The 57,671-nt window shown below is 48.0% G+C and carries 34 protein-coding genes (1 of these 34 running past the window's edge); 28 read left to right on the top strand and 6 right to left on the bottom strand.

Going from position 1 to position 57,671, the window contains the following annotated elements:
- Nucleotides 1–151 precede the first annotated feature (151 nt).
- From VNQ80_RS10660 to VNQ80_RS10720, 13 genes are all read left to right on the top strand, one after another.
- Nucleotides 152–1,504 carry a Gfo/Idh/MocA family oxidoreductase gene (locus VNQ80_RS10660; RefSeq protein WP_325638327.1) on the top strand — a complete coding sequence of 451 codons (1,353 nt, stop codon included), beginning with the start codon at nt 152–154 and terminating at the stop codon, nt 1,502–1,504.
- 10 nt (nt 1,505–1,514) lie between these two features.
- Entirely contained in the window at nt 1,515–2,831 is a 1,317-nt protein-coding gene (locus VNQ80_RS10665; protein ID WP_325638329.1) for a sugar MFS transporter, read from the top strand.
- A gap of 33 nt (nt 2,832–2,864) precedes the next feature.
- Nucleotides 2,865–4,097, top strand: a complete 1,233-nt coding sequence (nagA, locus tag VNQ80_RS10670; protein WP_325638331.1) for an N-acetylglucosamine-6-phosphate deacetylase — start codon at nt 2,865–2,867, stop codon at nt 4,095–4,097.
- A 7-nt stretch (nt 4,098–4,104) separates the two neighbouring features.
- The gene (locus VNQ80_RS10675) at nt 4,105–4,863 is read left to right on the top strand and encodes a glucosamine-6-phosphate deaminase (RefSeq protein ID WP_325638333.1); all 759 of its coding nucleotides are present in this window, start codon (nt 4,105–4,107) and stop codon (nt 4,861–4,863) included.
- Between the two features lie 108 nt (nt 4,864–4,971).
- A complete protein-coding gene (locus tag VNQ80_RS10680) occupies nt 4,972–6,549 on the top strand; it encodes an MFS transporter (protein ID WP_325638335.1) in 1,578 nt (525 codons plus the stop codon).
- Between the two features lie 2 nt (nt 6,550–6,551).
- Complete coding sequence (locus tag VNQ80_RS10685; RefSeq protein WP_325638337.1) at nt 6,552–6,776, top strand: DUF6814 family protein; 225 nt, start codon at nt 6,552–6,554, stop codon at nt 6,774–6,776.
- Between the two features lie 81 nt (nt 6,777–6,857).
- Nucleotides 6,858–8,375, top strand: a complete 1,518-nt coding sequence (locus VNQ80_RS10690; protein WP_325638339.1) for a bifunctional GNAT family N-acetyltransferase/carbon-nitrogen hydrolase family protein — start codon at nt 6,858–6,860, stop codon at nt 8,373–8,375.
- Nucleotides 8,376–8,702: 327 nt separating this feature from the next.
- Entirely contained in the window at nt 8,703–9,230 is a 528-nt protein-coding gene (locus tag VNQ80_RS10695; protein ID WP_325638341.1) for an RNA polymerase sigma-70 factor, read from the top strand.
- Between the two features lie 95 nt (nt 9,231–9,325).
- Nucleotides 9,326–10,486 (top strand): FecR family protein, encoded by a 1,161-nt coding sequence (locus tag VNQ80_RS10700; protein WP_325638343.1) that lies wholly within the window; start codon nt 9,326–9,328, stop codon nt 10,484–10,486.
- A gap of 203 nt (nt 10,487–10,689) precedes the next feature.
- Nucleotides 10,690–14,103: a TonB-dependent receptor gene (locus VNQ80_RS10705; RefSeq protein WP_325638345.1), complete on the top strand. Its 3,414-nt coding sequence runs from the start codon at nt 10,690–10,692 to the stop codon at nt 14,101–14,103.
- Between the two features lie 15 nt (nt 14,104–14,118).
- The gene (locus tag VNQ80_RS10710; protein ID WP_325638347.1) at nt 14,119–16,056 is read left to right on the top strand and encodes a RagB/SusD family nutrient uptake outer membrane protein; all 1,938 of its coding nucleotides are present in this window, start codon (nt 14,119–14,121) and stop codon (nt 16,054–16,056) included.
- A gap of 18 nt (nt 16,057–16,074) precedes the next feature.
- Nucleotides 16,075–17,286 carry a DUF4959 domain-containing protein gene (locus tag VNQ80_RS10715; RefSeq protein ID WP_325638349.1) on the top strand — a complete coding sequence of 404 codons (1,212 nt, stop codon included), beginning with the start codon at nt 16,075–16,077 and terminating at the stop codon, nt 17,284–17,286.
- A 23-nt stretch (nt 17,287–17,309) separates the two neighbouring features.
- Nucleotides 17,310–18,539, top strand: coding sequence for a DUF4998 domain-containing protein (locus VNQ80_RS10720; RefSeq protein ID WP_325638351.1), 1,230 nt, complete (start codon nt 17,310–17,312; stop codon nt 18,537–18,539).
- On the opposite strand, the gene VNQ80_RS10725 is transcribed toward VNQ80_RS10720, so the two are convergent.
- From VNQ80_RS10725 to VNQ80_RS10750, 6 genes are all read right to left on the bottom strand, one after another.
- A complete protein-coding gene (locus VNQ80_RS10725; protein WP_325638353.1) occupies nt 18,528–18,794 on the bottom strand; it encodes a hypothetical protein in 267 nt (88 codons plus the stop codon). The genes VNQ80_RS10720 and VNQ80_RS10725 overlap by 12 nt on opposite strands.
- An 87-nt stretch (nt 18,795–18,881) precedes the next feature.
- Entirely contained in the window at nt 18,882–25,928 is a 7,047-nt protein-coding gene (sprA, locus tag VNQ80_RS10730; RefSeq protein ID WP_414692993.1) for a cell surface protein SprA, read from the bottom strand.
- 51 nt (nt 25,929–25,979) lie between these two features.
- On the bottom strand, nt 25,980–26,561 hold the full coding sequence (gene ruvA, locus VNQ80_RS10735; protein ID WP_325638357.1) for a Holliday junction branch migration protein RuvA: 582 nt from the start codon (nt 26,559–26,561) through the stop codon (nt 25,980–25,982).
- 6 nt (nt 26,562–26,567) lie between these two features.
- A complete protein-coding gene (locus tag VNQ80_RS10740) occupies nt 26,568–28,862 on the bottom strand; it encodes an NADP-dependent malic enzyme (RefSeq protein WP_325638359.1) in 2,295 nt (764 codons plus the stop codon).
- A gap of 79 nt (nt 28,863–28,941) precedes the next feature.
- Nucleotides 28,942–30,357, bottom strand: coding sequence for a D-alanyl-D-alanine carboxypeptidase/D-alanyl-D-alanine endopeptidase (gene dacB, locus VNQ80_RS10745; protein WP_325638361.1), 1,416 nt, complete (start codon nt 30,355–30,357; stop codon nt 28,942–28,944).
- A gap of 25 nt (nt 30,358–30,382) precedes the next feature.
- Nucleotides 30,383–31,105, bottom strand: coding sequence for a hypothetical protein (locus VNQ80_RS10750; protein WP_325638363.1), 723 nt, complete (start codon nt 31,103–31,105; stop codon nt 30,383–30,385).
- 176 nt (nt 31,106–31,281) lie between these two features.
- Between VNQ80_RS10750 and VNQ80_RS10755 the strand changes: the two genes are divergently transcribed.
- The 15 genes from VNQ80_RS10755 to VNQ80_RS10825 form a co-directional block, all read left to right on the top strand.
- The gene (locus VNQ80_RS10755) at nt 31,282–31,878 is read left to right on the top strand and encodes an RNA polymerase sigma-70 factor (RefSeq protein ID WP_325638364.1); all 597 of its coding nucleotides are present in this window, start codon (nt 31,282–31,284) and stop codon (nt 31,876–31,878) included.
- A gap of 167 nt (nt 31,879–32,045) precedes the next feature.
- Nucleotides 32,046–33,239: a FecR family protein gene (locus VNQ80_RS10760; RefSeq protein ID WP_325638365.1), complete on the top strand. Its 1,194-nt coding sequence runs from the start codon at nt 32,046–32,048 to the stop codon at nt 33,237–33,239.
- Nucleotides 33,240–33,368: 129 nt separating this feature from the next.
- Complete coding sequence (locus tag VNQ80_RS10765; RefSeq protein ID WP_325638366.1) at nt 33,369–36,980, top strand: TonB-dependent receptor; 3,612 nt, start codon at nt 33,369–33,371, stop codon at nt 36,978–36,980.
- A 42-nt stretch (nt 36,981–37,022) separates the two neighbouring features.
- Complete coding sequence (locus VNQ80_RS10770) at nt 37,023–38,603, top strand: RagB/SusD family nutrient uptake outer membrane protein (protein ID WP_325638367.1); 1,581 nt, start codon at nt 37,023–37,025, stop codon at nt 38,601–38,603.
- Nucleotides 38,604–38,732: 129 nt separating this feature from the next.
- A complete protein-coding gene (locus VNQ80_RS10775) occupies nt 38,733–40,181 on the top strand; it encodes a glycoside hydrolase family 30 beta sandwich domain-containing protein (protein ID WP_325638369.1) in 1,449 nt (482 codons plus the stop codon).
- Nucleotides 40,182–40,334: 153 nt separating this feature from the next.
- On the top strand, nt 40,335–41,981 hold the full coding sequence (locus VNQ80_RS10780; RefSeq protein ID WP_325638371.1) for a ChbG/HpnK family deacetylase: 1,647 nt from the start codon (nt 40,335–40,337) through the stop codon (nt 41,979–41,981).
- Between the two features lie 529 nt (nt 41,982–42,510).
- Nucleotides 42,511–43,659, top strand: coding sequence for a glycoside hydrolase family 5 protein (locus VNQ80_RS10785; RefSeq protein ID WP_325638373.1), 1,149 nt, complete (start codon nt 42,511–42,513; stop codon nt 43,657–43,659).
- A 90-nt stretch (nt 43,660–43,749) separates the two neighbouring features.
- A complete protein-coding gene (locus VNQ80_RS10790; RefSeq protein ID WP_325638375.1) occupies nt 43,750–44,352 on the top strand; it encodes an RNA polymerase sigma factor in 603 nt (200 codons plus the stop codon).
- A gap of 107 nt (nt 44,353–44,459) precedes the next feature.
- Nucleotides 44,460–45,671, top strand: a complete 1,212-nt coding sequence (locus VNQ80_RS10795) for a FecR family protein (RefSeq protein ID WP_325638377.1) — start codon at nt 44,460–44,462, stop codon at nt 45,669–45,671.
- Between the two features lie 193 nt (nt 45,672–45,864).
- Nucleotides 45,865–49,266, top strand: a complete 3,402-nt coding sequence (locus VNQ80_RS10800; protein ID WP_325638379.1) for a TonB-dependent receptor — start codon at nt 45,865–45,867, stop codon at nt 49,264–49,266.
- A 171-nt stretch (nt 49,267–49,437) separates the two neighbouring features.
- A complete protein-coding gene (locus VNQ80_RS10805) occupies nt 49,438–51,198 on the top strand; it encodes a RagB/SusD family nutrient uptake outer membrane protein (protein WP_325638381.1) in 1,761 nt (586 codons plus the stop codon).
- A 90-nt stretch (nt 51,199–51,288) separates the two neighbouring features.
- Nucleotides 51,289–52,827, top strand: a complete 1,539-nt coding sequence (locus VNQ80_RS10810) for a hypothetical protein (protein WP_325638383.1) — start codon at nt 51,289–51,291, stop codon at nt 52,825–52,827.
- Nucleotides 52,828–53,008: 181 nt separating this feature from the next.
- Complete coding sequence (locus VNQ80_RS10815) at nt 53,009–55,822, top strand: family 78 glycoside hydrolase catalytic domain (RefSeq protein WP_325638385.1); 2,814 nt, start codon at nt 53,009–53,011, stop codon at nt 55,820–55,822.
- Nucleotides 55,823–55,914: 92 nt separating this feature from the next.
- Nucleotides 55,915–57,039, top strand: a complete 1,125-nt coding sequence (locus VNQ80_RS10820; protein ID WP_325638388.1) for a VCBS repeat-containing protein — start codon at nt 55,915–55,917, stop codon at nt 57,037–57,039.
- Between the two features lie 34 nt (nt 57,040–57,073).
- Nucleotides 57,074–57,671 carry the 5' portion of a GDSL-type esterase/lipase family protein gene (locus VNQ80_RS10825; protein ID WP_325638390.1) on the top strand. 632 nt of this gene lie beyond the right edge of the window, so the window shows 598 of its 1,230 coding nt (coding positions 1–598); the start codon lies at nt 57,074–57,076; its stop codon lies off the right edge, out of view.

Consider the following 57,671-nt stretch of genomic DNA (forward strand, 5'->3'; position numbering starts at 1 on the left):
AGCGGAATGACTAAACGGCTTCAGCCATCTTGAATGCCGTTGAAGTCAAACACAAATGAAAAATCATGATAGCTTCATCACCATTAAAACCGCCGAAGGCAGCATGAATGCCTTTAGAAACAAAAAAAGATGAATAAACAAATTTAGATAGATGAAAAAATCAATTGATTCAAGAAGAGACTTTATTAAGAAAGCGGTAGTTGGTGCAACCGCCCTTTCGTTCGGGGGCATCCTGCCATCCTTCAGTGCAAAGAGCTACGCAAATATCGTAGGTGCAAACGAGCGCATACGGGTGGCAATGATGGGCGTTAATGCGCGTGGCTTAGCGTTGGCCCGTAATTTTTCTGCTCAGCGGAACGCAGAGGTTGCTTATGTCTGCGACGTCGACAGCCGTGCAGCCGAAAAGTGCAACAGCGCCGTGGAAGAAAACCAAGGCAAGCGTCCAAAATCGGAGCCCGATATCCGTAAGCTGCTTTCATATAGCGACTTTGATGCACTGGTAGTGGCAGCACCCGACCATTGGCACGCACCGGCGGCCATTTTGGCATCAAAAGCCGGAAAACATGTATACCTCGAAAAGCCGGCCAGCCACAACCCGCATGAAGGGGAGCTGCTCGTGGCTACTCAGCGGAAATATGGAAATGTCATCCAAATGGGCAACCAGCGGCGGTCTTGGCCCAACGTGGCACAGGCAATCCGAGAACTCCACAGCGGTATCATTGGTAAACCTTACTATGCAAAAACATGGTATTCCAATAATCGAACGTCTATTGGGGTGGGTAAGGAAATAGCAGTTCCGTCGTGGTTGGATTACGAACTGTGGCAGGGTCCTGCGCCTCGGCTTCCACTCAAGGATAACGTCATCCATTATAATTGGCACTGGTTCTGGCATTGGGGTACCGGCGAAGCATTGAATAATGGTACCCACATGGTCGACCTCGCCCGATGGGGGTTGCAGGTTGACTATCCGACCAAGGTGACGTCTGCGGGGGGGCGCTACCGCTATCAAGACGATTGGGAAGCTCCCGATACGCAATCCATCAGTTTGGAGTTTGCAGATAGAAGCCTAATCACTTGGGAGGGCCGCAGTTGCAACGGGCAAACAACCGACGGTTCTACCGTAGGCGTGGCTTTCTATGGTGAAAACGGTACCGTTCAAATTGACAGTGGCAATGCGTATAAAGTACTAGACCTGAAAGGCAAGCTCGTGAAAGAGGTGAAGAATGACGTAACCGTGGATGCCCGTAACGTGACCAACCCCTCACAAGCACTGGATGCCATACACATCCAGAATTTCTTCGACGGCATTAAAAATGGTAGCGAGCTAGCTTCGGATATCGAAAGTGGGCATATAAGTACGTTATTGGTGCAACTGGGCAACATCGCCCAGCGCACCGGGGGCACGTTGGATGTAGACCCCTCGAATGGCCATATCCTAAACAACCGGGGAGCACGAAAGCTATGGCGTCGTGAATACGAACGTGGATGGGAACCAACGATTTAAGCGGATTCCAATGACAGCTTCAACTACCAAGGTAAACGTTGCGTCGCTTTCACGGCGGGACACCACGGTTTCCATTGTCATTATCGCAGGGATGTTTTTCATCTTCGGTTTCCTGTCGTGGATCAACGCCATCCTTATCCCGTATTTTAAAATTGCTTGCGAACTCACCCATTTTCAGTCGTACCTCGTCGCATTCGCGTTCTACATCGCGTATTTCGTGATGTCGGTGCCGTCGTCTTACCTGTTGAAGGCCGTCGGTTTCAAAAAGGGGATGATGATTGGCTTTTTTGCGCTGAGCTTGGGAGCGTTTATTTTCGTGCCGGCAGCAATGACCCGTACGTACGAGATTTTCCTCATCGGTTTGTTCACCATCGGTGTCGGATTGGCCATCCTGCAAACGGCTGCTAACCCATACATTACGATTCTCGGCCCGAAGGAACGGGCGGCTCAACGCATTAGCATCATGGGCATCTGCAACAAATTTGCGGGAATCGTGGCGCCGTTGCTTTTTGCGGCAGCCGTACTGCGGCCAACGGACCAGGCGCTGTTTGATAGCTTGGCGTCGATGACCGACGTGGCGCGTTCAGCTGCATTGGATGAGCTCGTCGCACGGGTTATTGTACCTTACAGCGTTGTCGGTGCCGCACTGTTGCTCATCGGGATTGGGGTACGCTATTCGCCACTGCCAGAAATCAACACCGAAGAAGAATCGAAAGAAGTATCGGCAGCCAATCACGGAAAGACGTCGATTTTCCAGTTCCCGCATTTGGTTTTGGGTGCGGTAGCGATTTTTATTCACGTGGGCGCCCAGGTCATCTCCATCGATACGATTATCAACTATGCGGGCTCGATGGGGGTGTCGCTGATCGAGGCTAAGGTTTTTCCTTCCTACACATTGGGAATGGCCATTGTTGGTTATTTTCTCGGTATCTCGGTCATACCGCGCTGGATAAGCCAGAAGAATATGTTGCGTTTGGTCACCATCATGGGGGCCATACTCTCCCTCTTGATTGTATTTGTCCGTGGCGAAGTTAGTGTGTTCGGACACCAAACGGATATTTCCATTTGGTTTATTGTGCTCTTGGGTGTTCCCAATTCGCTCACGTGGGCGGGCATTTGGCCCTTGGCTATCGATGGACTGGGCCGATTTACCAAAGTGGGGGCGTCCTTGTTGATCATGGGGTTATGCGGCAATGCGATATTGCCCGTGGTGTATGGTTATTTCGCGGACACGGCGGGGCTCCGGGAAGCCTACTGGGTGCTGTTGCCGTGCTACCTTTATTTGATTTACTATGCGATGTGGGGCCACAAACTCAGAACGTGGTAAAAGCCATTACTTATTTTTTTACGAAAAATACCGATGTCAAAGAAATACACAAAAATCATAAACGGGCACATCATTACACCTTATCGTACGATAAAAAATGGCGAACTGCTGATCGCTGATGGTAAGGTTGAAGCCGTTAGTAACGGTGAAATAGCGGTTCCCGGAGCAGAAATCATCGATGCGAAAGGCGCGTACGTTTCCCCTGGATTTATCGATATACACGTTCACGGAGGGGGTGGGGCAGACTTCATGGACGACGATGCCCGGGCGTTCCTGAAAGTGGCGGAAACACATGCGCGATTTGGTACCACCGCGATGCTGCCCACCGTGTTGACCAGCACCAAATCCGAAATCATCCGGTCACTGGCAGTGTACGAACAGGCTGCGGCAACCCATGTAGCGGGAGCAAGGTTCTTGGGCGTACATATCGAAGGTCCCTATTTCTCCATGGAACAACGGGGGGCACAAGACCCTCGCTACATCCGCGATCCGGATCCCGCCGAGTATTTGGATATACTGAACAGTTCCTCTTCTATCAAACGCTGGAGCGTCGCACCCGAACGTGATGGCGCTATTCCATTTGGAGATGTCTTGCGCGAACGCGGCATCTTACCGTCTATCGCTCATACGGATGCGTTATATAGCGATGTAATCCAAGCGTTCGAGCATGGCTATTCGCTAGCTACCCATTTGTATTCAGCCATGTCGGGTGTCACCCGGCGAAATGCCTTTCGTTACGGTGGGGTAGTTGAAAGCGCTTATCTTATTGATGAGATGGATGTAGAGATCATCGCAGACGGTAGGCATTTACCCGTCGAGTTACTCCAATTGGTTTATAAGATAAAAGGGCCCGATCGCATCGCGCTGATCACCGATGCCATGCGCGCCGCGGCCATGCCGGAAGGACCGAGCACGTTGGGTAGTTTGACGGACGGTATTGCGGTATTGGTAGAAGATAGCGTAGCGAAACTGCCTGATCGATCAGCTTTCGCCGGCAGTACGGCAACTACAGATCGGCTGGTACGTACGCTGGTAGAAGAAGCGGGCATACCCCTCGTCGATGCCGTGCGGATGATGACCGCAACGCCAGCCCGTATTCTTGGTGCCGACCGTATCATCGGCACGTTGGTTGCCGGCAAAGCGGCTGATATTGTCATCTTTGACGAGCATATAAACATTAAAATGACCATGGTAAAAGGTGAGGTTGTCTATCTTAATGATAAAGATAGCTCAATGATCATTCATAAAAAAGAGGTTGCTAGCTGAACAAAAGATGATGGAAAAGAAAATAGATTCGTTGAATGTCAAGCGTTTTGATAGCCGCACGGCAATGGGTGAAGCAGCCGCACTGGAAGTTGCGGATACGCTGTTAAGCCGCTTAGCTAGGCAGTCCACCGTTAACGTGGTTTTTGCCGCCGCTCCTTCCCAAAATGAGTTTTTAGCGTCGATTGCAAGCCGCAAAGACATCGATTGGACACGGGTAAATGCCTTCCATATGGACGAATATGTAGGCTTGCCGGCCGAAGCTGCACAGCGCTTTGGTAACTTCCTCAAGGACCGCCTGTTCAGTAAGCTACCTTTTCGATCGGTCAATTATTTGAATGGCAATGCTCCGGATGTTGATGGTGAATGTCAGCGCTATGCGAAGCTGTTACTGGAGCATCCGATTGATATCGTCTGTATGGGAATCGGCGAGAACTGTCATATTGCATTCAATGACCCCCATGTTGCCGACTTTCGCGATCCGGCATGGGTAAAAGTAGTCGATTTGGATAAGGCATGCCGGCAACAGCAGGTGAACGATCAGTGCTTTGACGTATTGGCCGACGTCCCAACCCACGCCCTGACCCTAACCGTTCCGGCCCTGATGGCGGCCGATCATGTATGCTGTATGGTGCCGGGGGCAAATAAGGCAGACGCCGTTCGCCATACCTTGCTGGATGAAATAACGCCATTATATCCATCAACTGTGCTTCGGACACATCGCAACGCAACGCTTTATATAGATAAAGAAAGCGCCTCGAAATTATAATTTTTTATCATTCTGTTATCAGGATTGAATAATTGTAATTAATTTAGGCCCGTCACATCCCATTTTTGAAAGAATGGGATATTTTTTGACCAATTATCAAAATTATATATGCAAGAATCTTCCCCTGTCGACTCGGCTACCCACAAAAAGAACCTATGGAAAGTCATCGGCGCATCTTCACTGGGTACACTCATCGAATGGTATGATTTTTATATTTTTGGCAGTTTAGCCATTGTCCTCTCCACGAAATTCTTTCCACCGGATAATCCGACGGCTGCCTTCCTTTCCACCTTAGCTACATTCGCCGCGGGTTTCGTGGTGAGGCCGTTCGGTGCGCTGTTTTTCGGCCGTCTTGGCGATATCATCGGCCGAAAATACACGTTTATGGTGACGTTGCTGGTAATGGGGCTGGCTACGTGCGCTATCGGGTTGGTGCCAGGTTACGAAACCATTGGATTTGCGGCACCTGTTATCGTCCTCGTGCTACGGTTGTTGCAAGGGCTTGCATTGGGGGGCGAATACGGGGGCGCGGCAACTTATGTGGCAGAGTATTCAGAGCCGGGAAAGCGGGGCTACCGTACATCATGGATTCAAACCACCGCAACATTCGGGTTGTTTATCTCGTTGGCAGTTATTATGCTGACGAAGAGCAGCATGTCTGCAGAAGCGTTCGATGATTGGGGGTGGCGGTTGCCGTTTCTGATCTCTTCCCTGATGGTGGTGGTGTCTTATTTCATCCGCCGGAATATGGATGAATCACCATTGTTTAAGAAAGCAAAAAGCGAAGGGAACACTTCCAAAAACCCCTTACGCGAATCTTTTGGCAAGAAGTATAATTTCAAGTTCGTCCTGCTTGCCTTATTTGGTGCCACCATGGGGCAAGGCGTTATTTGGTATACTGGCCAGTTTTATGCACTGTCATTCCTGCAGAGTGTATGTAGGGTGGATTTCGATCAAACCAATTACATCATCGGTGCAGCATTGTTGGCCGGTACCGGCTTCTTTGTATTCTTCGGCTGGTTGTCTGATAAAATAGGTCGAAAACCGATTATGCTAGCGGGTATGTTGTTGGCTATCCTGACCTACCGCCCCATATTTGACCGCATCTATCAATTAACGGATACGGGAAACAAACAGGAATTGGTTGACCAGTATGCCGTGCGGGAGCACATGGAAGTAAATGGGGAAACGGGAGATTCTTTGCGGGTAACCACCATGGAGCGTTTTTACACCGATGGGTCCGTACATACGGCCGTACAGGAGGAAATAAAGGCCGCCGGCCAATCAGAGTTTTCTGCACATACGGCCGCCGGCCACATCCATGTTGGGTCGGGCGTCTTCGCCTCACTGGTATTGCTGGTGTTTGTGTTGGTTTTATACGTCACCATGGTTTATGGACCTATCGCTGCCTTTCTTGTGGAAATGTTTCCCGTCCGGATTCGGTATACGTCGATGTCGTTGCCTTATCACATTGGCAATGGCATTTTTGGTGGATTACTTCCGGCTGTGGCAACTTATTTAGTTGCCAAGGCACAGTTTGCCAATGACGCGGTGTCGGCGGCAGGAGGTGCCTTGGCAAATGAGAAACCTTACCTTGAAGGGCTTTGGTACCCCATTATCATCGCGGGTGTCAGCTTTATCATCGGATTACTCTATCTTAAAAATAAGAACCAAAACGTACAGTAAACATGAATACGATAAAAAAGATATTAGGAGTCGTTTGGATCGTCCTCGGTTTGGCTGCCGGTTATTACTTGATTGTCAGTCAGGCTATACCACAATTCACGAGTCACCGGTCTGAAGATTTGGTGCCCGCTATCATCTATACATTTATTCTTATGCCCATTATCACAGGTGGGCTATGCATATTTGGATGGTATGCGCTTCAGGGTGAGTATGACGAGACCAACTGATCGTATAGTTGACAACAACTTTCGTTAAAACATTTGCAACCGTTAAAAGGATTCGCTAGGTTTAGCTTCAATTTGGGCGGTATGAATATTCAAATCAGAAAGTTGTCATTGAAAGACTATAATGATCTCATCGATTCGATGGATCAGGCTTACGGCGGCGTAGGTGGTTTGTGGACCCGGACGAACATCAAGGATTTGATCGGTCTCTTTCCCGAAGGGCAACTGTGTGTGGAAGTTGATGGGCGCGTAGTGGCTTGTGCCTTAGCCATTGTCATTGATACTACGAAGACGGCTATTACCGATACGTACCGCGAGATCATCGCGGAAGGCACTTTTTCGACGCATAATCCCGAAGGCAACGTGTTATACGGAATCGAGGCCTTTGTGCACCCTGATTATAGGGACTTGCGCTTGGGCAGGCGGCTTTACGATGCCCGCAAGGAGCTGTGTGAACATTGGAATTTGAAAGGCATTTTACTGGGCGGCCGGTTACCTAAATACCATGAATATGCCGACGAATTGACACCGAAACAGTACATTGAGAAAGTTAAACAGAAAGAGGTATACGACCCCGTATTGACATTCCAACTGGCTAACGATTTCCACGTAAAGAAGATATTGAAAAATTACCTCCCGGGAGACACCGAATCCAAGGAATATGCCACGCTGTTGGAATGGAATAATATCTACTACGAACCGAAAACGAAAGCATGGTCGCCCTCTAAACAAACCATCCGATTGGGTTTAGTGCAGTGGCAGATGCGAACGTTTAAGGATGTCCAAGCATTTTACGATCAAGTGGAGTTTTTTGTGGATGCTGTGAGCGGATACGGGGCAGATTTCGCACTCTTCCCGGAATTTTTCAATACACCGTTGATGGAGCCCTACAACCATTTGCCCACTACGGAAGCGATGCGCGAACTCGCGAACATGACCACCGAGATACAACAGCGAATCCAACAACTGGCAGTATCGTACAACGTGAATATCATTGCCGGGACCATGCCCGTGATCGAAGGAGACGGTAAACTATATAATGTTTCATTGCTTTGTCAACGGAATGGAAAAACGGAAGAATACCGAAAAGTACACATCACGCCCAATGAGACCAAGTATTATGGGATGCACGGTGGCGATCAGGTAAAAGTCTTTGATACAGACTGCGGGAAAATTGGGATATTGATTTGTTATGACGTCGAGTTCCCCGAGCTAGGGCGAATTCTCGCCGACCAGGGGATGCAAATTTTATTTGTCCCATTTTTAACCGATACTCAAAATGGCTATGTGCGGGTTAGAAACTGCGCGCAGGCACGCGCTATCGAAAACGAATGCTATGTAGCTATTGCAGGTGCGGTGGGAAATCTACCCAAAGTCAACAACATGGATATCCAGTATGCGCAATCGGCCGTGTTTACCCCTTCAGACTTTGCGTTTCCCACAAATGCCGTCAAAGCGGAAGCCACACCCAATACCGAGATGGTATTGGTAGTGGATGTCGATTTGAATCTATTGAAAGAACTAAATCAGTACGGTACAGTGAAAAACCTACTCGACAGGCGAAAAGATTTATATCGGGTGTCGCTGAATAACCCCGACTAAACGAACAGCCATCCATTCCGCAGCATGCCAATTGTCGTTGTTTCCGTCATAAAAAGCAGGGAATAACCGGAATAACTCGATCCGCTAGACCTAAAGGATTACGCATCATTGTTTTGATATCCGCCGTGTGGCAGGATACAGCAGGATAGTTTTTTGTGCTATTTTAAATACAATTGTCTGGTAAATGCATATGGGTAGAACGCCTGTATGTTAAACTAACCGTAGAAGGTAAACCGCCATTGCGGTCGATACAACTTGTTGGACAAGTCAAGTGAACCAGCTACGCAGGTGAAAACGGGTCTTTTGATATAAACTTAATTTTGAGTCATGTTATCCAGCAAAACGGGAATATCGCACCAGACCTTCGGTGAACTATTTGAACGGCATTATCGAGCAATTTGTTACTTCGTCTTCCAAATAATTCGCAATGAAGAACAGGCTGAAGACATCGCGGCCGAGTGTTTTCAAAAAGTGTGGGCCAATCGGATGAACTTTAGTGAACTGCCATCCATAAAGGCCTTTCTGTATAAAGCCGCCAGAAATGCGGCACTTAATTACCTGAAATCGGCGAAAGTACGGTCAATAGCGCACGACGAAATCCTCTATTTAGCTGAGCATACAGAAGATTTTATATTGGCTAAAATCATGAAAGCACAATTGCTTAATCATATCTACGATAAGGTTGAAGAGTTGCCGGAAAAGGTCAAGGTCGTCTTCAACCTGATTTACCTCGATGGCCTTTCAACAAAAGAAATTTCTGAAAAACTAAACACGTCCGAACAAAATGTTCGCAATGCCAAAACCCGGGCACTTAATTTAATCAAGAAATCGCTGGTACACAAAGATTTTATATAGCGACTAAATCGTTTTTTATCTTTTTGCAAAAAATAAGTTGGATTCGCTGGGTTGAAATTCCGAGTCAGTTGTTATAGTATTGAAACAGATCAAATATGAACCCGGAATCGGAACGAATAGAAGAATTGTTCAGGTTGTTTATCGATGGTAACTTAACCGAGTTACAACGGATCGAATTGCAAGGGTATTTACAGAAATATCCGGAATTGAATGCGTTGTATACGGAGCTTGGAGACGACGATTCTTTTTTAAGTCGAGAGTGGGCTGATTTCGCCGGGTTTGACTGGACAAAGTCGAAAGAAATTCCGGAACGCAAAACTTATTTTTTTCTTTCTTCCACACAGTTGGTTGCTGGCTTAGCATTGTTCTTTGCCGTGTTTGCGGCCGGTTGGTTTTACAAAAACCGCCTGGGAGAAATGGATTCCCTAACCCGGAAGGAGCGGTACAAAAACGATATCAACGCGGGTTCTAATAAAGCCACGGTTACGTTGGCGGACGGCAACTTGCTTTTTCTCGGTGACACATTACTAAGTAAGCGGAACGGAATTCCGGGGGTTGAGCTTTCGGAGGGCCAAATCACCTACTTGTCCGAAAAAGAGCAGAAATCGGCGGGTTTTAATACCGTTCGTACGCCGGCGGGTGGGGAATACCGCGTTGTGTTGCCGGACGGTAGTTCGGCAAAGTTAAATGCGGCGTCGAGTATTCACTTTCCTGTTTTCTTTGGTCGCAAGCAACGTGTAGTAGAAATACAGGGAGAGGTTTACTTCGATGTGGTTTCAGACCAAGCGCGGCCTTTTGTTGTCAAGTTACCGAACCGTGCGCAAATCGAAGTGCTGGGAACATCCTTTAACGTGAAGGCTTATCCCGATGATACGGTCATCAACACCACGTTGGAAAGAGGCAGCGTAAAATTCAAGGCGGGAGAAGATGCCCTGCTGATAAAATCCGGTGAACAGATTCAGCTGACGACGCAAGCAGCAAACCCGGTACTGTTGAAACGAAAGGTGGTATTGAATGCCGAAACTTCTTGGAAAGATGGCTATTTCAACTTTGAAAATGCGGAGTTAGAGACAATCATGAAGGAGGTTGCCCGGTGGTACGATGTGGATGTTGAATACAAAACACAGATTACGGAGCAATTCAGCATACTTATGCTCCCCCGGAGCTTCTCTATTTCCAGGCTGCTGGAGTTGCTGGAACTGACAGGTCACGTCAAATTTATAATCGATGGGAGGAGGATTACCGTTATGACATAAAGCATACCACCAATATAAAGCTGGAGAAGCCACACCGGGGGCAACCGATGTGGCTGATTCGTCCAGTTCAGTAACACCTATAAAGCTTTGCGATGACTTTTAGGTTATGTGTTATATAGCTAAACGAAATCAAAATTATGCAATTTTTTTCTTTTATGGGGAGAAATATAAAGGTATCCCCTGTCACTAGTTTTTTATTGTATTTGAAAATCACCGCTTTTTTTATCGTATTTGCTTCCCTTCAAATCCATGCAAAGGGAGTGGCGCAAACTGTGCGCTTGGACATGTCCAACGGTAGTGTAACGGCGTTGATCAAAGATATACAGCGGCAAACTGGCTACGCCTTTTTGTATAACCGCAACGATATCAAAGAACTCGATGCAATCAATATTTCCATCGAATCCGATAATATCAGCACGGTACTTGCCGAGAGCTTGAAAGATCTTCCCCTCGATTTCCTGGTGAAGGAAGACGAGAAGGTAGTTATTCTAAAAAGAAGCGCCAGTAAAACAAACCGGGAGCGGCTTCTGGCAAGTCTGCGGCAACAACCCACCGTTCAGGGGATTGTCGTCGATACATCCGGTACCCCGCTCGCCGGGGTGACGGTATCGGTGAAAAATCGGACAAGTATAGCAACGGGTACCGACATAAACGGACGGTATGTGTTGGAGGTGCCGGAAGGTGCCGTTCTGGTATTTACGATGGTCGGGTATCAAACCCACGAAGTGAACGTAGGCAACCAGAAAGAAATCGATGTGGTGCTTGAAATGTCGGCTTCCATGCTCGACGACGTTGTGGTGGTCGGCTTCGGTACACAGAAAAAGAGGGAAGTGGTCGGCTCGGTCACGTCCGTTAGTCCCGGCGACTTGAAAGTGCCTTCCAGCAACCTAACCACGGCATTGGCGGGCCAGGCGGCAGGCATTATTGCCTATCAGCGAAGCGGGGAACCGGGACAAGATAACGCGGATTTCTTTGTCCGGGGTATCACGACTTTTGGAACAAACACCAACCCATTGATTTTAATTGACGGTATCGAACTTTCAGCAAACGACCTTGCTCGCCTTCGTCCAGACGACATTCAAAGTTTCTCCATATTGAAAGATGCTACCGCAACAGCTTTATATGGCTCCCGCGGTGCAAACGGGGTGATTTTGGTAACGACTAAGCAGGGTAAAGAAGGTCCGGCCAAATTCTCCTTCCGTTTTGAAAATTCGCTGTCAGCTCCAACGCAAACGGTTGATGTTGCTGATCCCGTGACGTATATGAAAATGCATAACGAAGCGATCCTTACCCGGGATCCAGAGGGAAGTATTCTCTATTCGCAGGAAAAAATCGAAATGACAGAGTTGGGTAGGTTCCCGCTTATTTATCCCGCAAACGACTGGCAAGAAATGTTGTTTAAGGACTATACGATGAATCAGCGTAGCAATGTGAACGTGAGTGGGGGTGGGGGCGTTGCCCGTTACTACGTTGCGGGTTCATTCAATCGCGACAATGGTATCCTTAATGTAGACAAACGCAATAATTTCAACAACAACATTGCCATCAATAATTACGATTTGCGTTCGACGGTAAATATTGATCTGACCAAAACCACGGAATTGATTGTACGTTTGAGTGCCAATTTCGAAGAATACAAAGGTCCATTGCGCGGTGGAGCAGACATGTATAATTTAATGGTACACTCCAATCCGGTGCTGTTCCCAGCGTATTACCCGGCAGACGAAGATTTTCAATATGCGCAACATATTTTGTTTGGTAACTTCAACAACAGCCTAGTCAACCCGTATGCGGAAATGGTTCGCGGTTACAAAGAGAAGTCGCGCTCGCAAATATTGGCTCAGTTGGAATTGAAGCAGGATTTGGATTTCGTTACCCCAGGGCTCACTGGCAGGGGAATGTTAAATATCAGTCGTTTATCACAATTTGCGGTCAACAGGTCATATACTCCGTTTTTTCATGAAGTTGGCAGATATAATAGGCTAACTGGAGATTACAAACTGATAGAAACCATGATTGGTACGGAGTATTTAGGATACGGCGAATTGCCGAATGACAGAGAACAGTATTCCTCGTTCTATTTTGAAGGAAGCTTAAACCATGTCCGTGATTTCGGAAAAAATAACATCAGTAGCATGTTGGTGTTTCAGGCACGCGAGACGTTGACCGCTAACGCGGGGTCGTTACAGCTGTCGCTCCCTTCTAGAAATATAGGTTTGGCGGGACGTGCAACGTATTCTTATGACTCCCGCTATTTCGCCGAATTTAACTTTGGATATAACGGAAGCGAACGTTTTGATAAAAACAATCGTTTCGGGTTTTTCCCATCGGCAGGCGTGGCCTGGCTCGTATCCAACGAAAAGTTCTGGGAAGATATCCAACCCGTTGTTAGCAACCTCAAACTGCGTTATACATACGGTTTAATTGGGAATGATCAGATTGGTAGTGCCGCTGACCGGTTTTTTTATCTTTCCGAAGTGAATATGAATAATGAGGGAAGACGGGCCATCTTCGGGTCAGAATATAATACGGTTTATAACGGAATCACAATCAGCCGATACGCCAATCCATACATATCCTGGGAAAAATCCTATAAGCAAAATTTCGCGCTTGAATTAGGGTTGTGGAATTCACTGAACATCGTTACAGAATATTTTACGGAAAAAAGAGACAATATCCTGATGACGAGGGCGAGTATTCCCAATACGATGGGCTTGACTGCCGAACCGCGCGCAAACGTAGGCGAAGCGTCGGGCAAAGGTGTCGATATGATGTTGGAATACCAGAAAAGCTGGAATAGCAATTTTTGGTCTTCAGCGCGCGCAAATTTCACGTATGCCACCAGCCAGTTTGATGTGTATGAAGAACCGGAATACAACGAGCCTTGGCGCTCAAGAGTAGGTTTGTCGTTAAATCAGGCCACCGGGTATATTGCCGAACGGCTTTTTGTAGACGATGAAGAAGCAGCCAGCTCACCTCCGCAATACGTCGGTACTTCTGAGTATGGCGGTGGGGATATCAAATACCTGGATGTAAACCGCGATGGTAAGATTACCGAGGCGGATAGAGTCCCCTTAGGTCATCCTACGGTTCCTGAAATTGTTTATGGGTTTGGGGTTTCCATGGGATACAAAGGGTTTGATTTTTCGGTACTTTTCCAAGGAGCGGCCCGGCAATCGTTTTGGATCAATGCGCATAGTACAGCTCCATTTATTGCTGAGGCTCAGATTCTTCAAGCTTATGCTGACAGCTATTGGTCTGAGGAAAACCAAAATCTATATGCTACTTGGCCCCGATTGGATACAAGAGTTAACACCAATAATGTCCCGGGGGCCTATACGGATTCAAATGGCCAACAATGGCCTTCAGATCAACGGAATACGTGGTTTATGCGCAATGGCAACTTTCTGCGCGTTAAGCAGATGGAGTTAGGCTATTCGGTACCCGATCGATTAACTGAACGGATAAAAATGAATAGTCTTCGGTTCTATCTCAGCGGGACCAACCTGCTCGTTTTCAGTAAATTTAAAATGTGGGATGTGGAAATGGCCGGTAATGGATTGGGATATCCTAACCAGCGAGTGTTTAACATTGGGTTAAATTTTGCTTTTAACTAGTTAAGTGTACAAGCGATGAAAAAAATAAGAATCATAATATTTGCCGCTGTAATGAGCCTAACCGCTGCGTGCGGCGATTGGCTGGACGTCGTACCTGATGGTATTGCGACCTTAGATATGGCATTCAATCAGAGAACGCAAGCCCGTAAATACCTGGCAACGGCCTATTCTTATATGCCAAAAAATGGGGGGTCGGGCGATCCTGCCACACTGGGAGGCGACGATATATGGACGCGAAGAACCACCCACTTTTCTAACCGTTTTTCACTTGCCGGTCTTGATATCGGCGAAGGATTTCAAAATGCGACTACTCCGATACTTGCACGGTGGAGCGGTATGTATGAGGCATTACGCGTTTGCAATACATTTTTGGAAAATGTTGGTCGAGTCCCTGATTTACCGGCGTGGGAGCGGGAACAATGGGCTGCTGAAGCCAAAGTGTTAAAGGCCTATTATCATTTTAGTTTGGTACAGATGTACGGTCCGATACCCCTGATCCGGGAAAATTTGCCGGTAGATGCGGATGTGTATGCGGTGAAAGTAGAACGGGCTCCAGTGGACGAATGCTTCGATTACATCGTGCAATTGCTGGATGAGGCAGCTGAGGGCGACCAGCTGCCCACGGTTGTACTCGATCCGGCAAGCGACTATGGACGTATTACCAAACCCATTGCGCTCGCGCTGAAGGCAAAAGTGCTCGTCACGGCGGCTAGCCCGTTGTTCAATGGTAATAATGATCAAGCCACGTTGAAAAATCATGACGGTACACCCCTGTTCGACGCAACATTCAGATCCGAAAAATGGGAATTGGCTATGGCGGCATGTAAGGAAGCCATTGATATTTGCCATGAAGCGGGGATGATGTTATACCAGTTTGACGATGCGGCTAACCGATACAACGATACAACCGTCTTGAATGTAACCCTCCGGAATGCGTTTAATTTACGTTCAAATAGTGAAGTTATCTGGGCAAACACGCAAATGATTTCAATCCCCGGCAGTGGGGGGATGATCCATGCATCCATGCCCAAACTAAATCCGGATTATGTCAACAGCAACGACGTTTGCCAATGGTTGGGTATGCCGATCAAAATTGCCGAAATGTTTTATACCGAAAATGGGGTTCCGCTTGAGGAGGATAGAACGAGAAGTGTCGGAGACCTTTACAACCTGAGAACTGCACAGCCGGAGGATAAGCTTTATATTCGGCCGGGAAGGACCACGGTAGATATGCATTTCGACCGTGAACCCCGTTTTTATGCGTGGGTAGGCTTCGATGGCGGCGTGTGGTTCGGCGCAGGGCAATATAATGATAAGGATGCATCGTCGTTAAGATACCTTGCCTTTAAAGTAGGCGAAACAGACGGCTCGCAGGGACAGGGTAACTGGACCGGCTATATCCCTAAAAAATTCATCCCGTATGAGGCCCAGTTTAATGCGATCAACAGTATATCTTCACCCAGCTACGCATGGCCCGTCATGCGGTTGAGCGATCTGTACCTGTTATATGCCGAGGCGATAAACGAAGCCGAAGGTCCTAATGGATCCAATAGCACCGAACTGTTTCGATATATCGATCTGGTCCGCAATCGTGCGGGTTTAAAAGGAGTAAAGGAATCTTGGGACACCTATACCAACAACCAGAAGTACAATACCCAAGCCGGTATGCGCCAAATTGTACAAAAAGAACGCTTAATTGAACTTTCGTTCGAAGGACAACGCTTTTGGGATATACGGCGGTGGAAAACTGCGCCGACGGAATACCATACCCCGCTGCAAGGGTGGAACATGATGGTGTCTACCATTGATGGGACAGAAGAAGAAGTCAACCGGATGATGTATCAACCACAGCTTTTGTTAACTCAAAAATTTGGCGTTCGCGATTATTTCTGGCCGATCAGAACCGCTGATATTGAAGTGAATCCGAATTTGGTACAAAATATTGGATGGTAACGACTAAAATATTAGATCATGAAAAATAGTATTATATATATCACTATCCTACTGACGTCGATGCTATGGATCAGCTGCAAGGAAGAGGGGCGTATTGATTTTGTTGACGATGCCGCCGCAGCTCCGGATCAGGTGACCAACGTAACCGTGGAAAACAAACCGGGGGGAGCTGTATTGAAATATACGGTACCAGTGGATAGGAATCTGCTTTATGTACGTGCTGAATATGAAATCAGCCCCGGCGTAATACGCGAAACAAAGTCTTCGTACTTCAAAGATTCCTTGGTGATGGAAGGGTTCGGCTCGCCAGGTACGTACGACGTTAAATTATATTCGGTAGGAAAAAATGAAAAAGAATCGGCACCTTTTACGGTGCAAATTAACCCAACGACGGCACCCGTTCAATTGGCAGATAAGGAGTTCAGGGCTACTTTTGGCGGAGTAGCCATTGATTTCGAAAATTCGCAAAAAGCAAATCTGGCGATCGTATTGATGGCGGATACCGCGGATTTGGGGTACATGAGTGAGTTAATCACCTATTATACCTCTGCGGAAAAAGGGACGTTTACGTATCGCGGTGTTGACGGATTGGATCCTGAAAAACATGAATTTGCAATGTACATTCGTGATAGGTGGGGTAATTTGTCCGATACGGTAACGGCTGAGGTGACACCGTGGTTTGAAGAGTTTATTCCCAAATCTACGTGGAACGCTTATACGTTGCCCGGTGATATCCCTCCGGTCAATTCAGGTTACCCAACGACAAGAATCTGGGATGAGAATTATGATCAGGACGGATTCCATGGCTTGGAAACCCAAGTGCTCCCGCACAACATCACATGGGATATGGGAAGGACCGTCAAATTAAGTCGTTTAAAATACTGGCCGCGTAAGCATGGAGACGACCGGTGGAAGAGAGGGCATGCAAAAGTATTTGAAATATGGGGTTCTGTTTCACCCAATCCTACTGGAGAGCTTGACGACAGCTGGATACCGCTCGGACGATTTGAAAGTCTGAAACCATCTGGACCCGGAGCGCAGATTACCCAGGAAGACATTGCTTTCGCAGATGAAGGCATCGAGTTCGAATTCGCCGTGACTGATTTCGCCCCGAATCCGTTCGCCCCAGTCAGGTATATTAGGTTTAGAACCGTATCTACCTATGCCAATGCGTCATTTTCGACTGTTCACGTCTTGGAATTGAGCTTTTGGGGAGAGTTAATCAATTAAAAGTTAAATCATTAACAATCATTATGATGAAGAATACACTATTTGTCATCTTTATTGGGGTCATTTTGGGATTCTCTTCATGCGATAGCCCGTCGGATATTTACAAGGATTATGTTGTTCCCAATGGATTGGTATATCCGGGGCCGGCATTGGAGCCGGTCGCATATCCCGGAAATAACCGCATCCAGCTATCGTGGCTGAGAGGTACCGATCCCAGGATACAGAAAGCAAGAATATTCTGGAATAATTATACCGACTCGGTTGAATTGCCGGTAACTGCGGACATGGAGACGATCAGCTATATTATCGACCCGATCAGCGAAAACACCTATTCATTTATGATTCATACCTATGACGATGAGGGGAATAAGTCTATTCCTATTGAAATAATGGGTACGGTGTACGGCGACAGTTACCAGGGTATGCTAACTAATCGTTTGTTGAAGAGTACCTATTATGATGGACAAGATCTTACACTGAATTGGGGAACAGTCGAAAGCTCTGAAGTAGGTGTTCATCTGAACTGGACGGATATAAACGGTGACAGCCGGACCACGGAGGTCGATACGGCGGATACCGAAACGCTGCTTCCGAACTTCGACATCGATATGCCTTTATCGTACAGTACGGCACATAAACCGGATTCGCTAGCGATCGATGTATTCCAGGCACCAACCGTCGAAACCATGATTGATCCGGTATTATTGATTCCAAAGGCGACCTGGGCCGCAAAGCCGTTGCCCGGTGATATGGGAATGAATGGTGATTATCCTTTAACACGATTTTGGGACGGAAACACAACCAATTTCATGCACTCCGAAAACCCTGTAACCTTACCAACTACATTCACATGGGATTTGGGGTTGAAAACGAAACTGGATAGAATGAAGCTGTGGCCACGCAATAGTAATGACGATCGTTGGAGTAAGGGCCATCCGAGGGTATTTGAGATATACGGATCGTTAGATCCGAACCCGGATGGTAGCTTGGACGATAGCTGGATACTCTTGGGAAAATTTGAATGTGTACAACCGTCAGGTAATGGGATAGCCAATCCTTGGCAGGCCCCTACCAGCGAAGATATTGCGCTTTCTGATAGCGGTTTGGAGTTTGAATTTGTACCGGGTGCTGGGGTCAATCCCGATGCAACGGTAAGGTACATCAGATTCAGAAGTCTTGAGCATTTCAATCCTACTGAACCACCACGTATTTTGCTCGCTGAAATCAATTTTTGGGGAGCATTAGTAAAATAGAAGCGTTTCACGTGTTCTCCAAAGGTGCTCAACCGGACCCGGTTGAGCACCTTTTTTGTGTAGACAGGTGTCTAATAAGAATGGCGTATCCGGTTGCTGCCTCCGCAGGCTAGGCCGTCTGCGTTCGGATGGTGTCTTCGGATGGCTCCGCTCCAACATATCCAACCTACGCACTTGCTCGCCATGGGGACTAGTAGTAAGGGATGTGGCGTGGATGGGTCTGCGGTAGCTCCGTTTGGTCATTTGTAGTAGCATCCGTTAGGAGGTAGGATCGGCCTTGGCGCAATTGGACGTGCAGGCCGTGGTGGTGCGTTGCAGAATAAAAATATGCCCTCTTATCTTTTACTGCAGCATCAACCGCAAATTAAATCCAAAGTTAGCATATGAGGTCGCAAATGTTTGTGACGTGTATGGCCTTACCGAGTTGCTATCGTAGAAGAGCCTGATGTTGAACCGCTGATTGATAACATAGTCTACAGACGGTCGATAGGAGATGCTTTTGTTTCCAGCGGACACTTCCGACTCATTGATGTCTGACCGATACACCAGGGTCTTCAAATCATTGAGCGATACATCCAGTCGGAAATTGAGGTCGTTGTCCATCCGGAAGCCGCTAAACCATCCGAATGGCATCTGGAAGCCGGTGGCGCGGTAGCCGGCACCAAATACGAACGAACGATCGCTGAGCATCGCCAGCTGGCTATTTTGCAGACTAAGATTCAACGTGCGCGCCGTACGGTATTCCGCATTTGTGGTGAGGTTATTCTTAAAACGAGCATCAAAACCAATCAATGGTGTGAATTGTTCGAAAATAGACACCTGCTGGAACTGGAATTTGGGAAGGAAATTTTCATTGATGTCCCGCTCGGACGGGAAGCCGTTGACTTCGTTGTATCGGATCAGTGAATTATACCCGTTGATTGCATATCGGCTGTTGTAACCGTGCCTTAACGTAAGCGAAGTAAGGAATTCGTTGAATAATTGGATATTGTTCAATCCGTTATAGGTGATATTCCAGTTGGGGACAGGGATTTTGGGGAAACGACTAAGTTTAACATCGGCAGCATCTTTCCCACGGTACGCGGCAAGGAACGAATTCACCACCACATCTTGGGCTGTGCGGTCGTAGCCATCTGCATAACCTTCATTTTCGCCAGTGGAATTCGGATTGAGCTGGCCAAGCCGACGGGAGATGGTTTGTCGGTTGTGCTCAAATTCACGGAATAGTGCTTCGTGGTCCTTGAAAGCCGTTCCTATCGTCAGGTAAGAGATGCTATAGTTCCCTGTGGTAACAGGGGTGAGGCTCCGGAAATCATCAGCTTCGGCAGAGTATTGGAAAGAAGTGCTGTAATTCTGATTATTCAATTTCACCGCCGTCAGCTCGATGTTCAGGTCGCGAATCGGCTCTAATATGGCCCGGATCGACAGGTCTTCCGTGAGCGATGTCATGTACAGTTGAGTCTGTAGGGTATCGGTGGTAATCCAGCCTTCTACCGCGGCCCGCTGGCGGATGTCGCGCTGGCTGCCGAAAAGGAAACCCCAACCCGGCGCACGATGGTCAAAATCATACCCCAACATGTTGGTATGAGGCGTATATCCCGGAAGGAACGTGTTCTGCACGCGCGTATATGCGCCATTGACATTTTTAATACTGGTCAGTAGGCCAGTAAAGAAAGCCGCTGTACCACCTGCATCCAATCCGGTATTGTTACGGATAAATCCGAATTTGTTATACAGGCCAGCCATGTTAACGGTTGGATTTACCTGAATGGTACGGGAATTCTGGATACTATTGCCCATGTTGATGTCTTGGCTAAGCATGGACAGCCGTGGCTCGGTTTGCCAGCTGAACTGTGTACCATAGCGCGTGTCGATATTCATCCAGTCTAAACCCGGCAGCTTGTGGATGGGTAGCGTATAGGTAATATTCAGCATGTGGTTGTAATCCGTGGTCCGGCCTAGGCGCCAGAAATTTTCCCATAGCGTATCCCGTTCAAGTCCATTCAGCCGCCCATCAGGCTCGTCGACAATCGCATAATTAGTGGCATTAAAGTCGAGCTTCAATGACTTGGATAGGTTCCAACTGATGCCGTAAATCCGGTTCATGGTGAAATTCTTGTTGTACAGCGTCCCCATGGCCGGGAGGAAGTTGTCGGCTGAATTGTTCACCCGTAACGTATTCTCGTTGTATATACGGTTTACGTCGATTCGGAAATTGAGCAGCGAAGGCATCAGGTTGAAGTTGAAATCACTGAGGACGCCCAGGTGCTTATTTTTTATCCATTTTCTGAAAGGTTCGAACGTGAGATCGTCGTTGCTGGCGAACGTATAGTCCAGTGCTGCTCTATAATTTTTCTGCAGGGCGATTTCCGTTAGGTAATCACGGTGATAATTTTGCGAATAGGCGTAGGTAGCACTAAAATTCTCAATATCCCAAGGCCGTACCGGTTTCTCAATGTTGGTGCGTATCTTCCGTACATTGGTAAGATTGAAACTTCTCCGCGTGGTAAAGTCTTGTGTAGCACGCAACAGCGAATCCCTCCGATTGCGCGAGAGATTGGCCAATGCACTGTTCAGTTCAATGTCGGGCATCAACGGATTGTATTCGGGAGTGCCCACTTGACGGGTATAACTAAAGAAAAGCGGTATCCTTAGCCCCAGATCAGCTGGAAAAAACTTGCCCAATTCAGCATTGGTCACCAAGTCGAAGTACAGATCATCACTACGGCTCCGTTCACCGATACGCTGTTCGATGGAACCGAAACCGATGGTGCTTTTACTTCCTGATACGGTGATGTTGGCAAAATCGGCCAATTGGGCATTCATTCGTGCTGTAGCTGCCCATCCGCCTTTGTCGTCAAAATCAGTGAGCCGCAATTCGTTGAACCAGAAGAGTCCCGATTTATCCAGGCCATCGTCGCCGGGTGCACTCACGTCGCTGCCGCGTAGCGGATTCATTACGCCGAGCATGTAGAAACGTATCTTGCTGATGTCAGGTTGCCCTAGGATGGTTACGCGGTTTTCGCCATCGAAGAAAGTGAAGGGAACGTTGTATGGCCACGGTTGCCCGTTGAGTCTCGCGTTGTTACGCGCCTCTTTGGCCTCCTGGAAAATACCGATCCGAATATTCATCCGGTTTTCCTGCGGCCAGATTAGTTCCGCATCACGGGTACCCGGTTGGGTTATTTTCAGCGGCATGTCGTATTGGTAGTAATTGTATTGATCGTCCGTACCTACCCGTACAAACGCCCGGAACTCACCATCCTGAAGGTACTGCCCTTCGGCATGGATAAACATTTCTAGGCGACCATAAGCACGAAAATCATTGGTAGCGGTACGGTAGGCAGCGCGGCCATAACCATCGCGAAGGTCCTTCACATCGAGCGAGAGCGACTGCTCGTTGAGTTTTACGTTGTTGTTGAGGTTACCCCAATCCAGTTGGCGCTCGATGCCCGGGGGCACGACATAGGGGATTGGCTGCCGGTTACCATTCTGCTCGATGTTGACTGCGGCTACTTCAATTGTTGAATTGTCGAGTGGCACAGCTCCCATGGTTGGATCAGCTATAACTTTCGCATGATTATTTTCAGCATTGTATCGGCGCCACTCACCCCGAACGAGCTGTAATTGCGCAAGGCGGACGACCGAGGTATCGGCAAAGTCGGTCATGAACATACGGACGAACCGAATGGATTTAAAATCGCGGATATCGCCCACACGATCTTCAAACTCCGTGAGGGGGATGCGGAACTGGTACCACTTCACGTCCGCGGTACTTTCGTTGCGAAGTTTCACCTTGGCCGTATGCATATCTGAGATGAAATTTTGGCCGACTTGCATGTCTTGCGGACGGAGCGATATACGGTATTGATAGTATTCCTCGGCCTCGTTCATGTTATTGTCGCGGTTGATGTCTTCGCCATCGGGGAGGAGGGTAGATGCTGAGGTTTCTACGCCCACCGACTGCTCGGGTGTTTTCGAGTTTCCTTCCAGTCCATTAAACCGTTCATACCGTTTAAGAATGCCGGCACTTTGGCCGTCGAGGTCCGGTCCACGGAAATATTGGAAATTATCGCCCGACGGGTCGCTCATCAGCTCCTGTGCAGCTTCGGGCATCAGCAGGCCCTGCATTTGATTAAGGAAGTCGCTATGAAACCCGCGCTCATCAGCGTCGATAAGGCCGTCCAAACCGATATCCTGGCGCGCGCGCGCTGCTGGGTCATTGTCAAACGCTTGAATGACAGGCTGATTGCGCGGTACGCGCCCCCAGTTGGTTTCGTCTATTTGCGAAAGATCGCCAGAGGGAGACATGCCGTTCTCGATGGCTTTCCGTCCATCTTTCAGGATGTCTTCTGAAATATTCCCCAAGTTGAGGTACAGGTCGCCACCGTCGGAATTTGGATTGGTCAAGAACGGGTCCATCATCCAGATTTCGACAAACTCGATGTTTTGTGCCTCGAAATCAGGCGCATCTATTTTGCGGAACATGCCCCCCCAACGGCTCCGCGGGTTGGTGAGCGTGCCGTCGGGATTAACGCCTGTGGTTGTATAGTTGTAAGGCCCCCGAATGGTAGGGTAGAATGCCAAATCTAACGTAGACAGGAAAATCGGTAATCCTGTGGTCGATTCCCGGAAAGGAAAGACTTCCTGTTCCAGCACTTCGCGCACTCGGTGTTTAGAAAGTTCCGAATTGCCGATATTTTTAGGGGTAAGGTTGATGTCGCGGTAAAATATAGGGTCAATGTTATAGAAAGCGAAGCGTGCCCGGTTGAACCCATATTGGAGGTCGTCCATCAGTTGTGCTTCTGGAAAGTGTTGCGGGGTACCCGAGATCTGCCAATTGTAAGCACCTTTGATGTCGATAAAGGAGCGGCTGTTTTCAAAATCATCGATGTAGGTGATGCCACTACGCGTGCCTGCAAAATTCAATGCCCGGGGATGTCCTGGTAGCAATTGCGCAAATTCACCATAAAAAGAAATGGAAGAGGGCTCTTTGGTGTCAAGAAACGGAATTTTATCGACCATCCGTGTAAGCCAGCGAGAGGGAGAATTGTAAGACATATCCAAGCCCCACATGGTATTAGCTATTGGCTCTTCACCAATATTCACCTTTTGCGTTAACGGCCGCTCGGTGAGGCTCATAATCGTGCCACCCAGTTGCAGGTTGTCGTTTACCGCATAATCGAGCCGGCCACCAAGCATCGTGCGTTGCTGCAAACCAAATAACTGGTTGTTTTCCATCTTAATACGGATCGGTTGCCCCGATTGCAGCAGCGCTTGGTTGAGGATTCGGACCCGACCGATGTCATAGTCGACCATGAAATCGACGCCTTCCTGTAAGGGGGCCGGTCCGGCAAAAACCTGTACTGAGCCACGGGGGACATTGATTGCACCCAACTGAAATTCGGTACCAACCTCCGATTCGTACGACCCTTTGATAAGGTATCGGTTTTGGTTGGGAAAATACTGCTGTGCGATTACCTTGGTGGAGTCGTACAGCGCTTGGTAGGTATATTTGTCGATCAGCGCCTGCTCGGCACCCGGCATAAATTGGCTAGCTAGGTCTGCACCGAAAGGTTCTACCAGTGGGAACATGATACGGCCACGCTCGGGATCGATCGTTATGCCCGGGAGAAAGTCGAAGAAGCCATCGGGCTGCTGTGCGTGCTGCGGATTCAGCCGGTCGAGCCCCGTAAGTTGTATCCACAGCTTGTTTTGGGTGTTTTGCCCCTCATACATCGCTGGTCGCTCCACACCGCTTTCATCTTCGATACGTAAAATATTGAATCTGAAATTGTTTTGCCCAACGCCATATGCACCGATGGCGTAGATGTTTTTCATCATCAAGTCCCAAATCGGTAGGTTTGTTTTAAGTATCTCGTTTTTCAACAACTTGGCGACCAGCATTTGCGGCTGAGAGGGGGTAACTGGTACGTCCGTCGAGAATTCGCCCACTTGGTATTCGCGCCCACCGGCGGTATAACGGTAGGATACGGCCAGCACCTGATCATTATTGAGCGGCATGTTCAGCGAGATGAAACCCAATCGCCGGTCTACAGTATATTCGGTGCCTTCGCGAAGTTTCCGGGCGTAGGTCAGCTTCGCGTAGTTGTCGTTACCGCCATACCCCTGGAAAAACTGCTGCGCTCCATTTGATTGGGTGAGCCGTGCATCATTAGGTAATACCTCAAGTAGCCTGTTTGAATAGAACTGCACGGACTCACCCGGGATACCGGTGGATGGATAACGTGTATTTCCGCCGGCAGGTATACGCCCGGTATTATACGGCTCGTATTCGCCAAGGTCCATCAAGGCCAGAATGTCCCTGGAGTCATCTACGGAGTTGCTACGGTTGCTTATCCAGACTTCAATCTGGGTGATGTTCACATCAGTCGTCAGAATAGGGGCAAGGGCCATCGCCCGATTGAAGTTTTCCCGGAAATATTGGGCTAAGAAGTAGTGCTGATTATCTTCATACTCATCCGCCTTCAATGCAAACTCGCTCTCCTGCGCTCCATTCTTGATGGTGATTTCCCGCTGTTGGGAGCGCTGTTGGGAGAAAATACCCGTTACGTTTAGTCGACCAAATTGGAGTTGCGTTTTGAGGCCAAATAGTGCCTGCGTACCATTGATGAGGGTCGTGTTGAGTGGCATGCTTACATTTCCCAACTCGATCCGCTTGATGATGTCGTCGTCCTTTCCGGTATAATCCAGCCGAATTTGGTTTTCAAAATCAAATTGCGCTTCGGTATTGTAGTTGGTAGTCAGCTTCAGCCGGTCGCCGATTTGTCCAGTCAGGTTCATCTGGATCCGCTGGTCGAAGTCAAATCCCCATTGCCTACGCTGCCGTTCGTTGAACATGGGATTGGCATTCTTGTTTCGTTGTGCCATGATGCTGATATCGGCACTTCCACGGGGGATGATATCGATGGTATTGCCGCCGAAAATCTTTTCGAAAGCTTCACTTTGAACATAAATCGTCGGGATTAATCGATCCTGCCGATAGTCAGTCAATTGTTGGTCCGAGAGCGTACGCCAATAATTTCGTTTCAGTAGATTACCTTCGTATCGCCGATATTCATCGATGGTAAGGTACTGTGTGGGCCGATATAGGCGATTTCCAAGCTTTTCGCGGATAATGTACTGGCGGCTTACCGGGTCGAATACAACCTCGCGTTCGATATTTGATGGAATGCGGAGGTCGAATGCTTGTTTTTTTTGGTAAAGGTTGAGGAAAGGCAGATCGTTCAATGGATATCGCAATTTTATGCTATCCCGTTTGAGCGAATCGAGGGTTTGTCCAACCGCACGACCACTTATGGCCATGATAAGGGGCAGAAGCAATAACAAAAAGCGAAATCGTATCGTTCTTTCCAAGTAGATGTTCATTATAGTACCCGAAACAGCAGTTTTTTATGGGGCCAATTTATGTAAAAAACCTCAAAGTTTTTTCAACGCTTCCTTGATGAGGGTTTCCACGGTTAAGTCCGGACTGCCTTGAAGTACGCCAGTCAACACCTTCTCGGCTTGTACCCGCGCGAACCCCAGCATAACCAATGCACTTAATGCTTCTTCCGGTATGCTTTGCTGGCGCTGGACCGCTGTCAATGCATCCGGTCCCTGTTTCTTGAGTTTATCTTGCAATTCGAGTACCATGCGCTGGGCGGTTTTGGGACCTATTCCTTTGATGCGTTGGATAAGTGGCACATTCCCTTGTATGATAGCCGAACGAATTTCTTCCGGTGTAATGGACGAAAGAATCATCCGGCCGGTGTTCGGACCAATACCCGAAACGGATATCAAGTGTTCAAATAGCCTACGTTCACCTGCTTCCGCAAATCCAAAAAGTGTATGTGCATCTTCCCGCACCTGAAAGCTGATGAACAGCTTACACTGCTCGTTATCCTTTATTTGTGAGTAGGTGTGTAAGGAAATATGGACGTGGTAACCTATGCCACCAACATCGAGTACCACATGTGTAGGCGCCTTATGCGCCAGTTTGCCATTCAGGTATTCATACATGTCGCTTTATCTCTTTTTTTGTTTACTCGCCTCGGGTTCCCTCGATTGCACATCGACCACGGCAATGGTGACCATATTAACGATCTCGCGCACAGAACTATCTAATTGCAGAATGTGCATCGGTTTATTCATACCCAGTAGAATGGGGCCAACGGCCTCCGCACCGCCGATTTCCTGTAGTAATTTATAGGCAATGTTGCCCGATTCGAGGTTGGGGAATACGAGTGTGTTGGCTGGTGATCCGTTCAATGTACTAAATGGAAAGTTGGATGCCAGTAGGTCGCTATTCATGGCGAAATTCGCCTGCATTTCGCCGTCCACGTGTATTTCGGGGTGCTTTTCGTGCAGTAAATGAACCGCCTTACGGACCTTGTCGGGCACATCACCACTGTTTGAACCGAAGTTGGAATAAGACAGCATGGCGATACGCGGCGTGATGTTCATTTTCTTTACCGTGTCATGGAGTAATACGGTAATGTCTACCAGTTCCTCGGCAGTGGGATTAGCGTTGACAGTCGTGTCGCCAAAGAATACCGGTCCTTTTGCTGTCAGCATCATATACATCCCTGCCAGTTTGCTTCCGGGTTGTGTGCCGATCACATGCAGTGCCGGGCGAATGGCAGTGGCGTAATTTTTGGTAAGTCCGGAAATGAGCGTATCGGCCTCACCGAACTGGACCATGCTCGCACCAAAATAGTTCCGGTCGAGCATGAGTTTTTGCGCATCCAAATAGGAGACACCGCGCCGCTGCCGTTTGGCATATAGGAAATCGACATATTTCTGGAAGCGTTCCCCGCCTTTTTCCTCCACGGGGTCGATAATCGGTACGTCGGCCAGTTCCAGCAGATTGTCGTCAATAAGCTGCTGTATTTTCTTCCTGTTACCTAGGAGTATAGGAATGGCTACTCCGTCTTCCTTGACGATTTGTGCCGCACGGAGGGTTTTGTAATTGTCCGCTTCGGTAAAAACAACGCGTTTGGGACTACGCCTCGCGGAGTCACTTAAATTGCGCATAATCCGATCATCCTGCCCCAGCCGTTGTCGCAATTCCTCGCGGTACTTGTCCCAATCGGTTATCGTTTTGCGTGCCACTCCCGAGTCGATGGCGGCTTGGGCTACGGCTGGCGCTACTTCTGTAATGAGGCGTGGATCGGTTGGTTTTGGAATAATATAATCGGGGCCAAACTTCAGGTTCTGGGCATCGTAGGCTTGGTTTACCGCTTCCGGTACGGGTTGCTTAGTTAGTTCAGCGATGGCCAGCACCGCAGCAATCTTCATTTCCTCATTGATAGCCGTTGCGCGCACATCCAGTGCCCCACGAAAGATGTAGGGGAATCCCAATACATTATTCACTTGATTGGGGAAGTCTGAGCGCCCCGTTGCCATAATCACGTCTTTGCGTGTTTTCACGGCCAGTGGATATGCTATTTCGGGATCAGGGTTGGCCATGGCAAATACGATGGGGTTTTTTGCCATGGTCTTCAGCATTTCAGCCGTGACAACATCTCCCTTGGACAACCCGATAAATACATCGGCACCTTTTAGTGCATCTGCCAACGACGCTATTTTTTTGCTTGTTGCAAATTCAGCCTTTGTTGGGTCGAGGTCGGGTCGGTCGTTGCGGATGCAACCCTTGCTGTCGAGCATGACGATATTTTCCTTTTGGGCCCCTAAAGCCATGTACATGCGCGTGCACGAGATGGCTGCCGCACCGGCACCGTTTACAACGATTTTTGCCTTCTCTAATTTCTTTTTCTGTAGTGCACAGGCGTTGATAAGCGCTGCACCGGAGATAATTGCAGTCCCATGTTGATCGTCATGCATCACCGGGATGTTCAGCTCCTCTTTAAGCCTGCGTTCAATCTCAAAACACTCGGGAGCTTTGATATCCTCGAGGTTGACACCGCCAAAAGTAGGTTCTAGGCACTTGACGATGCGAACAAATTCGTCGACATCTTTGGTGTCTAGTTCAATATCAAAGACATCGATATCGGCAAAGATTTTAAATAAGAGTCCCTTGCCCTCCATAACGGGCTTACCTGCTTCCGGGCCAATGTCTCCCAACCCGAGTACGGCGGTACCGTTACTGATAACCGCCACCAGGTTGCCTTTTGCGGTGTATTTGTATGCATCTTCCTTATTTTCGGCAATCCGTAGGCAAGGTTCCGCTACGCCCGGGGAGTATGCCAACGACAGATCTCGTTGTGATTGCGTAGGTTTTGTAGGTACAACGGCTATTTTACCCGGTCTTCCTTTCGCGTGGTAATCCAGGGCATCTTGCTTCCGATTCGTTTTATTCATGTGTTATTGGTTTTTTGCGCTTACTTGGCTTCGCCAGCTGGCAATCCGGTGCAAAGGTAATAGTTTTCTTCGTCCTTGTTTACTTAAGCACGTCCAACAATTGAAACATCCGCTGCCGCATTGGCGTGGCCGGCCCATTATAATTGTTGACCAGCAGGGAGAACACCAGGGGCGTTCCGTCTTTGCTGGTCTGGTACCCTACATAGCCCAACACGCCGCTGATGGTTCCGCTTTTCATCTTCATCCCGTTGTAGGTTGGGAGGCTTTCAAAGAAATTGGCAAACCACGGTTCGCTCTTCACCGAAGCCAAAATCCGAGTAAGCGCATTAGTCGTTATCCGATTTTCGGGCGATAAACCGCTACCGTCTGTGATTTTCAGCTCACTGGCGGGAAGAGCCAATTTCTCCGACCAAAATTCTTGGAGCATTTCTGCTCCGTCGCGGGTGTTGGTTTGTTCGGATTGGTGCTGTATCATGGCGAGCAAGAGCGCTTCGCCATATAAATTGATGCTCTTTTGGTTGAACCAGTAAATCAACTCCCCGAGTGCTGGGGAAGCGTGCGCGTGGATGGTAGTGCCACCGCTGGGCAGGGCGCTGCCCGCAAGGTGCATTAAATGGGTGGTAGTTGGTGTACCGACTAGCTCAATCCCTTCCTGTTGCAAAGCACGTTGCAGTTGATGGGCCGCATCGTATGCACCATCAGGGAGCGAGAGGTAAATGGTTTTCTGCAGGTCGATTCCGTATGTACCCCTAAGGTAGATACGACTGGAATAGGGTGCCGAAAATGCGTATACGCGGTCGCCCGTACCACGGTTGCCGGTTGTCGTTTCGTTTACTAAGCGCAGATAACTGAGGTCGGCCGTGGTTTTACCGATTTGTGTAGCAGCTCCCGGAGACGACCCTGCTATGAAATTGATGCCTACCGCATTTTCACGCCAGTTAAGTGCCGAGACACCGGCGCCGTAGTAGTTGCCCATGTCTTGCCACGTCCAACCCCTGGGTGCGGTTTGCCCATTATATAACTGGTCATCAGCGATGACACGTCCCTCGATTTTACGGATACCTTTGGCCCGTACGGCCCGTACCCAAGCCGCCAGCAATACCGTGTCGGTCGTTCCCGGAAAACGATCGCTACCCAGGGATGGGTCGCCCGACCCCAAAATGACAAGATCTCCTTTTAAGGTCCCGGCCGCATCGATTTGGCCGGTATAATAAAGCGTGGTTTCAAAGGTGTGATCCGCGCCGAGTGTATAGTAGGCAGTGGCTGCTGTCACTGTTTTCAATGTGGAAGCGGGGGCCATGCCCAATTTTTCGTTTTTGGCGAATATCACCTCGCCGTTTTTGGCATTGATAACGGTGAGCGACGCCACTCCGTTAGCCAAGCTTTCGTGGGTTTCGAACGCGTGGAAAGCGGATACGAGTTGCTGTGCTAAGGATTGGGCGCTTGTGGGTAATACAAGCCAAAAAAACAATACAGTTAATGATAATCGTTGCATGCGGAGCTATTCTGTGGACGCGAAGTTAACCATTACCCGGTAGACTTTCTCCGCGGATTCCCACTTCGCCTTCGTAAACCGCTTTTTCGTCGTCGATTCGTAATTCAGCTTGCTCACCGGTGTCTTCGGATTCTAAATCTGCCACCAGTTTGTTAATGTCTTCAGGCGATAGGTACAGTGCCTTTATTTTGTCACGGTAAGCCTGAGGCAGTTCAGGGTGGTCCAAAATGAATGATTTTTTTACGACTAGATATGCGCCCATTCCGCGGTCCACAGCATAGGAATCTGCCACGCATTCCGCCTTACGGATGTAATTATAGGATAACGAATAAGAAATGCCCATTGCCATAATCCCCCACGCGCTTTTGTGTTCATAGTCCATGATATGCCCCAGCTCATGGCCCAGCCAGCCAACCAGCACGCTGTCTGGGATCTCGTTGATGGATTCTATTTCGTAACCAAGTTTGAATGCAGGGTTGATTAGCACCTTATATGTCCGGTTTTGCCGCTTTTTAAGCAACGAACCGATGGTTGGCCTTGCGGCCATGATAGACTTTTCCAGTTTGTCTGTAAAAACAAAGTGGATGGATGTTTTTTTTAGCTCCGGGTAATGAGACAATGCCTGCAACACAGGCCCTTCAATGACGGAAGGGATTATTTTGTTATGTCGATATTGAAGCAGTTCCTGTGCGGTCACCAGCTGTTGAGAGAGAACTATCGTTAATGCCGTTAATAAAAATTGCCGCATGATTGAGCTGTTGGTGATTGGCTAAAATAACCAAAAAAGGATGGAAAAGCAAGGTTTTTCCTATCAATACAATCATTAATCTGCTTGCATTTCACTTTTTATAGCTAAATTCGTATCATTGCCCGGTAGTACCGGTGTGGGATACGCCGCTACAGCTAACCAAGCTTTTCTAAGAAATGATGAAAAAGCACCTCCCGGAACCTGAACTTTGCCGCCGTTTAATAAATGGTGATGAGCGTGCTTTCCGTGAGATATTCGATCGATTTCACCGTAAGATTTTTCAATTTGCTTTCAATTTTATTAAGGACAAAACGCAAAGTGAGGAGATTGTCCAGCATACTTTCCTCAATTTTTGGCTGCATCGGGACCGCCTTGACCCGACAAAGCCGATAGCTCCGCTACTGTTTACGATTGCTAGACGAGCGTTAGTTGATGCTTGGCGAAAGGCAGCATCTTCAAAGGAATACCGTGAATACGTCCTTAGGACTATGGAGCCAGCTAGCAATGAAACGGAAGAACAAGTGTTATTAGGCGATTTGGAACGGATCACGCAGGAAGCACTCGATTTACTTAATAACCAGCAGCGGCAGGTATTCCGGCTTAGTCGAAACGAAGAACTTTCATACGAGGAAATTGCAGAACGATTGGGTCTATCCAAACATACCGTGAAATACCATCTCGTAAATGCACTGAAAATTTTGAAGGCCCATTTAAGAAAGCACGATATTCATTATTTATTCGTTATTTATTCGATGGTTAATCAGCTGCCATAAGGCGATTAATTTTTTTCTTTCTAATCCTACCCGTTCGCCGACATTATCCGTATTACTAGTTAAATGGAGGAATAAAGGTTCATCCGTACCAAGTAGTCATGAATAACACATGTTTGTCTACGCAATAAATAAAAGTGGGTAAATGGCATCGAAAAAATATTCATAAAATGGAAAAAGACAGGCTGCGAGCGCTATTGACCAAGTATGTGGCGGATGCAATGAGTCCGGACGAATTAGATGAGTTGCTGGACGAGATAGCCGCAGACCGGATACACCCCGAATTGGAAAAGCTAATGACACAAATGCTGGAAGAAACTGAAGCCAATAATGGTGTCGACGTAAACGGGGACGCATTGTATCAGCGAATTGTAAGCCATCGAAGTTTTACAAACCGAAAGAAAGTGCGCAACATCAGGAACTGGTGGTGGTACGGGTCGGCAGCAGTTATGTTGCTCGCGTTAAGTGTTTGGATGGTGGTGTGGCGTGCTTCCCAAAACGACCGTGGGCAACATGATGTCGAATTGACGCGTACCGTTACGAGTTCACCCTCAGAACGACCGTTACTCCGTTTGGCAGACGGCCGGACCATTGAACTGGATAGTGTGGCGGATGGGATACTCGCCATAGAAAGGGGTGTCCAAATTACCTTGCAGGGCAATTCCCTGCATTATCAAGGCGAGTTTGCAGATACCGAAGAGATAATACCTACGAATACGATTGTCATTCCAAAAGGCCGGCAATATCAAATAGCACTTCCGGACGGCAGCAAATTGTGGCTTAATGCCGCGTCATCAGTGACCTATCCGATCCGGTTTGGTAGGGATCGAAGGGAGGTGGAGCTTTTGGGCGAAGCGTATTTTGAAGTCAAGCACGCCGCCGACTGGCCGTTCGCAGTCATCACGCCAATGCATTACGTTGAGGTGTTGGGAACGCATTTCAATGTATCTGCTTATCAAGACGATATCTATACTAAAACGACATTAGTTGAGGGGCAGGTTAAAGTTACCCCCGCATACGATTCGAATGGCTTAGCCTCCCAAAGCGTGATCCTAAAGCCGGGCGAGCAGGTTAGTTCGCGAAGTGGCCAATCCCACTTCACTGTAAATTCAGTTGATCCGGAAGAAATCATTTCCTGGAAAGATCACTTGTTTGTTTTTAGTAACGAAGAGATCAGCGAGGTGATGAAAAAGATAAGTCGTTGGTACGACGTAGAAGTCGAATATTTGGATGGAATGGCAGGCAAGCGAATCGGGGGAAGCATCCCACGACTAACCAATGTGGAGGAACTGATGGATGCACTTAAAGATACGGGATTACTACACTATAAAATGGAAGGAGGTAGGATTGTAGTCATGAAATAACCGAAATTACGCCTAAATAATAAAAAAGGCGGTCAACGTTGCAGCGTTCACCACCTTTTCGTAACCGTTAAGAACGGTTACGGCAGTTCAATAAACATGAGTTACCACTATTATTAAACCTACATGCAAATGTATAAAAAAATTACAGCAAATCGGCGTAGCGTTACGCCAACCAGTTTATGCAAACCTGTTCTCATGCGACTGTGTTTTATAATCCTGATTATATGCGTTCACGTTAGCGTGTTTGCGTTCGGCCAGAAAGTGACAATCAACCGGAGCGACGTTTCGGTGACCACCATTATCAAAGAGATCAAGCGGCAAAGCGGTTATAATTTTCTCTATGATGCCGGTGCACTATTTAACACCCCTAGCGTAACCGTGAAGGCCGTCGAAGCAGATCTGGCCGAGGTGCTTGAACAGTGCTTTGACGGGTTGTCGTTAGATTATGTTATCCGCGATAAATATGTCATCATTTCGAAGAAGGTCTTGCCAAACCGTGATATAAACAGCATCCAGCAGCGAGAGGTGTCCGGACGGGTAACCAGTGACAACGGTGAGAGTTTGGAGGGGGTTACCGTGAGGGTACAAAATTCATCAATTGTCACGTCAACCGACGCAAATGGTGGATTCCGGGTAGTCATTCCATCTGCTAACAATACCTTAACGTTCTCATTATTGGGATTTGAAGACCAGCAAGTAGTTGTTAGTCAGGTTCAAGCGAGCCTTAATGTGGTAATGACCCCGTCGGTCAGCAGTCTGGACGAGGTAGTGGTGGTTGGTTTTGGTGAACGGCGGAAGGGAGATTTGACCGGATCGATTTCTACAGTTGGCGCTGCTGATATCGGAAGGATACCGCAGGCATCTCCGCAATTTGCACTGCAAGGACACACGACCGGTGTCCGCGTTGCACCCGTAAGCGGGAACCCTAACGAGGCCCCCCAAATTTTCGTGCGTGGCGTCGGTACCTGGAATGGCGCTTCGCAGCCGCTGTATGTGGTGGATGGCCAGATATTCGAACCCCCAAGAGACGGAAACGAAGACGTTATCAGTTCCGGTTCGCTTCGGACTCCACCGAATATTTTAAATCTCATTAATGCGAACGACATCGAATCAATTTCGGTACTTAAGGATGCGTCCGCAGCAGCAATATACGGTAGCAGGGCCGCTAATGGAGTCGTGTTGATTACTACCAAGCGTGGAAAATCGGATCGGCCAATCATTGAATTTGATGCCAATATGGCGGTGCAGAATATGCCTAAATTCAACATGCTGACCACAGAGCAGTTTGTTGACATCGCACGTGAGATGTACGAGAACAGCCGGAATCCTGATGTTAGTATTGCCAGAAATCTCTATGGCCGTGATGAGCCGAGTGATGCGGTCAGACTGACCAGCTTTAATCCGCAATTTGATCCGGAAAGTCCGTATTATATCGCTGACCGTACCACATATAACTGGCAGGAAGAATTGGTTGACCGGAACGCATTGAATCAGAATCACAGCCTACGGGTGTCCGGTGCCACGCCACGGGTCGACTATTACATTTCAGGCGGCTATTTTGATCAAAATGGCGGTATCAACAAAAACCGTTTGAAACGCTACACAGGAGCAATTAACCTGAATGTCAAGGCTACAGACTGGGCTAAGGTAGGAGTGAATTACAAATACACCAACCAGACATCTACCAATTATGGAGGAGATCTCGAGGCGTTGGCATATGCGCCACCCTGGCAGCCCATTTACGGTTCCCACCCGTCGGGATACGAAACGGTTATTGATCCGTACAGACTCGGAACGACGTGGCAGGGCCTGAAAAAATATGGCCAGGCGTCGATCGAGAATTTAGCGGCGTTGGCAGATTTTAATACGCCGTATTTTGACCTCGAACGGAATTTTGGTCAGCTATATGTGGAACTCACGCCACTGAAAGGACTAGTTCTCCGCGGCAGCCTGAACCTGGACTATACCAAGCAGGACAGATGGGGCCTGGATCAGATGGTGATTACAAACCTGTTTAGGCCAGTCGGCCAGGATCCTCGGGTACAGTATCCCAATGCGCCAAACAGCCAGGCACGGATTGAACATCGGATCAATAACTCATTTAATTACCAGACTGATTTTACGGCAAGCTATACCAAAATATTTGCGAGTAAGCATCACTTGAACGTAGTCGCCGGCGTGCAGGATCAGCGCCACCGGCGGGAGACGGTAAACCTTAATTCCGATAATATAACTAACATTCCTGAAAATCCAAGATATACGGGTTGGGGGGGAGACCTGGCCAACAATAACAGCTTTTACAGTTGGAACCACCGTTTCTGGTTTGGTATGGTGGGAAGGGCCAGCTATCACTATGATTCCAAATACTACCTGGATGTATCCATGCGTAGGGATGCGAGTAATGGATTCGCGCGTGACTTCCGGTGGGGTAACTTCTATGCAGTTTCCGGTGCTTGGCGTATCAGCAGTGAGCCGTTTTTCAATGTAGAATTTGTAGATGACCTTAAAATTCACGGGGGCTGGGGAGAGGCCGGAAATGACGAGGCGGCGGTTGGCAGATACGCTTTCCTGTCGCGGGTGAATACGGGTTCGACCACTTATCGTTGGGGATCGGGCAACGGCGATGCGATCGGCATCATGCAGTTAGGTGCGACGGTCAATGACTTTCCAAACCCAAGTCTGTCCTGGGAAGTAGCTTCCACGGTTAATCTCGGTTTTGACGCGCTGCTGTTAAATAATCGGCTAAATGTTACTGCGGAGTGGTACAGGCGAGTCACGAGTGGTATTCTTCAGACGGTGAGCTTGCCGCTTTCTGTGGGAACAAGCAACCCGTTATTCAATATCGGCGAACTGGAGAATAAAGGTGTCGACCTCTTGGTGGGCTTCAAAGATAGAGCCGGTGCATTTAATTATGGCATTTCGGGAAATATCAGCTTCGTATCCAATATGGTTACCAAGTTGTACAATGACCAGCCCTTGCTGATTTCAGGTTTGCATAGAAGACACGCCGACAATGTGGTGCGCATTGAAGAAGGGCGCTCCATTGGCACGATATGGGGATATAAGGCTGGTGGTATTTTCACAACCCAGCAGGAAATCGATGAACATTTTGCCAATACGCCGGACAACCTCGTTACCAACGTCAGCCACGTGGCGCCGGGTGACATGTACTTTTTAGACGTACAGGGCAATCCGACCGACGAGGAACGCTTCTATAGCACTACACCCGACGGGCGGATTAACGATTTCGACCGTACGGAAATCGGTAATGTATTGCCGGGATACACGTATGGTCTGAACCTTAATTTAGGCTGGAAGGGATTGGACCTGGTTGTGAACTTTTATGGCGAAGGCGATGTAGATAAGGTAAACTCCTCAAGACGGCGGTTCGAAAGCATGTCAGGGGTACATAATCAGTTGGCGACGACAGTCGACAGGTGGACACCCACGAATACAAACACCGACGTTCCAAGGGCGGTTGCGGGTGATCCTGCCGGCAACAACCGAATGTCCGACCGATGGGTCGAAGACGCCTCGTTCTTCCGATTAAACACGTGGCAATTGGGTTACTCGCTGCAAAATTCGGCGTTAACAGCACTGGGAAACACCGTCAGCTCCTTGCGGGTATTTGTAGGCGGGCATAATAACATCTATCTACACCGATGGAGCACGCTGGACCCGGTGAATGACGCGTTCCCTTTGCCGAAAACATTTACGATGGGGTTGAATGCGAGATTTTAATCGGAGATAGTCCATGTATTACGCTTAAAAAAATTGATTGTAATGAAAAAATATTTAATATTCGTTTTCTGTTCCATTGGGATTACGATGAGCAGTTGTGACCCATCTCTTGTCGACCAAGCGCCCTTTAGCCCGACCGAATTGAGCTATTTTTCGTCGGCTAGGGATTTCCGAGGCCCCCTCGCGGGCGTCTATGCAACCATATACGATGACTACCATTTTTCGGCGACCGGCTATAACGGTTGGATAAGTGGTATGTGGTTATTACCGGGCGACGACCTGACCGAAAGCCGAGGAACCAATACGTTCTTCGAACTGTTTGATGGCTCACTGAACCCCAATAATTCAAGATTGCAGTTTGCGTTCACTTCGGCTTATAAAGGGATAGCCCGGGCCAACGTAGTGATCGACAGAATCAATAATGTTGATTATACTGGATTTGATGGGGCCGAGGAGATTGCCATGATGGAAGGTGAGGCTTTGTTTTTTCGCGCTTACCAATATTATAAGTTGTTTAATATATTTGGTTCAGTCCCATTGGTAACAAAACGCTTGCAGACGGAAGCAGAAACAAATACGCCCAAGAGTCCAGCAATTGATGTGCTTTCGCAGGTGATTACTGATTTGCAAAGCGCACTTACAAAAGTTCCCGAAAGCTGGCCGGAAATGTATAGGGGAAGAATTACCAAGAATGCCGTCCGGGGCTTGTTGACTAAAGCCTTAGTGTTTCGTGGTAATTATACCGGAACCACCGGCGATTATCAGGAGGCATTGACTTACTTCAACGCGATCACAGCGGTACTGGTGCCGGACTACTTACACAATTTTACCGCGGCGACCGAAAACAATGCGGAATCCCTGTACGAGCTGCAGGCTACGAGGCCCAACGGAGGTGGAAATAACTTAAACCTCGCCCACGACGGTGGATGGCGGGGTGTTGAAAACATGAGCGTGTTCCGGGGATTTATGATGGAGGTTGCCGGGCGTGGTGACTTTAACGATGCAACGAATACCAGATACCTCGTTACGGAAAAGTTGTTGTCAGCATTTGGTACGGACCCTCGGATCGACGTTTTTTTGAATCCGGAAGATGGGGTGGAAGGACGTATTTTCCAAAAATACAACAAGCCTGATGGCGTCAATGAACTGCCTCCTATGCATGGAGGTTCTGCAAATAACGAACGTATTCTCCGGTATGCCGATGTGAAGTTGTTGGCCGCAGAAGCGGCACTGAAAACAGGAAATGCAGCCATAGCGATCCAGCATGTCAACGAGATCCGTGATCGTGCTAGAAATTGGGGAAGCTCCTCGGGCTATGGTGAGGGTGTATTGCCGGAAGCGCGCCCAACCAGCGAATCTAACACGAGTGTTGTGATGCAATGGATTAGGGACGAGCGCTATGTGGAGTTGGCTGGCGAAGGGCACCGTTGGTGGGATCTGAAGCGCTGGCACGTAGCAGGCGATATCAATCTGTCGGGCTGGACAGGCGACGACAGTGGGTTCAGCACCTATCTGGCTTCTCCGGTACAATTTGATGTCAATAAGCACTTGGTATTCCCATTACCGCATGCAGAAATTGAGCGTAATAGCGGCATTACAGAAAATAACCCAGGTTACGATTAACAAGGATTAATCGCGCATGAAGTGGGCGCTTTCCCTTCGTTTACCTTGGCTGCTCTTTGGTTATTATCCAAGAGCGGCCAAAGGTATTCGTGCTGACTGATATTATCTTTACAACTCATTAAAAAAAATATGCTAACGTATTTTCAATGCATTCTTGTCGCGATTACGATATCAATAGGTTCTTGTAAGAAGGGCAGCGAGACCCCAGAAAGCGCAGACGATTTGCGGCGTGCGCGTATTCAACTCGACTTTGGCCAGACCTACCAAACAATAGACGGTTTCGGTTTTTTTGGCGCCAAGGATGCTTGGTGGCGCACAGATATGTGGGACACTGAGTGGGGTGAGAAGGTAATCGCCGATCTGGGAATAACAATTTGGCGGAGCGAAATTTATCCTCCGGCAACGGTGAGTGCAAACCAAGACGCCGACTGGACCAAGCAGCGCCCCGTAGTGGTAGGGTTGAAAGCAAAGGCAGATCAGCACAACGTAAACCTAAAATTTATTGCCTCGGTATGGAGCCCCCCGGCCGACATGAAATGGGCCACACAGTTTTCCTGGGCCGGCGATGAAAACGCAACCCGTTGGGAAGATTCCGCCGTTACCACGAAAAACGGAGGGACATTGAATCCCAACAAATATGGGGAGTTTGCGGATTACCTCAACCATCATATTCAGCTTTACCAGGAGTTGGGGATTGATTTGTATGCATTGAGTTTACAGAACGAGCCCGCTTTTTCGCAATCGTTTAATTCCTGTACCTATACCACGTATTGGTATAACGATCTGCTGGTCAACGTGGTTCCTAAAATCAAGCAGGTGTTTCCTGGTGTCAATATTTTTGGGGCAGAACATATGTTGTCCATGGAAGGAATGGAGAAAAACTGGCGATGGTTTTATCACTCGGCAATAAAAGCGAATGCTGAGGCAGCGGCAAACTTGGACATCCTGGCTGTACACGGTTATAGTGATGGGGTATTGCCCAACTCGGGTTCTGAACTGGTAAATATGTGGGAAAACCATGTTGAACAGTTTTCAGAACCAATGGGAAAAAAGGTCTGGATGTCCGAAACTTCGGGGTATTCTGAGAACTGGGAAACGACAGGTGATAGGACCGGTGCACTGGGTTTGGGATTGGACATGATGGCTGCCCTGGTTCATGGGAACGTCAACGCATGGGTCTGGTGGCAAGGAAGTGAGCTCGATGGAATAGATGAATACAACTTGATGAATGGTACGTTACCAGGGAGCAAGTACTTCGTTTCCAAACATTACTATCGATTTATCCGACCCGGCGCGGTTCGTATACAGGCTACCTCCACCGACGAAGACATTTTCGTAACAGCTTTCAAGCACGCCGAAAATGGGACGGTATCTGTGGTCATCATCAACGCGGGTGAGCCCAAGTCTATTTCCCTTAATGGAAGTGGCCTTCCCGCAGCATTCGAAATGTACCGCACGAATCCCACAGGTTCCGAAAACTGTACCTTGATTTCTGAAGTTTCGAGTGGAGACAGCAATCGTTTTTTGTTGCCGGGGAAGAGCATCGTGACCCTCCAAGCGGGTGGTAACCCGTTATAAATTTTATATGTGAGCGTAATCGCGCCTTCGGATTACTTGATTCCGGACGAAAAGACGTAGCGTAAGAGGAGTAGTATAGCCATAAGCTGGAACGCAAGTTGCTGAGCGTCCTCCAAAAATAGGAACAATATTGAATCTAAAATAAAAAGCAAGATGAGACAATTAAGTTTGCTGCTGATCATCGTACTGAATACCATGCCGGGTACGGCACAAGACGCGCCTATACGACTGTTGGTGCGCGCAGACGATATGGGGGCATCTCGATCGGCCAACGTCGCAGCTATTGAGGCATACGAAAAAGGAATTGTCCGGTCGGTGGAAGTGATGGTTCCCGGTGCTTGGTTCGAAGACGCTGTCATGTTGCTCAATGACCGGCCAGACCTCGATGTGGGTATCCATCTGACGTTGACCAGCGAATGGGATAAAGTAAAATGGCGCCCACTTACCCAATGCCCAAGCATTACGGGCGAAGATGGTTACTTTTTTCCGTTTGTTTGGAAAAGTGACCGCATACCTAGCGCGGCCAATATCGTCGAAAGCGCCTGGGATATACGTGAAATCGAACAGGAGCTCCGGGCGCAGATTGAACTGGGCATAAAGCGGATCCCACACATTACGCACCTATCTGAACATATGGGGTGCCTGAGTTTTTCAGACGCCACAAAAGAGCTCTTACAAAAGCTGGCTGCCGAATATGGTCTGGCGGTTGATTTAGCAGGCGTCTCGCGATTTCCAAGTTGGAGTGGAAGTGCAGTACCGGCCTCAGAAAAGATTGGAAAACTGCGACGACAACTCCAACAGCTGTCGGCCGGTACTTACTTGTTGGTCGAACACCCAGCACTTGATGACTTGGAAACCCGGGGTCTGGGGCATGTGGGCTATGAAAACGTGGCTGAAGACAGAGCTGGGGTTTTTAGGGCGTTTATCGACGATGATGTTCAGCGAATTGTTGCCCAACGTGGAATCGAATTGATTTCTTATCGCGAACTGAAATCTGCCGTCCCATCATCTGTTGCACAAACGAACAGCATTGCGCGGGCAGCCAATGTTGCACAGCCCCCCGCACATCCGGAAGTGAGATGGGTAAATCCAGAGATACCCCAGATTGCCGGGCTCAATCACTATATTTTATCAAGCAATGCGATGGGACATGCCGTCGGATATACGGTGTGGACGCCGAAGGAATATCATGAACAGACAGCTAAGCGATACCCAGTTATCTACTTTTTACATGGTATGGGTGGGAGCGAATCGTCGGATGCCGCGGGTTTTTCATCGTGGTTGGCGAAGGCTATCGAAAGTCAAGTACTGCCCCCAGTCATCTGTGTATTCCCGAATGGTGGCCGGAGTGGGTATCGGGGTGAAATGGAACAGATGATGGTAGCAGAATTGATTCCGCATATCGATCGCGAATACCGGACCATCTCGAGGGCGGAAGCCCGTGGGGTTGTTGGGTTCTCCATGGGCGGTGTGGGCGCGGTGCGTTTGGCCATTATGTACCCGGAATTGTTTAGCGCCGCAGGAAGTATGGGCGGCGGCATCCGCTTGGAGCGCGATGAACTTGAACGAGCCGTGGCACGTGCGCTTCCCTCATGGAAGCACCGGGGTTTCGGATTCTTTCTGGTGAACGGAGACCAAGATCGGCCACAGGCATTCAGCGCGTTTGCAAAAAAGTTGTCGAACGCTGGCGTGGATCATCATTTATTGGTATTGGAAGATACAGCCCATAATCTGGGGCATTATTACGAACGATCCGTCAACCAACTCCTGTTCTTTGTTGGGAGACACCTGGAATTCTAATATCAACAAAATTATCTTTTGCCAGTTATGCTTTTTCAACAAATCCAACAGGTTAAATATGAATATAATTCGACGCATCGTTGATGCCGTTGGTGAGAAGGCTAAGACATCGTCCGTATCTCGTTCGTAGCTGCTTTGAGGCTGCTTCGCAATGAAGCCAGGCTGTGGCTATACTGAGTCCGGGGTGTATCCACGTTTTTACCGCAAAAACGTGGACTCGACGTGGACTCACCGTGCTCACAGGGTGCAGGCATAGCGAAGCAGTCTCGAACCGTTGGCAAACAAGTGTCGAACCGTGTCTTATCCTAATATGGCTATACAGGTTATTGAATGAATTTTGAATTGGCTATACACCAGCTTTTTTTATTTTTAGATGTGTTGTTTTTTGTATTTTTGGCTACGTGCCCGTATTCGGTCAAGCGGAGGATTGGGAAACAAGATTGACATGACTTACGGGGTTAATGGACAAGCAGGTTGCCAATGGGATCGGGCGATTAGGAGTCCGGCGGATTAACTAACCAAAAAAGAAATGCAAAGACGAGAAATGATAAAACAAGCTGGGACACTGGCCTTCGGGTTGGCAGGTTTGCCTTTGCTGTCGGCAGGAGAGTTGCTTGCCGCAAAGCCTACCAATGCGCTTCCCCGGTGGAAAGGGTTTAATGTGCTTGATTTCTTCCATCCGGACCCTCGGATGAGGCGGCAGCACACGACCCGGGAACACTTCCGTTGGATGGCGGACTGGGGTTTCGATTTTGTTCGTGTACCCATGGCATACCCGTATTATGTGGATTTCGACCGGACCCGGCCTATCAACAAGGAAGAAGTGTACCGCATCGACGATAAGCGGGTTCAGGAGGTGATGGAATTGGTGGAGCAGGCCAATAGCCAAGGCCTGCACGTGAGCCTCAATTTACACCGAGCGCCCGGGTTTTGCGTCAATGCGGGCTTCGAAGAACCTTATAATCTTTGGACGGATCATGAAGCTATGGAGGCGTTTGTATTTCATTGGGCGCATTGGGCCAAGTTGCTCAGGAGCAAAACCCACGAATACATCAGCTTTGATTTGTTGAATGAGCCTTGTTTCCGCGAGGATATGAACGACCAGTTTTCGCGCCGTAGTTCGGTGCCCAAAGACATATACCGAGACCTGATCGTCAAAGGTTTTGATACCATACGGATGGCTAACCCACGGGCTTTGGTCATCGCGGATGGAAATAACATTGGTGCCGAGGTCATCGACAATATATCCGACTTGGATGTTGCCCAAAGTTGTAGGGGCTATGCACCCGGTTTGGTTTCCCATTACAAAGCACCCTGGGTATTCCAGCACCCGGATGACTTACCGGCAGTCACTTGGCCAAGCGAAGAAAACGGTGTGGTGCATGACAAGACTTGGCTGAGGGAGCATTTTGCGCCGTGGATCGACTTAGTGAGCCAAGGGGGCGGTGTGCACTGCGGCGAATGTGGCGCATGGAAGGAAACCCCACATCAGGTAGCGCTCTCGTGGATGGATGATATGTTTTCCATATTGACAGAACATGGGATTGGTTTTGCACTTTGGGAGTTTAATGGAACCTTCGGTATACTGAATTCGGACCGGAGAGACGTTGCTTATGAAGACTGGTATGGGCAAAAGCTCGACCGGAAGATGCTCGATCTATTGAGGAAGTTTGTGTAACCATTACCCGATGGTGCAGGATAGTTATGTGTTTTTTTTCTTATAGGTTTGAGGTACCCTTATTTGTACCGCGATATAAACCGATATAAATTGATTTCTCAAGGCCATAACGAAGAACGGCACTTACTCGAACAATTGCGAGCGGGTAACCACGACGCATTTGTGGAAATATACCATCGGTATAAGCTACGGCTAGCAGGTAACTTCCTCAGGATACTCAAGTCGCCCGAACTGGCAGAGGAGTTACTACAAGAACTATTTGTACGATTATGGATGCGCCGGGAACAAGTCGACCCCGAACAGTCAATTAAATCATACTTGTTTCGCATCGGGGAAAACCTCATCCGCGACACATTCCGAAAAGCCGCGAAAGATAGGGTGATGCAACAGCATTTACTGGCCGCGATTTCCGAAACCTATTCGCACGTCGAAGAATCCTTGATTTCGTCGGAGACCCGGACAGCGCTTCACCGCGCAATTGATCTGCTGCCGCCTAAAAGGCGGGAAGTATTTATATTGTGCAAGATGGAGTCCAGAAGCTACGAGGAGGTAAGCAAGCTGTTGAACATCAGCCCGGGTACTGTAAATGATCACATTCGAAAAGCCAACCGCTTTTTGAGGCAATACCTGACCACACATGCTGAATTAGGCGTGCTTCTCGTGTCGAGTGCCATGTTATATCATATTTCATAAAAAATAATGCACTATATATCAATCAATTACTTCTAATTCTGATTTTTCTTACGGGTTACAGCATCTGATTTTCATGCCATCAGCGTATAAGCATGTAAAATAAGATTGTGAGTAAGATTCCCATCACGACACTGTTTCAGAAATACCTGAATAATCAGATCAACTCGGAAGAGTTGCAAGACTTGCTGCGTTATTTTGAGCATTCGGATGTGGGTGATGATTTGACGCCACTAATCAAACAAGAACTTGATCGTGCAGACACACAACCGGATGAGTTGTCGAAGGCGATTGCCGATCGTGCAGCGCAGCGGATTATTGCACGGACTAGACCGCCGCGAACGGTATCAGGTGTATCGAGGAGATGGACGAGCGGATATTGGGTACGCGTAGCAGCCGCGGTGTTGGTCGTTGTGACCGGAAGTATCTATTTCTTTCTCAAATCAACGGGTGGATTGCAAGTTCCCGTCGCCCAGTTGGCAGATATTGCACCGGGAAGCAACCAGGCTACACTCACTTTGCCTGACGGTCGAACTATTGACCTCGACACAGCGCAAGGTGGTATCGTGGTAGCCAATGGAATCAAGTACGTAGACGGAAATAAACTAATTGATAATGGACAGTTGGCAATGGATAATGGTGGTAAACCGCAAGGGGGATCGGCAGCTATCAATTATCAATTATCAACTCCGAAAGGCGGCACCTACCGGGTAACACTGCCGGATGGTACCCGTGTGTGGCTCAATGCAGCGTCGGCTTTGCGTTATCCTGCTCAGTTCACTGGAAACACACGGGAGGTGGAGCTCGATGGTGAAGGGTATTTTGAGGTTGCAAAGGATGCACATCGCCCATTTCTGGTAAAAAGTAATGGTCAGGTGGTTAGGGTTTTGGGAACTGTATTTAACATCAATGCGTATCCTGACGAAGCACAGGTGATGACAACGCTTGTAGAAGGAGCTGTTGCGGTTGGAAGCAATACCGCTGTGGCGCGCGCGTCCCTAGCATTCGTCACGTTGAAGCCGGGTCAGCAAGCCGCATTTAAGGGTGGCCACATACAGGTAATCACGGTTGATGCCAGCGACTATGTAGCATGGAAAGACGGCAGATTTGTATTCTATAACGAACCCCTGCCCTTGGTAATCAAAAAATTAGAAAGGTGGTATGACGTGTCGTTTGAGCATCAGGAACTCGCAGCCGGTATTGAATTTTGGGGATCGCTATCGCGTAATGTGATGCTCTCCGAGATTCTTGAAGTGATTGAATTAAATACACCATTAACGTTTGAACGTAAAGGAAGGAGGATTATAGTCAACGAAAAGTAATACCATCATCACAGCATATTAGCCAAAAAGGCCGAAAGTGTCGTTACCACTTTCGGCGTAATCAGGCGTAACAATTACAACCATTTAAGTAACTAAATCGTTCACCTAACGGTACAAAACTACTAAAAGCGATTCACAATTTTAGATTTTGAAAGTGAAAAGCGAGGGGATTGTACCTGAAAAAAAGTTTTTTATGTATAATCGAATATGTATCGATTCGGGCGACAAAGTTGTCAAGTCGCCACAAGGTACTTATGTGTTCAATAAACCAATTGTCCTATTTTACCTAACGATGAAACTAACAGCCATACTCATTTTGGTGTTTTCGTTTCAAGTCTCAGCATATACCTACGCACAGCGAATAACGTTGCGCGTGACGAATGCGCCGCTTGAAAATGTGCTGAAGCAAATTCAACAGCAAAGCGGATACAACTTTATGTTTAATAACCAATACTTGAAGACGGCCAATCCGGTGACGCTGGACATCAGCGATGTGGGGGTGTCTAGCGCACTTTTATTAGTGTTTGAAAATCAACCCTACGACTATCGGATTGAGGGAGAAATTGTTACGTTGATTCCGAAAAAAAAGGATGAATCCGCTTCAGTAATAAGACACGAGGCGGCGCAACAAAGTATCCGGGGTCGCGTCGTCGATTCTCTTGGCACACCATTAACGGGTGTATCGGTATTTGTAAAGGGTACCTCAAGGGGGACTTCTACCGATAGCGAAGGGCGTTATGAAATCCAGGCGAATTCAAATGAAATACTGGTATTTCGTTATGTGGGTTATATTTCTCAAGAAGCCGTCCTAGGCACACAAACCTCGTTGGATATCGTATTGGAGGTTGAAGAATCTGACCTGGACGAGGTGGTCGTGGTGGGTTACGGAACCCAAAAGAAAGAAACGATAACCGGAGCGATTTCATCAATCCAAACCAAAGAAATCAAGCAAAGCCCCGCTTCCAACCTAGCGGTCTCCTTGGCTGGGAAGTTGCCGGGACTAACCGTTATCCAAAGCGCAGGGGAGCCCGGAAGAGAGGGGGTTAACCTATATTTGAGGGGTGTGCGGACATTGAACGGGCAGTCCCCTCTTATTTTGGTAGACGGTGTTCCGCGTGAGTTAACTTATATCGACCCGAATGAAGTGGAGAGCGTGACCATTTTGAAGGATGCTTCGTCCACAGCTGTATTTGGTGTGAAAGGTGCCAATGGGGTCATACTCGTCACCACAAAAAGAGGGGAAAGTGACAAACCCCAAATTGCGCTGTCTTTCGAGAATGCTTATCAGCAGTTCAACCGTATTCCGCAACCCGTAGGGGCACTGGATTATGTGACATTAACAAACCAAGCAAGGGCGAATGACGATCGGGCCGAGCTGTATTCAGACGAAGTAATCGAACACTTTAGGCTACAAGACAGACCCGATATTTACCCGGACAACGACTGGATGGATATGATGGTCAAAGACAATACCCGTCAAACGCGTGCGAACCTAAATGTAAGCGGTAAAACCAGATCAACTGCCTATTTTGTTAATGTAGGCGCGCTGCACCAGGATGGCCTGTGGAAAGTCTCCCAAGACGAATACGACGCTTCCAGTTCGTTGAAAAGGTATAATTTCCGTTCGAATATTGATATTAATCTCAACCGGAACTTAACGGCGTTTCTGAACATCGGAGGATATTTGGAAGTACTAAATAAGCCAAATCCCAATGCGGACAACTTGATGTTACTCTACAGTACCTATACGTACCCTAGTATCATGCCAGGGCCACTTACACCAGACGGAGAAGTAATCGGCCATGTCGGGTCCGACTCGAATCCCCCATGGGGAATAATAAACAAATCAGGTTACTCCCAGGAGAAGCGTACGAATGTAACCGCCAGTTATGGCATGAAACAAGACCTCTCATCCTTCATAACTGAAGGGTTGTCTGCACAGGCAATGGCATCTTTCGATACCCGCACAATTTATCACCTCAACGCCAGTCAAACATTCCAGCAATGGTTGATGGAGGTAGGCCAAGATGAAGCGGGAAATGAGATACCCGTTTATAGTAGGCGGGACCAAACTGAAAATACGCCCCTCGCCCTTAGCTCATCTTCCAATTTTCTCTCGTATTTAAATATCCAAGGCTCACTTAATTATGAGCGGGATTTCGACAATCATGCATTGACTGCTTTGTTGCTTTATCAACAAGAAGAACAGTTGTTACAAGGACAGCGTTTGCCATTCAGGGTAATTGGAGCGGTGTCAAGGCTTACGTATGGTTATAGCAACAAATATTTCGCTGAATTCAACGCGGGGTATAACGGATCGGAGCAATTTTCGAGAAAAAACAGATTCGGATTTTTCCCTTCTGTTTCGGCAAGCTGGATAATAAGCAGGGAAAACTTTTTGCAAAACAATCCGGTACTCTCATTTCTGAAATTCAGGGGCTCGTACGGCGTGGTCGGTAATGACAGGCTAGGCGGCAGTCGTTTTTTGTACCTCGATGACGTGAAGTTAACGGGAGGTGGTATCATCCCTGGCTTGTATGGGGGGCAACTCATCGAAGAGACTGCTATCGGAAACCCTGACTTGAGGTGGGAAGTGAGCCGGAAGGGTAATCTGGGAATAGAAGTCGGACTTTTTAATCAAGTAGACTTAGTGGCCGATTTTTACAGGGAGAAGACGGAAAACATGTTAATCAATAGGCAACAATTCACCCAAATCCTGGGTTTAAGTGGTTTGCCCCCGTTGAATATCGGTATCGTCGAAAACCAAGGGTTTGAAGTTGAATTGAGGCATCGGAAAGCGTTCAGCCAACATTTCTCCATATTAAGCAAGGTAAATCTGAATTACGCCAAAAATAAGTTAATTTTCAATGACGAACCCCTGAGACCCGAAACGTATGCCTATCGATACCAACAACAGGGGTTTCCGATAGGCCAGCAGTTTGGGTATTTGACAAACGGTTTCTGGGGAAGCCAAGAAGAAATTGATAACTCGGGGCTGGTTTATCAGGTTGGTGCCGGACAGCCGAGGGTCGGCGATTTGAAGTATGTCGATTTGAATGGCGACGGTACGATTAACGAAGAAGATATATCGCCTATCCTTCATTCGTCGATTCCCGAGTTTACGTTTGGGGGAGCCTTAAGCGTCAACTATAGAAGCTTTGACGTTTCGTTCTTATTGCAAGGTGTCTCCAGGGTGTCCAGACCTTATACCGGCAACGGTATTTACGAGGTGGGGCAGGGGAATAGTGTCTTTTTCGATATCCACAAAAATGCTTGGACACCGGAGCGGGCGGCGAATGGTGATAAAATTACTTGGCCAGCGTTAGGTTCGTCCATCAATGCAAACCATATTCAAAACGCATTTTTCATTTGGGACGCTTCCTATCTCCGGCTAAAAAGTTTTGAGGTTGGATACACGATTCCCAACAACTTGATATCAAGAATGAGAATGCAAAGCATGCGTGTATATGCAACCGCATTGAATCCGCTCACTTGGGATAAATTTCCTACCAAGGAATATGATCCTGAATTAAGCTGGGTATTGGCATATCCTATTCAGCGGATGTTCAATTTTGGGGTTAATGTTGTCTTTTAAACAAATGGAAATGAAACCGTCATGGTTTTCAAAAACCACACAGGGAATAATTAAATCATGACAGTTTCATCATCACTAAAAAAATAAAAAGATGAAACCTGCATAAACTTCCATAAACAAAAGAACATAAATAATTTATGCAAACTTCATTGCCATAAAAAAATTATTCTAATGAAAATCATAACGAAAATTATCATAGCCCAGCTCGTTTTCCTGATGGCTGGGTGCCAAGAATATTTAGATATTACACCTGATGGGAGGATTTCTTTGGAAGATGTGTGGAAGGATCCCAAAATGGTGGAAGCATATCTCAACGGCGCTTATTCGGAGATGAACGTCAACCAAGGCGGACTCAATTATTTTTCGGGCGCATTTTTAGGTGGCATTACCGATCTTTTCCACGATTCGGATGATTTTGAACCTGACCCGTTAATTGCTCCGATGTGGTATCAAGGGAGTTTGTCTCCTACATACGATCCCACTCAAACCGGCAATAACGGTAACATTTTCAGGGTGTATTGGTCTGGAATAAGAAAATGTAACGTTTTCTTAGAAAATATAGATCATGCTCAAGTGATCAACGAAGGATCCCGGGCAAGGATGAAGGCAGAAGCGAGAGTATTGAGAGCCTGGTATTATGTACAGCTCTGTAAGAAATATGGCCCTATGCCAATTGTTGAGACGCCTTTGAGCCTGCAAACGGATTTTTTGACGGTAAAAAGACCAGGGAGCTTTCAAGAAGTTGCCGATTTTATCGATCGGGATTGGCAAGCGGTCAAAGACGTCACGGACTTTCCATGGCGGATAACAAACGGCCTTGATAAGGGCAGAATGACCAAAGCAATCATGCTATTGTTGCGCTCTCAAGCCCAATTGTTTGCCGCAAGTCCGCTGTACAATCCGGAGAATGACCTTACAAAATGGGAAAAAGCGAGAGACTATGCAAAAGAAGGAATATCGCTGCTTACGGCCAACGGAGGGTATCAGGTATATTATGATCCTAACCTCGGAGAAGCGTCGTTTGAGAATTACTTTTTGAATAGCAGAGACTTTAGTGCCTCTCCGAGAGACAAAGAAACGATTCTGGAGAGCGTGAGCCCATATCCCATGGTATGGCCTCATCATAGTAACGGTTTCCCGCAGCGCGATATGGAAAAGGCAGGGAGTTGTCCGACCCAGGAATTGGTAGATATGTTTGATATGCGGACAACCGGGTTACCCGTCGTTGATCCTGCTTCCCCATATTTGGATGACGACCATCTTCAACCGAATTACTTCTCGGGAAGCGGTTATGACCCTGCAAACCCTTATGAAAACAGAGACCCTCGGTTTTATGCTACGGTAATCTATAACGGAGCTTATATTCCCGGTATTGACGCATTGGCGGAAACATTTGTAGGTGGAGCAGCCGAGATCAGACCGAATGGAGGCCGGAGAAATACCCGTACAGGTTATTACCTTAGGAAGTTCCTTGATCAAGCGGTTCCCGCACCCATTCTCTTAGGTGCGTATTGGAAACGGATGCGTTTTGGGGAGTTTTACTTAAATCTTGCAGAAGCCGAGAATGAACTAAATGGGCCGGGGCCCGATGTCACCGCGGCCATGAAACCACTCCGCGATCGCGTCCATATGCCGGCTATTCCCCAGACCATTACCTCTAAAGAAGAGATGCGAGCCTATATCCAAAAAGAACGTGCTGTTGAACTTGCGCTGGAAGAGCAGCGTGTTTGGGACGTGCGGCGGTGGAAAATACTGGATAAGACGGATAAATTGGTGACGGGTATGCTGATAGAAAAGGAAGGCGATTCTTTTACCTATGAGCGTTTTGTCGTAGGCAGACGGAACTCATGGGCGGATAAATATTTGTTATTCCCTATTCCGTTGACGGAAATCTCCGTATTGGGAGACGAATGGCAAAACCCAGGATGGTAAATGGGTTGGGGCAGTCTACCTGATGGCCCCAACCCATTTCTTTTTGCATTACCGATACGTATAACCTCACTAACATTTTACCCTCGTTATATGAAGAGCGTAGTTAATCTGATATTCGTCCTGTGTTTTTCGGTTTCCTGTGGCAAAACGAAAGACGTCGATTCGCCCATAACCATTTTTATTGATTCGATTCATGTCAGCAATCTCGATGTAGTTGATCTCGACATTGATAACCGACAGAAGTTGGTAACGGTAACATGTTATGAAGATCAGGACATCGCTGATGTTCGCATGTCATTCTTTTTCCCCGAACATATCAGATTAAGGGATTCGGAAAGTAATCAACTGACATTGGATCTTGAGCGGACGGATTCCTTCACACTGCTAGCCGGTGATAAGGTAATCCAATTCAAATTATATGTTAAATTGATACCCAAACCATTTCGGCAGGATAGCTTCGTAATCAGCACCTTTCATGGGATCCCTGGCGGTGAGGCCGCCCATAACCGGCAAGTTCTGGAAAACACCAAGAGAGCCAATTTCACACATTTCGAAACCACATTCACTACGCCTGCAGGCAGCGTACAAGCCCTTCGAATTGCAGAGGGGCTGGGTTTGAAAGTTATCGTCCAGGACTATTCGAAATTCGGCGGCTTTCAAAATTACGATGCACAGATTGCGAAGACGACCGCTGCTAGCGTCGTTGAAGCCGTAGCGCTTTACAGCAATTATAAGTCCTTCGCAGGGTACTATGTTTGGGACGAACCATTTTTGGAACAATTGCCACAGGTAAGGCGCGACTTGGACCTTTTAAGGCGTTATGATCCCGGAAAATTGTTTCTGGTTGTAACATTGCAGTCTTACAGCCCGACCTATACATGGGAGAACGGACAATATACTAGGTATATTGACGAACTGTTATCCGTGGTTGACCCACCTCTTCTTTGTACGAATTATTACGTCTACGAGCAGGATATAAAACAAGGAGTCAGTTTAACAGATTCCAAATTATGGAGAGACTGGGGCTATATCCGCAAAAAGGCGATCGAACGGGAAATTCCTTTTTGGCTATATATCCAACTGATGGGAGATATTTTGGACGGTCGAGTCGGTGATATCTCCATTGGGCAGATTGCTGTGCAAAATTACATTGCATTGGCTTTGGGCGCCAAAGGTATTTCTTATTATAACACCATTGGTGGCATTCTTGATGAACAAGGGACGCCAAATCATTTATTTAATGATGTTGCGATGCTTAATATCGAGACGTTGCACATCGGAAACAAATTGTTGAATGCTTCCTCTCAAAAGACCTATCATACAGGCAGTATACTACATGACGATTATTTAGATAAATTAGCTGATTCCGATTTGCTAGAATCCGTATCGGCGGAGTTGTTGGTTGGGGAATTTGAGGACAACAGCAGCGGGGAGAGATTGGTTTTATTGGTTAATACGGATTATGAAAATGCGGTTTCAGGCACGATAATACTGAAGGATTCTTTTCAAGTGGGAAAACTGAACAGGCAAACAGGGCAAATTGCCTTTCGGGATGGTGGCCTTAATGCGATAGCAGTCGATATCCCTCCAGGTAGAGGTGAGTTGTTTGTTTTAAGACAACATCGTTGAGCAATCTACAATTCGGTCTATCGACTTTGAACGTACGCTTCCTAGTTAATTTCCGTGTGACGGTTTGTACGAGAAGGAGAACAACCAAATTAGACAGTCGGTCTCCATAATGGTACAGGACAGTGAAACTGTCTTTTGCTGTTATCTTTACCGACTTACCAACTTTGATGATCTTCAGATTATGAAACAACGATTATTACTGCTGCTATGGGGTGTTTTTAGCACACTTTTTTCGCTGAGTGCGTCCGCCAAATCCAATAGCGCTGTTCTCCCCAGTGGCCTTCGTTGCGAGTATCTTGAAAATCCGATGGGCATCACAGTTCATTCTCCACGACTAAGCTGGGTGTTGGAAGCAACAGATAAAGCGGCATTTGGACAGCACCAGACGGCCTATCGCGTGTTGGTGGCATCAACTAGCCGGCTATTGGCCAAAGGAGAAGGAGATTTATGGGATAGTGACTGGATAGATTCGGACCAGATGCAGCATATCGTATATAATGGGCAAGAGCTGCGCTCGGACCGTGCCTACCATTGGAAAGTGCAGGTTAAAGATGAGCATGGAAGGGTTTCGGCATGGAGTAAACCGGCTTATTGGACAACGGGATTGTTCAACGCGAACGATTGGAAAGCCCAATGGATTGGTAGTGACGAAATGTACAATCGCGCGGCCATAGAAAATAATATTACAGACCCATGGTTCAGAAAGACGGTAGAATTGAGCAAGAGGCCTGGCAAAGCAACGATATTTGTGGCCTCAGTAGGCTACCATGAATTGTATGTGAATGGCGAACGCATTGGGGATGAGGTACTCGCCCCGGCCGTATCAGACCATACCAAACGGGCCCGCTATGTTGCCTATGACATTGCCGATAAACTGAAGCGTGGAACCAATGTCATCGCGCTTTGGTTGGGTACGTCGTGGTCGATTTTCCCGGGGTACATCCTCCATGAGGACCGCCCGCTCACCCCAATCGTGACCGCACAAATGGACGTGTACCAAGAAGCATCGCCCGGAGACGGCACACGGCCCCTGGCCAGGATTGTCACCGATGCTACATGGAAAACCCACCCCAGCCCCAATCGACTGCTCGGTAAGTGGGATTTTAGAAATATGGGGGGTGAATTATGGGATGCCCGAAAAGAAATCGCCGATTGGAACAAAGCAAGCTGTGACGAAACAGCATGGCAACCGGCAACCGAGTATCCCACGAGACTAACGCTTTCACCGCAAGTGATTGAAGGAAACCGCCTCTTTGATGAAATCCGGCCGGTAAGCATCGAAGAACGAGCCGACGGCTCCTACCGAGTGGACATGGGCGTTAATTTTGCCGGGTGGACGGAGGTCAACCTGAAAGGACAAGAAGGCGATACCATCCGTTTTTTTTACTCCGAGCGCGAACAGGATGATATGACATTTGGCCTTCATAGTGCTTACGTCATTGGCGACGGAGGAACGGGAACGTTCCGTAATCGTTTCAATTATAGCTCGGGACGTTGGATTACGATAAAAGGGTTGAAGAATGCACCCACCATCAGTGATGTGAGAGGGTGGATGGTCCGGACGGATTACAACGAAGCGACACAATTCGAATGTTCGGATACGTTGCAGAACTGGGTATATGATCGGATACGATGGACATTTGAAAACCTTTCGCTCGGTGGTTTTATCGTCGACTGCCCCCAGCGTGAGCGTATGGGTTACGGGGGCGACGCGCACGCGACGAGCGAAACAGGCATGTTCAATTACCACATGGCAGCATTCTATACGAAGTGGATGCAAGATTGGCGTGACGTGCAGGGCACGGAGCCCATGGTTGGTAATATGCTGGATACGAATTATGCCCGTAAGGCAGTAACCAGCGGTCGGTTGTTGAACAACGGCGTACTACCGCATACGGCCCCGACCTATTGGGGTGGCGGCGGGCCTGCATGGGGTGGAATCGTCGTTACATTGCCTTGGTTTATGTACCAACATTATGGCGATAAGCAAGTGTTGGAAAGTAATTTCGAGCTCATTCAAGGTTGGCTGAGGTTTTTGGAATCACATACCAAAAACAACTTATTGCAACGCTTTGGCGGGCAATGGGATTTTCTGGGAGACTGGCTTTGGCCGAACGCAACGGCCGAAGGCATGAATAACGATAAACCAGAGACACTTTGTTTGAACAATGCTTACTATATATTCAATTTGCGTACAGCTGCAAAAATTGCAGGAATCATCGGCCGAACAAAAGAGGTTAGTGCTTGGGAAGCACAGGCCGAGGCATCTGCCAAGGCGGTGCATGCCCGCTTTTTCAATGAAGCGGACCACAGTTACGCAGACGGTTCCATGGCCAATCTTGCCGCCGCCCTGCTGGCTGAAATTCCGCCGGCACCGTTGCGCAGCAAAGTGATGGAGCGTCTAGAAAGCGAGATTATCGATGTACGAAACGGACACATCCACGCCGGTATTACGGGTGGAGCGCTGCTTTTTAAACTCCTACGCGACGAAGGGCGAGACGACTTGATTTATAGTATGGTATCTCAAACAACCTATCCCAGCTGGGGATATATGAAAGCGAATGGTGCAACGACAATGTGGGAAATGTGGGAGAAAGACCTTCCCGGTCACTCGTTACTGCACAGTTCATACCTTTATCCCGGAGCATGGTACATCGATGGCGTCGCGGGCATCAAGCGCGATCAACAATTTCCAGGATTTCGAAAGTTCGTCATCCGCCCGCCGTTTCGAGATGCAACTGATTTAACATGGGCCACCGGATCGTTTGAATCGCCCGTCGGTACGATTAAATCGAACTGGTCGCGGGAAGACGGCAAGCTGCGGCTGGAAGTCACCGTGCCGCCCAACAGTGTAGCTACCCTGCAGCTCCGACCGGAAGAGGCCGTGGATATCTCGGCTTACAAAAGCATTGAGAAGCTAGCTGGCCAAGGTGGTCTGTTACAATATAAGGTATTACCAGGTACGTACCAGTTGGTACAGCTAACAGCACCGTAGCCATGCATATCAAATTCATTCTACATCACTCATTTTATAATAATATGTACAAATCTTTTAATAATACCTGCCGGATATTTGCTCGGGTTTTAATGGCATTACCTATTTTGTGTAGCGTTTCCATCACGTTTTTATGGGCCCAACAGAAAGAAAAAATCACGTTTAGACCCCACTTCGTCGCCGCCGAAAGCTTCGAGTCGGTCGGTGTAATAGACGTGAATAACGATGGTAAGCCAGACCTCGTCTCCGGCGACTTTTTTTACCTCAATGAGGGTGATGCCAACACGATCTTCCGCAACCGTCATAGACTGGGTGATCAGCCGGCATATGGCGAGTACTTCGACGATTTTGCTACCATTCCCTTAGATGTCAATAACGATGGGCGCATGGATTTTATTACCGGTGGTTGGTTTGGAGAAGAGTTGCGTTGGCATGAGAATGTGGGGACGGACGGTGAATGGCCGGCCCACGTCATCGCGAAGATAGGTAACGTAGAAACCGTGAGGGCTTGGGACCTGGATAACGACGGACAGGTTGAAATTGTGCCGAATACTCCGGGTTCTCCACTGCATTATTTCAAACTGGAAGCACCCGGCAAATTTGTACGTTACGACGTAGGAGATTATAAAAGCCATGGCCTTGGGTTTGGCGATATCAATGGTGATGGAAAAGGCGATTTCATCATAAGCAGTGGCTGGATAGAAAACAAGGGGAATAATCAATGGGTTTTCCATCCCGATTTTGATTTGGGCCACGATGCCAGTATCCCAATCATCGTGACTGACCTCAATGGAGACGGCAAAAACGACCTCATTGTAGGAAGTGCGCATAGCTATGGTCTCCACTGGTACGAACAGCACGTTGACGCCCAAGGCAAGCGTTCGTTCAAAAAGCACTTGATCGACGATACCGCTTCCCAATACCACGAATTGGTATGGACCGATATCACAGGCGATGGTAAACCAGAGCTGATAACGGGCAAGCGCTACAGGGCACACAACGGTGGCGATCCGGGTGCGAACGATGATGTCGGTTTGTATTATTTCACCTGGGACGGCAAATCGTTTACCAAAAATATAATAGCTTACGGCCCTCCGGGTGTTGGTAAAGGCACAGGGATCTATATGCAGGTTGCCGACCTGAGAGGTACGGGAAGAAAAGATATTGTGGTGGCTGGAAAAGATGGCCTCTGGGTATTTTTCAACGAAGGGCTTTAGTAAAATCACAGATACATAGTTAATCAAATCTTACATGTTAAAAACAAAATTGTTTTTGGTTGCCGCCGGAATATTAAGCATTTTGTTGGCAGGCACCTGCTTGGATCTTCCGGCTCAGAAGCCCGGTAATCCTTCCTCGTTGGAATTTAACCAAGGCGATCGGATTCTTTTCCTCGGAAGCTCGCTTTTCGAAAATGAACTGGAAAAAGGATACCTCGAGTTCGCCATTTCGAGCCGGTGGCCCGACAAGGACCTCACATTCAGGAATCTCGGATGGACCGGCGACAACGTCTTCGCCGAAGCGCGGAGCACGTTTACCACTCCGCCCACACCCTACCAGCAATTGTTTCAGCAAATCAGAAGCACCAACCCCGATCATGTTCTGATTGCGTATGGTGGTGTGGAATCCCAAAAGGGAGCAGCGGGTGTCAACGAGTTTATCAATGGGCTCGGGGTAATCATCGACTCGATCGATGCGCTGGGTGCCCAGACAATCCTCCTCTCTACAATCCCTGTCAAGCTAGCTGGCAGCCCGGAAAATACCGTTGCCCAAAATGAAAACCTTAAGCTTTATGCCGATGCTATTGCATCGCTTGCAACAGAACGGAAGAAGAGGTACGTGGACGTTTATA

It is taken from the genome of Parapedobacter sp. (assembly GCF_035556095.1).
Classification (GTDB): domain Bacteria; phylum Bacteroidota; class Bacteroidia; order Sphingobacteriales; family Sphingobacteriaceae; genus Parapedobacter.

What these genes read in the sequence shown, in the direction of transcription:
- dacB (WP_325638361.1), bottom strand. Translation starts at nt 30,357, where the DNA reads ATGCAACGATTATCATTAACTGTATTGTTTTTTTGGCTTGTATTACCC.
- nagA (WP_325638331.1), top strand. Translation starts at nt 2,865, where the DNA reads ATGTCAAAGAAATACACAAAAATCATAAACGGGCACATCATTACACCT.
- VNQ80_RS10720 (WP_325638351.1), top strand. Translation starts at nt 17,310, where the DNA reads ATGATGAAGAATACACTATTTGTCATCTTTATTGGGGTCATTTTGGGA.
- VNQ80_RS10665 (WP_325638329.1), top strand. Translation starts at nt 1,515, where the DNA reads ATGACAGCTTCAACTACCAAGGTAAACGTTGCGTCGCTTTCACGGCGG.
- VNQ80_RS10715 (WP_325638349.1), top strand. Translation starts at nt 16,075, where the DNA reads ATGAAAAATAGTATTATATATATCACTATCCTACTGACGTCGATGCTA.
- VNQ80_RS10780 (WP_325638371.1), top strand. Translation starts at nt 40,335, where the DNA reads ATGAGACAATTAAGTTTGCTGCTGATCATCGTACTGAATACCATGCCG.
- VNQ80_RS10660 (WP_325638327.1), top strand. Translation starts at nt 152, where the DNA reads ATGAAAAAATCAATTGATTCAAGAAGAGACTTTATTAAGAAAGCGGTA.
- sprA (WP_414692993.1), bottom strand. Translation starts at nt 25,928, where the DNA reads ATGAACATCTACTTGGAAAGAACGATACGATTTCGCTTTTTGTTATTG.
- VNQ80_RS10800 (WP_325638379.1), top strand. Translation starts at nt 45,865, where the DNA reads ATGTATAATCGAATATGTATCGATTCGGGCGACAAAGTTGTCAAGTCG.
- VNQ80_RS10690 (WP_325638339.1), top strand. Translation starts at nt 6,858, where the DNA reads ATGAATATTCAAATCAGAAAGTTGTCATTGAAAGACTATAATGATCTC.
- VNQ80_RS10770 (WP_325638367.1), top strand. Translation starts at nt 37,023, where the DNA reads ATGAAAAAATATTTAATATTCGTTTTCTGTTCCATTGGGATTACGATG.
- VNQ80_RS10785 (WP_325638373.1), top strand. Translation starts at nt 42,511, where the DNA reads ATGCAAAGACGAGAAATGATAAAACAAGCTGGGACACTGGCCTTCGGG.
- VNQ80_RS10680 (WP_325638335.1), top strand. Translation starts at nt 4,972, where the DNA reads ATGCAAGAATCTTCCCCTGTCGACTCGGCTACCCACAAAAAGAACCTA.
- VNQ80_RS10805 (WP_325638381.1), top strand. Translation starts at nt 49,438, where the DNA reads ATGAAAATCATAACGAAAATTATCATAGCCCAGCTCGTTTTCCTGATG.
- VNQ80_RS10750 (WP_325638363.1), bottom strand. Translation starts at nt 31,105, where the DNA reads ATGCGGCAATTTTTATTAACGGCATTAACGATAGTTCTCTCTCAACAG.
- VNQ80_RS10760 (WP_325638365.1), top strand. Translation starts at nt 32,046, where the DNA reads ATGGAAAAAGACAGGCTGCGAGCGCTATTGACCAAGTATGTGGCGGAT.
- VNQ80_RS10710 (WP_325638347.1), top strand. Translation starts at nt 14,119, where the DNA reads ATGAAAAAAATAAGAATCATAATATTTGCCGCTGTAATGAGCCTAACC.
- VNQ80_RS10810 (WP_325638383.1), top strand. Translation starts at nt 51,289, where the DNA reads ATGAAGAGCGTAGTTAATCTGATATTCGTCCTGTGTTTTTCGGTTTCC.
- VNQ80_RS10775 (WP_325638369.1), top strand. Translation starts at nt 38,733, where the DNA reads ATGCTAACGTATTTTCAATGCATTCTTGTCGCGATTACGATATCAATA.
- VNQ80_RS10685 (WP_325638337.1), top strand. Translation starts at nt 6,552, where the DNA reads ATGAATACGATAAAAAAGATATTAGGAGTCGTTTGGATCGTCCTCGGT.
- VNQ80_RS10700 (WP_325638343.1), top strand. Translation starts at nt 9,326, where the DNA reads ATGAACCCGGAATCGGAACGAATAGAAGAATTGTTCAGGTTGTTTATC.
- VNQ80_RS10725 (WP_325638353.1), bottom strand. Translation starts at nt 18,794, where the DNA reads ATGCTACTACAAATGACCAAACGGAGCTACCGCAGACCCATCCACGCC.
- ruvA (WP_325638357.1), bottom strand. Translation starts at nt 26,561, where the DNA reads ATGTATGAATACCTGAATGGCAAACTGGCGCATAAGGCGCCTACACAT.
- VNQ80_RS10675 (WP_325638333.1), top strand. Translation starts at nt 4,105, where the DNA reads ATGATGGAAAAGAAAATAGATTCGTTGAATGTCAAGCGTTTTGATAGC.
- VNQ80_RS10820 (WP_325638388.1), top strand. Translation starts at nt 55,915, where the DNA reads ATGGCATTACCTATTTTGTGTAGCGTTTCCATCACGTTTTTATGGGCC.
- VNQ80_RS10740 (WP_325638359.1), bottom strand. Translation starts at nt 28,862, where the DNA reads ATGAATAAAACGAATCGGAAGCAAGATGCCCTGGATTACCACGCGAAA.
- VNQ80_RS10695 (WP_325638341.1), top strand. Translation starts at nt 8,703, where the DNA reads ATGTTATCCAGCAAAACGGGAATATCGCACCAGACCTTCGGTGAACTA.
- VNQ80_RS10765 (WP_325638366.1), top strand. Translation starts at nt 33,369, where the DNA reads ATGTATAAAAAAATTACAGCAAATCGGCGTAGCGTTACGCCAACCAGT.
- VNQ80_RS10755 (WP_325638364.1), top strand. Translation starts at nt 31,282, where the DNA reads ATGATGAAAAAGCACCTCCCGGAACCTGAACTTTGCCGCCGTTTAATA.
- VNQ80_RS10815 (WP_325638385.1), top strand. Translation starts at nt 53,009, where the DNA reads ATGAAACAACGATTATTACTGCTGCTATGGGGTGTTTTTAGCACACTT.